54 protein-coding genes (1 of these 54 running past the window's edge) are annotated in these 57,075 nt (G+C 70.5%); 27 read left to right on the top strand and 27 right to left on the bottom strand.

What is annotated here, in order from left to right:
- Positions 1–475: 475 nt before the first annotated feature.
- The 4 genes from E1295_RS06370 to E1295_RS06355 all read right to left on the bottom strand — a co-directional run bounded on the left by E1295_RS06370 (position 476) and on the right by E1295_RS06355 (position 3,758).
- On the bottom strand, positions 476–1,123 hold the full coding sequence (locus E1295_RS06370) for a DivIVA domain-containing protein (protein ID WP_132628724.1): 648 nt from the start codon (positions 1,121–1,123) through the stop codon (positions 476–478).
- On the bottom strand, positions 1,120–2,241 hold the full coding sequence (locus tag E1295_RS06365; RefSeq protein ID WP_132628723.1) for a globin domain-containing protein: 1,122 nt from the start codon (positions 2,239–2,241) through the stop codon (positions 1,120–1,122). Before E1295_RS06365 ends, E1295_RS06370 begins: the two co-directional genes overlap by 4 nt.
- Positions 2,242–2,610: a group I truncated hemoglobin gene (locus E1295_RS06360; protein WP_132628722.1), complete on the bottom strand. Its 369-nt coding sequence runs from the start codon at positions 2,608–2,610 to the stop codon at positions 2,242–2,244.
- 551 nt (positions 2,611–3,161) lie between these two features.
- The gene (locus tag E1295_RS06355) at positions 3,162–3,758 is read right to left on the bottom strand and encodes a TIGR03086 family metal-binding protein (protein ID WP_132628721.1); all 597 of its coding nucleotides are present in this window, start codon (positions 3,756–3,758) and stop codon (positions 3,162–3,164) included.
- A gap of 92 nt (positions 3,759–3,850) precedes the next feature.
- On the opposite strand from E1295_RS06355, the gene E1295_RS06350 reads away from it, so the two are divergent.
- On the top strand, positions 3,851–4,303 hold the full coding sequence (locus tag E1295_RS06350; RefSeq protein WP_132628720.1) for a hypothetical protein: 453 nt from the start codon (positions 3,851–3,853) through the stop codon (positions 4,301–4,303).
- A gap of 20 nt (positions 4,304–4,323) precedes the next feature.
- On the opposite strand, the gene E1295_RS06345 is transcribed toward E1295_RS06350, so the two are convergent.
- The 10 genes from E1295_RS06345 to E1295_RS06300 form a co-directional block, all read right to left on the bottom strand.
- The gene (locus E1295_RS06345) at positions 4,324–5,139 is read right to left on the bottom strand and encodes an alpha/beta hydrolase (protein ID WP_132628719.1); all 816 of its coding nucleotides are present in this window, start codon (positions 5,137–5,139) and stop codon (positions 4,324–4,326) included.
- Positions 5,140–5,141: 2 nt separating this feature from the next.
- Positions 5,142–6,332 (bottom strand): serine hydrolase domain-containing protein, encoded by a 1,191-nt coding sequence (locus E1295_RS06340; RefSeq protein WP_132628718.1) that lies wholly within the window; start codon positions 6,330–6,332, stop codon positions 5,142–5,144.
- Between the two features lie 190 nt (positions 6,333–6,522).
- Positions 6,523–7,203, bottom strand: coding sequence for a helix-turn-helix domain-containing protein (locus E1295_RS06335; RefSeq protein ID WP_246079876.1), 681 nt, complete (start codon positions 7,201–7,203; stop codon positions 6,523–6,525).
- Positions 7,204–7,232: 29 nt separating this feature from the next.
- Complete coding sequence (locus tag E1295_RS06330) at positions 7,233–8,447, bottom strand: amidohydrolase family protein (protein ID WP_132628717.1); 1,215 nt, start codon at positions 8,445–8,447, stop codon at positions 7,233–7,235.
- Between the two features lie 103 nt (positions 8,448–8,550).
- On the bottom strand, positions 8,551–11,682 hold the full coding sequence (locus E1295_RS06325) for an AfsR/SARP family transcriptional regulator (RefSeq protein ID WP_132628716.1): 3,132 nt from the start codon (positions 11,680–11,682) through the stop codon (positions 8,551–8,553).
- A gap of 39 nt (positions 11,683–11,721) precedes the next feature.
- Entirely contained in the window at positions 11,722–12,084 is a 363-nt protein-coding gene (locus E1295_RS06320) for a nucleotide pyrophosphohydrolase (protein WP_132628715.1), read from the bottom strand.
- Positions 12,085–12,307: 223 nt separating this feature from the next.
- Positions 12,308–13,678, bottom strand: a complete 1,371-nt coding sequence (locus tag E1295_RS06315; protein ID WP_132628714.1) for a glycoside hydrolase family 5 protein — start codon at positions 13,676–13,678, stop codon at positions 12,308–12,310.
- 2 nt (positions 13,679–13,680) lie between these two features.
- Positions 13,681–14,523: a carbohydrate ABC transporter permease gene (locus E1295_RS06310; RefSeq protein WP_132628713.1), complete on the bottom strand. Its 843-nt coding sequence runs from the start codon at positions 14,521–14,523 to the stop codon at positions 13,681–13,683.
- Complete coding sequence (locus E1295_RS06305) at positions 14,520–15,479, bottom strand: carbohydrate ABC transporter permease (protein ID WP_132628712.1); 960 nt, start codon at positions 15,477–15,479, stop codon at positions 14,520–14,522. The genes E1295_RS06310 and E1295_RS06305 overlap by 4 nt, the downstream gene beginning before the upstream one ends.
- Positions 15,476–16,765 (bottom strand): extracellular solute-binding protein, encoded by a 1,290-nt coding sequence (locus E1295_RS06300; RefSeq protein ID WP_132628711.1) that lies wholly within the window; start codon positions 16,763–16,765, stop codon positions 15,476–15,478. Before E1295_RS06300 ends, E1295_RS06305 begins: the two co-directional genes overlap by 4 nt.
- Positions 16,766–16,908: 143 nt before the next feature.
- On the opposite strand from E1295_RS06300, the gene E1295_RS06295 reads away from it, so the two are divergent.
- Positions 16,909–17,919, top strand: coding sequence for a LacI family DNA-binding transcriptional regulator (locus E1295_RS06295; RefSeq protein WP_132628710.1), 1,011 nt, complete (start codon positions 16,909–16,911; stop codon positions 17,917–17,919).
- A gap of 48 nt (positions 17,920–17,967) precedes the next feature.
- Here E1295_RS06295 and E1295_RS06290 read toward each other — a convergent pair whose 3' ends face one another.
- Both E1295_RS06290 and E1295_RS06285 read right to left on the bottom strand, forming a co-directional pair.
- Entirely contained in the window at positions 17,968–19,332 is a 1,365-nt protein-coding gene (locus E1295_RS06290) for a sensor histidine kinase (protein ID WP_246079875.1), read from the bottom strand.
- 94 nt (positions 19,333–19,426) lie between these two features.
- Positions 19,427–20,998 (bottom strand): DUF4434 domain-containing protein, encoded by a 1,572-nt coding sequence (locus E1295_RS06285; RefSeq protein WP_132628708.1) that lies wholly within the window; start codon positions 20,996–20,998, stop codon positions 19,427–19,429.
- A gap of 95 nt (positions 20,999–21,093) precedes the next feature.
- On the opposite strand from E1295_RS06285, the gene E1295_RS06280 reads away from it, so the two are divergent.
- Both E1295_RS06280 and E1295_RS06275 read left to right on the top strand, forming a co-directional pair.
- Complete coding sequence (locus E1295_RS06280) at positions 21,094–21,873, top strand: SDR family NAD(P)-dependent oxidoreductase (protein ID WP_132628707.1); 780 nt, start codon at positions 21,094–21,096, stop codon at positions 21,871–21,873.
- Between the two features lie 20 nt (positions 21,874–21,893).
- Entirely contained in the window at positions 21,894–22,697 is an 804-nt protein-coding gene (locus tag E1295_RS06275) for a class I SAM-dependent methyltransferase (RefSeq protein ID WP_132628706.1), read from the top strand.
- 38 nt (positions 22,698–22,735) lie between these two features.
- Here the strand turns inward: E1295_RS06275 and E1295_RS06270 are convergent, their stop codons facing one another.
- Complete coding sequence (locus tag E1295_RS06270; protein ID WP_132628705.1) at positions 22,736–23,875, bottom strand: FAD-dependent oxidoreductase; 1,140 nt, start codon at positions 23,873–23,875, stop codon at positions 22,736–22,738.
- A gap of 99 nt (positions 23,876–23,974) precedes the next feature.
- Here E1295_RS06270 and E1295_RS06265 point away from each other — a divergent pair, with 99 nt between their 5' ends.
- The 7 genes from E1295_RS06265 (at position 23,975) to E1295_RS06235 (ending at position 30,678) form a co-directional block, all read left to right on the top strand.
- The gene (locus tag E1295_RS06265; protein WP_132628704.1) at positions 23,975–24,526 is read left to right on the top strand and encodes a TetR/AcrR family transcriptional regulator; all 552 of its coding nucleotides are present in this window, start codon (positions 23,975–23,977) and stop codon (positions 24,524–24,526) included.
- Between the two features lie 118 nt (positions 24,527–24,644).
- Positions 24,645–25,736: an ABC transporter ATP-binding protein gene (locus tag E1295_RS06260; protein WP_220448564.1), complete on the top strand. Its 1,092-nt coding sequence runs from the start codon at positions 24,645–24,647 to the stop codon at positions 25,734–25,736.
- Positions 25,729–26,835 (top strand): ABC transporter ATP-binding protein, encoded by a 1,107-nt coding sequence (locus tag E1295_RS06255; RefSeq protein ID WP_132628702.1) that lies wholly within the window; start codon positions 25,729–25,731, stop codon positions 26,833–26,835. The genes E1295_RS06260 and E1295_RS06255 overlap by 8 nt, the downstream gene beginning before the upstream one ends.
- The gene (locus tag E1295_RS06250; protein ID WP_132628701.1) at positions 26,832–27,785 is read left to right on the top strand and encodes a carbohydrate ABC transporter permease; all 954 of its coding nucleotides are present in this window, start codon (positions 26,832–26,834) and stop codon (positions 27,783–27,785) included. The genes E1295_RS06255 and E1295_RS06250 overlap by 4 nt, the downstream gene beginning before the upstream one ends.
- Positions 27,786–27,789: 4 nt before the next feature.
- On the top strand, positions 27,790–28,596 hold the full coding sequence (locus E1295_RS06245; protein WP_132628700.1) for a carbohydrate ABC transporter permease: 807 nt from the start codon (positions 27,790–27,792) through the stop codon (positions 28,594–28,596).
- A gap of 2 nt (positions 28,597–28,598) precedes the next feature.
- On the top strand, positions 28,599–28,874 hold the full coding sequence (locus tag E1295_RS06240; RefSeq protein WP_220448563.1) for a DUF2160 domain-containing protein: 276 nt from the start codon (positions 28,599–28,601) through the stop codon (positions 28,872–28,874).
- 19 nt (positions 28,875–28,893) lie between these two features.
- The gene (locus E1295_RS06235; RefSeq protein WP_220448562.1) at positions 28,894–30,678 is read left to right on the top strand and encodes an ABC transporter substrate-binding protein; all 1,785 of its coding nucleotides are present in this window, start codon (positions 28,894–28,896) and stop codon (positions 30,676–30,678) included.
- Positions 30,679–30,724: 46 nt separating this feature from the next.
- On the opposite strand, the gene E1295_RS06230 is transcribed toward E1295_RS06235, so the two are convergent.
- The 6 genes from E1295_RS06230 to E1295_RS06205 all read right to left on the bottom strand — a co-directional run bounded on the left by E1295_RS06230 (position 30,725) and on the right by E1295_RS06205 (position 37,364).
- Complete coding sequence (locus tag E1295_RS06230) at positions 30,725–31,765, bottom strand: alpha/beta hydrolase family protein (RefSeq protein WP_132628699.1); 1,041 nt, start codon at positions 31,763–31,765, stop codon at positions 30,725–30,727.
- Positions 31,755–33,035: a Gfo/Idh/MocA family protein gene (locus tag E1295_RS06225; protein WP_132628698.1), complete on the bottom strand. Its 1,281-nt coding sequence runs from the start codon at positions 33,033–33,035 to the stop codon at positions 31,755–31,757. Before E1295_RS06225 ends, E1295_RS06230 begins: the two co-directional genes overlap by 11 nt.
- 22 nt (positions 33,036–33,057) lie before the next feature.
- Positions 33,058–34,341: an ABC transporter substrate-binding protein gene (locus E1295_RS06220; protein ID WP_132628697.1), complete on the bottom strand. Its 1,284-nt coding sequence runs from the start codon at positions 34,339–34,341 to the stop codon at positions 33,058–33,060.
- A gap of 44 nt (positions 34,342–34,385) precedes the next feature.
- Positions 34,386–35,252 (bottom strand): carbohydrate ABC transporter permease, encoded by an 867-nt coding sequence (locus E1295_RS06215; RefSeq protein ID WP_132628696.1) that lies wholly within the window; start codon positions 35,250–35,252, stop codon positions 34,386–34,388.
- Positions 35,236–36,198 carry a carbohydrate ABC transporter permease gene (locus E1295_RS06210; protein WP_132628695.1) on the bottom strand — a complete coding sequence of 321 codons (963 nt, stop codon included), beginning with the start codon at positions 36,196–36,198 and terminating at the stop codon, positions 35,236–35,238. Before E1295_RS06210 ends, E1295_RS06215 begins: the two co-directional genes overlap by 17 nt.
- A 212-nt stretch (positions 36,199–36,410) precedes the next feature.
- On the bottom strand, positions 36,411–37,364 hold the full coding sequence (locus E1295_RS06205; RefSeq protein WP_132628694.1) for a LacI family DNA-binding transcriptional regulator: 954 nt from the start codon (positions 37,362–37,364) through the stop codon (positions 36,411–36,413).
- A 192-nt stretch (positions 37,365–37,556) separates the two neighbouring features.
- On the opposite strand from E1295_RS06205, the gene E1295_RS06200 reads away from it, so the two are divergent.
- Genes E1295_RS06200 through E1295_RS06185 form a run of 4 tightly spaced genes read left to right on the top strand, consistent with a single transcriptional unit; the run spans position 37,557 to position 42,291 of the window.
- Positions 37,557–38,444 carry an NAD-dependent epimerase/dehydratase family protein gene (locus E1295_RS06200; RefSeq protein WP_132628693.1) on the top strand — a complete coding sequence of 296 codons (888 nt, stop codon included), beginning with the start codon at positions 37,557–37,559 and terminating at the stop codon, positions 38,442–38,444.
- The gene (locus tag E1295_RS06195) at positions 38,445–39,317 is read left to right on the top strand and encodes a 5-dehydro-4-deoxyglucarate dehydratase (protein WP_132628692.1); all 873 of its coding nucleotides are present in this window, start codon (positions 38,445–38,447) and stop codon (positions 39,315–39,317) included.
- Complete coding sequence (locus tag E1295_RS06190; protein ID WP_132628691.1) at positions 39,314–40,366, top strand: mandelate racemase/muconate lactonizing enzyme family protein; 1,053 nt, start codon at positions 39,314–39,316, stop codon at positions 40,364–40,366. The genes E1295_RS06195 and E1295_RS06190 overlap by 4 nt, the downstream gene beginning before the upstream one ends.
- Positions 40,366–42,291, top strand: coding sequence for a DUF6807 family protein (locus E1295_RS06185; RefSeq protein WP_132628690.1), 1,926 nt, complete (start codon positions 40,366–40,368; stop codon positions 42,289–42,291). The genes E1295_RS06190 and E1295_RS06185 overlap by 1 nt, the downstream gene beginning before the upstream one ends.
- 21 nt (positions 42,292–42,312) lie before the next feature.
- Here E1295_RS06185 and E1295_RS06180 read toward each other — a convergent pair whose 3' ends face one another.
- Positions 42,313–42,957: a TetR family transcriptional regulator gene (locus E1295_RS06180; protein ID WP_132628689.1), complete on the bottom strand. Its 645-nt coding sequence runs from the start codon at positions 42,955–42,957 to the stop codon at positions 42,313–42,315.
- A 108-nt stretch (positions 42,958–43,065) separates the two neighbouring features.
- On the opposite strand from E1295_RS06180, the gene E1295_RS06175 reads away from it, so the two are divergent.
- The 11 genes from E1295_RS06175 to E1295_RS49975 all read left to right on the top strand — a co-directional run bounded on the left by E1295_RS06175 (position 43,066) and on the right by E1295_RS49975 (position 53,555).
- Positions 43,066–44,682: an ABC transporter substrate-binding protein gene (locus E1295_RS06175; RefSeq protein ID WP_132628688.1), complete on the top strand. Its 1,617-nt coding sequence runs from the start codon at positions 43,066–43,068 to the stop codon at positions 44,680–44,682.
- Entirely contained in the window at positions 44,679–45,617 is a 939-nt protein-coding gene (locus E1295_RS06170; RefSeq protein WP_132628687.1) for an ABC transporter permease, read from the top strand. The genes E1295_RS06175 and E1295_RS06170 overlap by 4 nt, the downstream gene beginning before the upstream one ends.
- The gene (locus E1295_RS50690; protein ID WP_132628686.1) at positions 45,610–47,481 is read left to right on the top strand and encodes a dipeptide/oligopeptide/nickel ABC transporter permease/ATP-binding protein; all 1,872 of its coding nucleotides are present in this window, start codon (positions 45,610–45,612) and stop codon (positions 47,479–47,481) included. Before E1295_RS06170 ends, E1295_RS50690 begins: the two co-directional genes overlap by 8 nt.
- Positions 47,471–48,442 carry an ABC transporter ATP-binding protein gene (locus E1295_RS06160; protein ID WP_132628685.1) on the top strand — a complete coding sequence of 324 codons (972 nt, stop codon included), beginning with the start codon at positions 47,471–47,473 and terminating at the stop codon, positions 48,440–48,442. Before E1295_RS50690 ends, E1295_RS06160 begins: the two co-directional genes overlap by 11 nt.
- A 27-nt stretch (positions 48,443–48,469) precedes the next feature.
- The gene (locus tag E1295_RS06155; RefSeq protein ID WP_132628684.1) at positions 48,470–49,693 is read left to right on the top strand and encodes an acyl-CoA dehydrogenase family protein; all 1,224 of its coding nucleotides are present in this window, start codon (positions 48,470–48,472) and stop codon (positions 49,691–49,693) included.
- A 349-nt stretch (positions 49,694–50,042) separates the two neighbouring features.
- On the top strand, positions 50,043–50,411 hold the full coding sequence (locus E1295_RS06150) for a hypothetical protein (protein WP_132628683.1): 369 nt from the start codon (positions 50,043–50,045) through the stop codon (positions 50,409–50,411).
- Positions 50,412–50,616: 205 nt separating this feature from the next.
- A complete protein-coding gene (locus E1295_RS49610) occupies positions 50,617–51,006 on the top strand; it encodes a hypothetical protein (RefSeq protein WP_181957961.1) in 390 nt (129 codons plus the stop codon).
- 47 nt (positions 51,007–51,053) lie between these two features.
- Positions 51,054–51,461 carry an AMP-binding protein gene (locus E1295_RS50685; RefSeq protein WP_246079874.1) on the top strand — a complete coding sequence of 136 codons (408 nt, stop codon included), beginning with the start codon at positions 51,054–51,056 and terminating at the stop codon, positions 51,459–51,461.
- Positions 51,443–51,796 (top strand): hypothetical protein, encoded by a 354-nt coding sequence (locus tag E1295_RS50680; protein WP_246079873.1) that lies wholly within the window; start codon positions 51,443–51,445, stop codon positions 51,794–51,796. Before E1295_RS50685 ends, E1295_RS50680 begins: the two co-directional genes overlap by 19 nt.
- Before the next feature lie 65 nt (positions 51,797–51,861).
- Positions 51,862–53,031 carry an acyltransferase family protein gene (locus E1295_RS06130; protein WP_246079872.1) on the top strand — a complete coding sequence of 390 codons (1,170 nt, stop codon included), beginning with the start codon at positions 51,862–51,864 and terminating at the stop codon, positions 53,029–53,031.
- 401 nt (positions 53,032–53,432) lie between these two features.
- On the top strand, positions 53,433–53,555 hold the full coding sequence (locus E1295_RS49975) for a helix-turn-helix domain-containing protein (protein ID WP_220448561.1): 123 nt from the start codon (positions 53,433–53,435) through the stop codon (positions 53,553–53,555).
- A gap of 75 nt (positions 53,556–53,630) precedes the next feature.
- Here the strand turns inward: E1295_RS49975 and E1295_RS06115 are convergent, their stop codons facing one another.
- Entirely contained in the window at positions 53,631–54,077 is a 447-nt protein-coding gene (locus E1295_RS06115) for a Gfo/Idh/MocA family protein (protein ID WP_342775839.1), read from the bottom strand.
- A gap of 188 nt (positions 54,078–54,265) precedes the next feature.
- Positions 54,266–54,844 carry a DUF6879 family protein gene (locus E1295_RS06110; RefSeq protein WP_132628682.1) on the bottom strand — a complete coding sequence of 193 codons (579 nt, stop codon included), beginning with the start codon at positions 54,842–54,844 and terminating at the stop codon, positions 54,266–54,268.
- A gap of 175 nt (positions 54,845–55,019) precedes the next feature.
- On the opposite strand from E1295_RS06110, the gene E1295_RS06105 reads away from it, so the two are divergent.
- Positions 55,020–56,498, top strand: coding sequence for an alpha/beta fold hydrolase (locus tag E1295_RS06105; protein ID WP_220448559.1), 1,479 nt, complete (start codon positions 55,020–55,022; stop codon positions 56,496–56,498).
- A 77-nt stretch (positions 56,499–56,575) separates the two neighbouring features.
- On the opposite strand, the gene E1295_RS06100 is transcribed toward E1295_RS06105, so the two are convergent.
- Positions 56,576–57,075: the 3' portion of a TetR/AcrR family transcriptional regulator gene (locus E1295_RS06100; protein WP_132628681.1), read on the bottom strand. 79 nt of this gene lie beyond the right edge of the window; only the last 500 of its 579 coding nucleotides appear in the window; the start codon falls outside the window, past its right edge — the gene reads right to left on this strand; its stop codon occupies positions 56,576–56,578.

The raw sequence follows: 57,075 nt of genomic DNA, 5'->3' as shown, positions 1-57,075 counted from the left end.
ACACATGTGACGGTGTGCGCAGTCGGCGGGAGCGAGCGGCGGCGGTAACGGACGGACGCTTCCGATCACCGAGGGCCGGCTCCACGAGCCCGGCGCACGGGTGGTGGACGTCGGGGTCGGGTGGTGGCGACGGCCGCACGAAGAACGGTCGTCGCCACCACGTTGCTCGGCCCTGGCCGTGGCGTTCCGCCGGGTCGCCCCTCCGACCGGGCCGGACGACATCCGCCCCCATGCACGGAATGACCCGTGTGGTGGTCCGGTGGTGACCGGTGGCCACTTACGATCTTCCCACCGTATCGGATGGATCGTTGGGGGTTCGCGGAGAGTCATGTCCGGGTGACTGCTCTGTACAGCACGATCGTACGGCGTTTTGTGGGGTTCTGGTGGGATGAGCGCGCGGTGGATCAGCGCGTGTGGTCGCCGTGACGCGCCCCGGCGGGCGACCCGGAGAACCGGCCGGTGGGGGCGGTCCGGGTCAGTCGCGGCCCAGCGAGGAATAAGCAGCGTTCTGCCCGGTTTCGGGCAGGTTGCCGAGTTTGTTGACCTCGTTGGTCAGCCCTTCGAGCACCGCACGCAGTTGCACCTGCGTGACCTCCGCGAACGTGCGCAGGTAGGCGATGCGCCGTTCCAGTTCCTCGGCCTCGGCCGACTGGTGTGCGCCGCTCGACCGGTAGACGTCGACCGCCTGGTTGGCGGCCTCCTCGGCCCGCTGCTGCGCCTCCTGCAACACCTGTTCGTACTGCTGGCGTGCCTGGCCCACCAGCCGGCGGGCGTAGTCCTCCGCCTCGGCGATCTGGGCGTCGGCCGTCTGCTGGGCGCGGGAGAGCAGGTTGACCGCGTCGACGCTGAGCCTGGCCTGCTGGTTGCTCGGGGCGGTGACGTCGGTGCCCCGGTCCTTGTACCAGTTCTTCAGCCGCTCCACCTCGGCGCGCAGGTCGGCCTTCTCCATGTCGCCGGCCGCCAGGTCGTCGGCCAGGCGGTACAGGAAGCTGCGCACCTCGTCCTCGCTGTAGCCGCGGTGGCCGAGCTTGGTACGGGAGAAGGTCTGGTTGCGCACCCGTTCCGGTGTGAACCGCCGGCGGTCGTTCGACGGGCGCTCCCCCCATGGCATGTCTGCCGTCACGGCTCCCTACCTCCAGCAGTGGTGAACTCGTCGAAGCGGATGTGCTCGGGCGGCACCCCGGCGTCCAGGAGGCGGGAGACGGAGCCTTGGACCATCTCCTCCGAGCCGCAGACGTAGACGTCCTGGTCGCGCCAGGCCTTCAGCGCGACGTCGACCGCATAGCCGTGCTCACCCCGGTAGAAGGCGTCGCGCGACACGACGGGCACCACGCTCAGCCAGGGGTTGTCGGCCTCCAGTTTGGCGAGCGCCTCGGTGTCGTACAGTTCGCGGGAGGTCCTGGCGCCGACGAAGAGGCGCACGGCGCGGGGCGGGCCCTCGTAGGCCACCTGCTCCACGAGTGACTTGAGGGGAGCCAGGCCGGTGCCGCCCGCGATGAGGAGGAGCTCCCTGGCCGGTCCCGAGCCGAGGGTCAGCCGGTCGCCCACCGGTGCGCTGATCTTCAGGATGTCGCCGCGCTGGGCGGCGTGCACGAGGGCGGTGCTGACCGTGCCGCCGTCGACGACGCGTACGTGCAGGTCGATGGTGTTGTCGCGGCGCGGCGCGTTGGCGATGGAGTAGTAGCGCCAGAGTTTGGGACGCAGCGCGGTCGAGACGGAGGCGGACTGGCCTGGGCGGAAGGGGTACTGGTAGTTCAGCCGGGCTCTGATGACCGCGATGCCGGGAACGCGCACCTCGTGGAGGATGATCTCGCCCTCCCACCAGGGCGGCGACGTGGCCGACGACTCCTCGGCCGCCTCGGTCATCACTTGCGCGACCAGCCCGTACGCCGCCGTCCAGTCGCGCGCCAGGGCCGGCGTCCACAGGTCGCCCAGGAAGTGTTCCAGGGTGGCGAGCAGCGCCTGCCCGACGGCGGGATAGTGCTGGGCGACCACGGAGAACTTGCGGTGGTCGCGGCCGAGCTGCTGGAGGAACGGCACCAGCTCGTTCACCCGGTCGACGTTGCTGACGACGTGGCCGAGCGCGTTGACCAGCCGGTCGCGCTGGGCGGCCATGGAGACCGGGAAGAGCGAGCGGGTCTCCGGATGCATGAGGAACAGGGCGGAGTAGAAGAACAGCGGCACCTGGTCACCTGACTGGGCGACCTGGCGCCAACTGCCCTTCAGAGCTTGCGTGTCCACTTATCTTGCTGCCCCTACCTCCACGATGGACCCGCGCACCTGACCCAGGACCGTCGCGACGTGCTCCACGAGGTCGTCGTCGGCGCCGAAGTCCTCGCGGAGCACGGTGACGAGGATGTGGCCGACCTTCTCGTAGTGCTCGCCCGTGACGCCCATGCCCCGGTGGGCGTCGCCCAGGTCGTGGCCTTCGTACACCTCGGGGCCGCCGAGGACGGAACAGAGCAGCATGACCATGTGCCGCTTGAGTCGTGCCATGTCGACGCCGCTGAAATATGGCTTGAGCTCGGCGTCGTCCAGCACGACCGTATAGAAGCGGTCGACCACGGCGCGAATGGTAGGAGCGCCGACCTTCTCATAGTACGAAGTCATGGAGACTACAAACCTCCTGAATGGAACGATATTTCCATGCGTGATTACGCACGGCAAATTCGCCGCCTCGATGCGGAATCATTCCGACTAGGACGTTCTTCAGCCGGTCACCAGAAGGGGGGTCTCGCCCTGGCGGCACAGGCGGGCACCCGGCCGGCCCGGAGCGCCCATGACCTGGAACGACTCATCTACCTGCACCGATGCACTCCGCACCCGTCGGACGGCAGCGGGATGACGCCCGCCGCCTGTCGCGGCTTCCGCCGTCACAGCCGAAACCAGCGCGCAATCCGAGTGCCACTCATGTCCCCCATTAAGCGGATCCGGTGCAGGCCGAATACCCGTACCGACCCCTGACCATCAGGCTTTCCGAGAACGCGAGCATGCGTCAGAAACACTAAGGGGTGAGCAGATCGCTCGCAACCGCCTCAGGCTGACAATGCCGCATTTTCCGGACAACTATTGCGCCTTTCGGTGTCATTCCACGCGGAACACCCGAGATCTCCTGTTCTTGGACGAAAACACGCCTTGCCGCATTTACCGTCCGGGTTCTCTCAGCGCCCGTTCGGGTCGCGGCCCAGGAAGGCGAGCAGGTGATCCTGCGCGGGCGCCGTGCGCGGCACCCCCACCCGCGCGGCGAACCTGCCCGGGCGGTCCGCGGGCGTGACGAACACCTGGGCCAGGTCCAGCAGTTCCTCGGCCAGCACGGGCGGGACGGGACGGTGCTCACCGCACGACCTGGCCACGTCCCACCCGTGCACGGCGACCTCGATCGCGCCGACCGCGGCCACCACCGGGCTCGACACGTGCCATCCGCCGATGGCGACGGGCTCGTCGGCGAGCAGGGCCGTCCACGATCCGAGCACCGTCGTCGCCTCGTCCCTGACGGACAGGGCCGGGTTGGCGACGGCCGGCCGGGGCGCGGCGGACGCGGGACAGAGCTCGACCGTACGGGACGCGGCCGCCTCGTTCAGGCTCGCCAGCGCGTCGCCGAGGTGGTCGAGCAGCCGCTGCAGGCTCCAGCCCGAACAGGGTGTGTCCCGGCAGAGCGCGTCCGGGGTGACGATCCGCAGGCTGCCCACGGCGTACTCGATCGATCGCTCCAGCAGCGCCACACCGGCGGCCAGCGCCTTGTTCTGCTCGCCCATCATCGCCTCCTCGCACAGGAAGACCCGGCGGCGGCGGGAAAGTCATCGCAACCTTCCGGCCCGATCGCGAGTAGAGAGGGTGAGGAGGTGCGGTGATGAGATGGCTGACGTGTGCGGTGGCCGGGCTGGCGGTGGCCGGCCTGGCCGGATGTTCGGCCCCGGCGCCGGCCACCGGCTCCACCCCGGACGCCTCGGCCTGCGGGCACATCGCGGAGCCGGCGGGCAAGGGTTTCCCCGAGGTCAGGGGCACGGCGCGCGACGCGGAGCTGTGGGGGCTGCTCTTCGTGGGCGAGACCCCGCTCCGCCATGGCGACGAGGTCAAGATCGTGTGGCGGATGACCGGCGAGGGGCCGCTGCGGGTCGCCGCCTCGCTGCCCGACGGCACCGCCGCCACGCTCGCCTGGGGGCCCGAGGAACACGACGGTTCCAGCTGGCGGCGGCCCGGCCAGGAGTGGGGCACCGGATTCGTGTTCCCCGAACCGGGCTGCTGGAAGGTCGAGCTGACCCGCACGCGGGGTTCGGGGCACGTCCTGCTGGAGGTGGTCTGACCTTCGCCCGCGGACCCCGGCTACGACGCGCGGGTCAGGGCCCGGTCGACGAAGGCGGTCACGTCGTCCAGGACCTCGTCCTTGTTGGTCTCGTTGAACACCTCGTGCCGGGCTCCGGGATAGACCCGCTCGGTCAGGTCGGCCCCGCGTACGGCCTCGATGCCGGGACGGCTGCCGGCGATCGGGACGAGCTCGTCCGCCTCCCCGTGCACCCACAACGTCGGCAACGATCCGAACGTGCCGCTCTCCACGATCGTGGCCAGCGTCGTCGCGAACGCCTCCAGCGTGGCGCGCTTGAACGGGCCGTGCCACACCAGCGGGTCGGCGGCGTACGCGGTGCCCACCGACAGGTCGCGGGAGAGTGTGGCCGGGTCGATCGGGGTGTCCGGCGGCTCCTCGTACGCCAGCAGCTCCGGCACGATCGCCCAGCTGCCGATCACCGGCCCCGACAGGACGAGCGCGGCCAGTCCGGCGCCGTGACGCTGGGCGTAGCGGGCCGCGATCAGGCCGCCCATCGAGTGGCCGATCACCACGACGGGCACCCCCGGGTGATCGGCCCTGCCGAGCTGCTCGACGGTGTGCACGTCGGTGACCACGTCCCCGAAGTCCTCGATGAGCACGCGGTCGCCCTCGGATCTGCCGTGGCCCATGTGGTCGGGCCCGTAGACGGCGGCGCCGTGCCGGACGAGCCGGTCGGCCACGTACTCGTAGCGGCCGATGTGCTCACCGTAACCGTGGACCAGCACGGCGACATAGCGCGGCCGCTCGTTCGGCCAGATGCGGGCGGTGATGCGGCCCCTGGTGCCGGAGAAGGTGTGCTCCCGTGACTGCGCCATGCTCACTCCTTGATCGAAAGTGCGGCGAGCGTACGCCGGGAGCCGCCCGGCCGTCCACCTGACCTGCCGGGCGTGTGAACGGCTAGCGCTTCGGGGCAGAGCACCGCTTCCGCCGCCTGCTGGATGATCGAGGTAGGGGCATGGGGCTCGACGGCCAGCGTGGTGGAGACCGCGAACTGCACGCGGCCGTCGTACGTGCTGAAGGTCATCGCGTTGAAACCCGCAGCTGCGCCTCCGACGACCCGCATCGGCGGCTCGTTCCCGCACATGCGCTCGGCGGGAGGCGGCGCCTCCGGCTTGCCCGGCGGCGTCGCCTCCCAGACCTGCCGCAGGTCGTCCGGCAACAGCTTGCCCTTCTCGTACGCGCTGAAGAACCTGCCCATGTCACGCGCGGTGGAGATCACTCCTCCGGTGCCCGCGCCGTAGCTCGCGTTGAGCCGGTCCATGTCGCGCAGCTTGCCCTCGGCGTCACGGGCGTACCCGTGTCCGTGCGGGCCCTTGATGCCCTCAGGGGGTTTGCTGGTCCCGTAGGTGCGGGTCATCTCGAGCGGGTCGAAGAGCCGCCGCTCGAACTCCTCGGTCGGGGGGGTGCCGGTGATCTCCTCGATGATCATTCCGAGAAGGATGAAGTTGGTGTTGGAGTAGTGGTACTTCTCGCCCGGCTTCCCCGTACGCGGCAGGTCCCGGGTCTTCTTCACCAGCTCGGCCGGCGAGTAGTCGGTCATGAAGTCGAAGATGTCGAGGTGGCCGTTGGGGATGCCGGAGGTCTGCTGGACAAGGTGCCGGACGGTGATCTCGTCGGCCAGTTCCACCAGATCCTGCCCGGCCACGATCGGCAGCACGTCGCTCAGCTTGTCGTCCAGGCCGAGCTTGCCCTCCTCGACCAGTTGCAGCGCCACGATGGCCGTCATGTACTTGCCCTGGGATCCGATGCGGTAGCGGGCGTTCTCGGGGATCTTCCCGCCCTTGCCGTGCAGGAGCCTGGAGCCGGCCGTCCCTCCGTCGGCCTTCCTGCCGTCGATGTAGAGCTCGCCGATGGCCCCCACGATCCCCGAGTTCTTCGCCAGGGTGGTCAGCGCCTTCTGCACGTCCCCGTACCGGGGGCCGGCCTCCGCGATGGGGGGCTGCACGCTGCCCAGCGTCATCATCGCGCAGGCCAGCCCGGCGATGCCGAAGAGCTTCGTGCGATGCATGCTCGTGGTCCTTTCCTTGCCGGATTACGTCGCAAGGCACCATCCGCATGCCCGGAGCTCGCCGAGCCGGGTCCCGCACGACGCCGGCCTCCTGTCTAGAGCCGCCGGCGTTTCCGCGCTGTTTCCCGCTCCCGCATCCCTCGTGTCCACGTCGGCGGCGAGGCGCGGCCTCCCCCTCGCCGGGGGGCCGTCACGGGGCCACGGTGACGTGGTCGAACTCGTCGTCGGACAGCGTGCGCCGCAGGATCCGCAGCACCTTGGCGGCGTCGTCGTGCGGCCCCTGCACGTAGAAGGGCCTGCCGTCGCGCCCGAACGTGATCGCGGACTTCTCCTCCCACGCGCCCAGGGCGCCGGCCACGGGCTCGAACTCCTCGTCGGGCTCGAACCCGAGCGTGCGGGCGTAGTCGATCGACCCGAGCACGAGGTGCCTGGCCAGGTCGATCGGCGCCTCCTGGTAGCCGGCGTACTCGCCGAAGAAGTATTCGCGGAAGCGCCGCAGCTCGCGGTCGTCGAGCACGTCAGGCCCGATGGCGTTCTTCACGCCCAGGCAGTGGACGTCGGCGAGATAGCCGGAGACGGCCATCCGGTCATAGCCGTGGCGGCGGGCCACGAGCACGCACACCATGCCGTCGGCGCCGGAGCCGGGGGCCTCGTCCACCCAGCCGCGCGCGGGGTCGACCTGGAGGCCGTCGCTCCAGCCGGTGTTGATCCAGCACCCGACCACCTTGGGCTCGCCGGTGGGCGCGTTCTCCGCGGCGATGGCCCGCACCAGCGGCGCGACGACCGACGGGGCGACCTTGAGCGCGCGGGCGATCTCCTTCGGCGAGCGGCCCTGGAGGCGCAGCTCGCGTACGCGATCCTTCAAATCCATGCGAGGAGCCTAGCCGTCCGGGAGCCCGCTCAGCCTGCGGACGACGTCACCGTGTCCACGCCCGTCTGGTTCACCGACCGGCCCGAGACCAGGACGAGCGCCAGGTTGCGCAGGTCGGACAGGCGGGTGAGCGGGTCGCCCGCGACCGCGATGAGGTCGGCCCGCTTGCCCGCCTCGAGGCTGCCGGCGACCTCCCCCACCCCGCAGGCGTCGGCGGCGCGCACGGTGGCCAGTTCGATGATCTCCGCGTTACCGAACCCCGCCTCCGCGAACACCTCCAGGCTCGCCACGAACGCGTCGGTACGGTTGGCCACGCCACTGGAGACGAACCCGGCGTCGGTGCCCGCGATGAGGCGTACCCCCGCTTCCCGCATGGCCGCGACCCCGCTCAGCCAGTCGTCGAGCATCTCGGCGCCGAGCACCTCGCGCGAGCGCCAGAACACGCCGTGCAGGGTCGGGCAGACGTACGTGCCGCCGGCGGCGACCAGGTCGGCCAGCTTGGCGTCGTAACGATGGCCGGATGGGGTGAAGAACGAGCAGTGCTCGATCGTGGTGACCCCGGCCTCGATCGCGCTGCGGATCGCCGCGTGGGCGTGGGCGTGCGCGGCGACGCTCCTGCCGCGCGCGCCGGCTTCCTCCACGACCACCCTGAGCTGCTCGGTCGTGTACTGGGGCACCCAGCTCGGGGGCGCGCCCGGCGTCATCTGGCCGCCCGAGGCCATCACCTTGAGGCAGTCGGCGCCCGCCCGCAGGTTCTCCCTGGCGACCCGGCGGATGGCGACCTCGTCGTCGGCCTCGCCGCCCATGTACCAGCAGTGGCCGCCGGTGATCGTGATCGGCCTGGTCGCGGCCACGAGGTGCGGGCCGACGGCCAGCCCCTCCTCGATCGCGTCCCGCAGCGCCAGGTCGAGGAAGTCGCGCCCGCCGAGGTCGCGGGCGGTGGTGACGCCGGCCGACACGAGCTTGCGCGCGTTCTCCGCCATCCGCAGCAGCAGGTGGTGGTCGTTCTCGGCGCTGTGCCGGGTGACGGGATCGACCGTGGCGTCGAATCCGAGGTGCACGTGGGCGTCGACCAGGCCGGGCAGCACCGTGTGACCGGGCAGCTCGACGACCTCCCCGGCCTCGCCCGCGCTGCCGCGCGGCCCGACCGAGACGATCGTGGCCCCGTCGATGAGGACCTCTCCGTCAGCGATCACTTCTCCGGGACGTCCGGTGAGCACCCTGGCCGCGCGAATGATCCGCATGATCTCACCCTGCCATGCCCGTAAGACGCCGAGAAGGGGACGGTAAGCGCCGTAGGCCACGGGCGCAGCCGCCGCCCACCTCGCATGAGCATCGCCCGGCCGGCTACCGCAGCAGGTCGTGCACGTCGTCGAGTTTGCGGGTCGCCCCTTCGTCGTACGCCGCCGCGAACCCCTTCTCCCCCAGCGCCTCGCGCGCCCTGGCCGTGACCCGGTCGATCTCGACCTGCTCCGACGGCCCCGCGGGAGTCCGGTTGTGCCGCCGGGCCGCGGCCGCGAGCCCCAGCAGGAAGGCGACCCTGCCGGGCGACCCGGTGGCGGAGGCCGCGCCCTCGACGGCCCACGCCATCGTCCTCGGGTCGCCGATCTTCGCGGCGGCGGCCAGCGCCTCCCGGTGCAGGTCGAGGGCGGCGGCCGGGTCGCCGCGCGTCTCCGTGAGGAATCCCAGCTCGATCAGCGTGGACGGGACGTGCAGGGAGGGTTCGAGGTCCGGGTCGCGCGGCACGCCGTCGAGCAGGTGGAGCAGGTGTTCCTCGGCCAGGTCGAGCCGTCCGGCGCGGCGCGCGGCGAAGGCCAGGCCCATCCTGCCCATGGCCTCGCCCTCCTTGTAGCCCTGTTCGGCGGCGAGTCTCGTGGCGCGTTCGCAGATCTCGACCGCGCGGGCGTACTCGCCGTTGGAGAAGGCGGTCCAGCCCAGCCAGGCCGTCCGCGTGGCTACCTCCGTCCAGAGCCCGAGGTCCTCCGCCATCCGCAGGCCCTCGCCGAACAGCCGGTTCGCCCGCTCGGCGTCGTGGGCCATCTCGGCCTGGGAGGCCAGCCACTCGGTGGCCCGCAGCAGCCCCCAGCGGTCGCCCAGCTCGGTGAACAACCGCGCGCTCTCCCCGGCGGTGCGTTCGAGCGCCTCCAGGTCGCGCTGGGTGAAGGCGTCCCTGGCCTGCCGGGTCAGCGCGGCGGCGACGCCCCACGTGTCGCCGACGGCCCGGAACGTGGCCAGCGCCCGGCCGGTGAGCTCCTGACCGGCCGGCAGGTCCCTCAGGTGCAGGGCGACGAACAGCTCGGCCCTGGCCCGCGCGCCCCGGTCGTCGATCGCCGCCAGCGCGGGCTCGTACGCGACCTGTTCGCCCAGCATGAGCGCGAAGCCGGCGTGCCAGGCGGCCGCCCTGGCCCGGGCGGGGGACGGCTCCCCTTCGATCGCCAGCGCCTGCGCGAGCGCCCGCCGGCCCTCGGCCAGCCTGCCGCGCAGGAACCAGTACCAGGCCAGCGCGTTGACCAGCCGGGCCGCGCGCTCGCCGTCCCGCGCGGCGGCCGCCGTGTCCAGCGCCGCCCGCATGTTCGCAGCCTCGGCGTCCAGGCGCAGCAGCCGGTCGCGCTGGTCGGGGCCGTACAGGTCGGGCTCGGCCCGCTCGGCCAGCCCCAGGTAGTGGCGCAGGTGGGCGAGGCGTACCCGGTCGAGCTCGGCGGCGTCGGACAGCCGGGCCACGCAGTACGCGGACACCGACTCCAGCAGCCGGTAGCGCACGCCCGCGCCGGCGCCGGCGGCAGCGACGACGACGAGCGAACGGTCGACGAGGCGGGCCAGCAGGTCGAGCACGTCGAGGCCGCGCTCCCCGCAGACCGCCTCCGCCGACTCCAGGGTGCAGCCGTCGGCGTGCACGGCCAGGCGGCGCAGCACGCGGCGTTCGTCGTCGGACAGCAGGTCCCAGCTCCAGTCGATCACCGCGGTGAGCGTGCGCTGCCTGGCGGGGGCGCCGCGCTGCCCCGAGGCCAGCAGCCGGAACCGGTCGTCGAGCCGGTCCACCACGCCGTGCACGCCGAGCGCCCGCACCCGGGTGGCGGCCAGTTCGAGGGCCAGCGGGATGCCGTCGAGCCGCCGGCACAGCTGGGCGACGGCCTGCGCGTTGCCCGCGTCGAGCGCGAAGCCGCGGGCGGAGGCGGCGGCCCTGGACACGAACAGCCGGACGGCGTCGGAGCAGGCCATGGCCGCCGGGTCCGCGCCCTCGGGCACGTCGAGCGGCGGCACGCTCCAGAGCACCTCGCCCGCCACGGCCAGCGGCTCCCTGCTGGTGGCCAGCACGCGCAGGTCGGGGCAGGCCCGCAGGAGCCGCTCCGCCAGGTCGGCGACCTGTTCGACCACGTGCTCGCAGTTGTCCAGGACGAGCAGCATCCGCCGGGGCCTGAGCGCGGCGGCCAGCTGCGCCACGGGGTCGGCGCCCGCGTCCTCCCTGATGTCGAGCGCCGCCATGACGGCCTCGGCAGGAGAGCGGGACGTCTGGTCGAGCGCGACCAGCCACGCGCCGTCGGCGAAGTCGTCCACGAGCCGGTTCGCGGCCTCCAGCGCCAGCCGGGTCTTGCCGACCCCGCCGGTGCCGGTGAGCGTCACCAGCCGTTCCTCCTCCGCCAGCGCGCGCACCTCGCCCAGCGCCTGCTCCCGGCCGATCAGCCTGCCGACGGGGGCGGGCAGGTTCGTGACCGGGCGTTGCGCGGGCACGTCGAGCGCGGGGTCCTGGCCGAGGATCGCCTGGTGGAGCGCCACCAGCTCGGGGCCTGGGTCGAGGCCCAGCTCGTCGGCCAGGCGCTCGCGCAGCTCCGCGTACGCGGCCAGCGCCTCGCTCTGGCGCCCCGCCCGGTAGAGGGCCCGCATGTGCACGGCCCTCAGCCGCTCCCTGAGCGGATGCCTGGCCACCAGGTCGCCCAGCTCGCCGACGAGCAGCCCGTGCTCGCCCAGTTCCAGCCGGGCCTGCGCGTGCTGCTCCAGCGCCGACAGCCGCTGCTCCTCCAGCCGGAGCACGGCCGTCCTCGTGTACTGCTCGTCGGCGAAGCCGGCGTACGCGGGCCCCCGCCACAACGCCAGCGCCTCGCCCAGCAGCCGCGCCCTGGCCCGCGCGCTGCCCGCCGCCTCGGCCTGGGCCAGCAGGCCGGTGAAGCGCACGGCGTCCACGGCCCCGTCGTCGGGACGCAGCAGGTAGCCGGGGGAGCGGGAGACGATCAGGTTCTTGCCTCCGGGCTCGGCGTCCTCCAGCGCCTTGCGCAGCTGGGAGACGCGGACCTGGAGCGCGCCCGCCGGGTTGGCCGGCGCCTCCTCACCCCAGAGGTCGTCGACCAGCCGGTCGGCGGAGACCGGATGGCCCTCGTGGACGAGCAGGTCCACCAGGAGCGCGCGTACTTTGAGGCCGGGGATCGTGACGGTCTCGCCGGCGTCCGTCCACACGGCCAGCGGCCCCAGCACCCCGAATCGCATGTTCGTCACCTTATGCGGGGCGGGTGACAGCGAGCAGCCTCAGGCGGCGCCCGGGGACGGTGGCGCCTTCCTGGCCGAACCGCGGTAGACGGCGGGGTCGTAGCGGCGGTCGTTGTCGTCGAGCTTGGCCCTGGCCGCCTCCACGAGGTCGACCCCCAGGACGTCGGCCAGGCGCACGAGGTAGAGGGTCACGTCGCCCAGCTCGGTGCGCATCCTGGCGAGCGCCTCGTCACCGGGGTTGGCGGACTGCTCGGCGGTGAGCCACTGGAACTCCGCCACCAGCTCCCCCACCTCGCCCGCGAGCGCCATCACCAGGTTCTTCGGCGTGTGGAACTGCTCCCACTCCCTGACTTCCGCGAACTCCCGCAACCGTACGGCGAGGTCCTCCAGCTCCGTCGTCACGGAACAGGACCCTACGCCGCCCGCGCGCTGACCACAGTGGCTCGGCGTAACAGCAGCCTGGCCGAGGGGGTCCTCGCGGAGGAGCTTCCGTAGGTCACGTGGCTGCAGGGCTCCTTCCCGGAGGCGGCCCGCCCGAAGGAGGAAGGCTGATGGCGGGCCGAGGCGACGATGTCCCTCGGCCCAACCCGTGGCGCGTCCGGTCAGCACCGGCTGAAGGGCGTCGTCAGCGGGGTGCGAGGTTGTCGGCGAGCAGGTCGAGGAGGGGTTGGCGGCGGACGCAGCGGTCCAGGAGGAAGGAGTCGGCCAGGGCGGTCAGTTCCCCGTCGTCGAGCCCCCTGAACAGCTCGGCATACTCCGGCAGCAGGGCCTGGGCCATGAGGATGTGCCGGATGAGGTCGTCGGTCTGGTAGCGGGCGCCCCACGGGTAGGGCTCCCAGCCGGGGGACTCCGTCTCGACCAGCGCGTGCAGCGGGGCCAGGACGTCGGCCGACTCCTCCATGGTGGAGCCCCAGCGGTCCACGCCGAGCCGCCGCTTCTTGGCGATGAAGTCGCCGAACCTGTCGAGGTACGGCCCCGCGGCGTGCACCAGGCCCTGCAGTCCCACGTCCTTGTAGGTCCACAACGACCAGCCCGCCCCTTGGCCGTCGTAGATGTCCAGCTGGTCGCGCAGGATCTTATAGCGCTGCGCGTCCACGTCCGGGTCGCCGGTGTAGACGGGGCCGAACTCGCCGACCCACAGGGGTGTGCCGGTTTCGCGCTGGAAGCGGGAGCGCCGGGCGAAGGTGCTTTCGAGCTCGCCGCGGTCGCACCACTCGCCGCGGGTGTAGCCGGGGTACGGCCCGCCGTGGGCGAAGCCGGCGAGCGCGTAGTCGTGCAGGACGAACACCGTGTTCTCGTACATCTCACGGAAAATGGAGAAGTCGGTGGCGTACGTGTTGCCGTCCAGGAACAGGATGTGCCGCGGGTCGGCGGCGCGCACGGCCTTGACCAGGCGGTCGTAGAAGGGGCCGATCACCTTGCCGGTGAGGTCGCCCGGCTCGTTGACCGGGTTGTAGCCGGCCACCCAGGGATGGTCGCGGTAGTGGTCGGCGAGGGCCTCCCACAGGTGCACGGCCCGGTCCTGGAAGTGGCGGTGCTGCCAGAACGCGGCCACGTGCGTCGGGTTGTCGGAGTGCCAGTGCTGGTTCTGGGAGCCGGGCAGGGCGTGCAGGTCGATGACGCTGTAGATCCCGCGCTCGCCGAGCAGCCCGATGACCCGGTCGAGGTGGCGGAAGCCCCGCGGGTCGATCTCGCAGGGCCGCTCGTCGGACTCCCAGTGGCGGTAGTTGACGGGGATGCGCACGCAGTTCATGCCCAACCCGGCCAGCAGGTCGGCGTCCTGCTCGGTGAAGAACGACGTGAGCAGCCGGTCGAAGAACAGCTCGGCCCGTTCCTCGCCCAGCACCGAGCGTACGGCGTGCCGCATCGAGCTCTCGTTGGCCGGATAACCGGTGATGAAGTTCTCCATGTTCATCCAGCCCCCGAGACCCACCCCGCGTAGTCGTACCGGCGTGTTGTCGTCCGCGACGAGCTGGGTTCCGGACACGTGAAGCATGTTCACCCTTTCGTTGCACCAGCGGTGAGACCACCGACGAGGTGGCGTTCTGCGACGGCGTAGAACCCGAGCGCGGGCACCATGGCCAGCACGAGGTAGGCGAGGATGCGGGCGGTGTCGGAGGCGTACTGGCCCTGGAACTGCTGGATGCCCAGCGGCAGGGTCCAGCTCGACTCCTCGCTGAAGACCACGAGCGGCAACATGAAGTTGTTCCAGCTGCCCACGATGGCCAGGACGGAGACGGTGGCGATGGCGGGCCTGGCCATGGGCAGCAGGATGCGCCAGAAGAAGCCGAACGGGGAGCAGCCGTCGATGGTGGCCGCCTCCTCCAGTTCGCCGGGGATGCTGCGGAAGAACCCCCGCAGGATGATGATCGTCAACGGCAGGCCGAAGGCGGCCTGGGTGAGGATGACGCCCATCGGGCTGTCCAGCAGTCCGAGCGTGCGCAGCAGGACGAAGATGGGCAGGATGGCCACCGCGAACGGGAACATCAGCCCGGCCGTGAACAACGTGAAGTACAACTCCCTGCCGCGGAAGGCGAACCTCGCGAAGACGAACGCCGCCAGCGCCGACAGGGCCACCGTCAACACGGTCGTGATGACGGCGATGAACGTGCTGTTCCACATCTGCAGCCAGAACGAGCCTGAGCCCAGCACGTCGGTGTAGTTGCCGGTCGCCCACGTCCGGGGCAGGCCGAAGGGGTTCGCGGACAGCTCGCTGTTCTGCTTGAACCCGCCGAGCACCGCGTAGATGACCGGGATCAGGATGAACGCGCCGACGATCCAGGCGATCAGGTGGAGCGGCAGCGTGGTACGGCGCACGCGGGTCGCCTTGCCGTGGTTCATCGACGGCCTCCCATGGACGTGGACGCGCCCTCAAGGTCGCGGCGCATCACGAAACGCTGGTAGACGAGGGCGAAGACGAGGCTGAGCACGAACATCACGACGGAGATCGCGCTGGCGTAGCCGACCTGGGTGCGTTTGAAGCCCCACTCCATCATGGTGACGGCCATCGTCTCCGAGGAGTGCGACGGTCCTCCCCCGGTGAGGATCCATACGAGGTCGAACAGCTGGATCGTGTAGATGACGGACAGGAAGATGCTGATCCGGATCGTCGGGCCGAGCAGCGGCAGCGTGACGTGCCTGAACGTCTTCCAGCCCGTCGCGCCGTCGATCTGCGCCGCCTCGATGAGCTCGTTGGGGATGTTCTGCCGTCCCGCCAGGTAGATCATCATGTGGAACCCGAAGTACTTCCACGTCATGACGAGGAAGAGCGACGGCATCACCGTGTCGGGGTTGGCCAGCCACTCCGACTCGATCCCGACCACCGACAACACCTGGTTCGCCATGCCCGCGTCCGGCGCCAGGATGAGCGAGAACAGCACGCCGGTGATGACCTCGGAGAGCACGTACGGCGCGAAGAACACGACCCGGTAGAGCGCCCGTCCGCGGATGCGCTGGTTCAGCAGCATCGCGATGGCGAGGGAAAACGGCAGTTGCACGCAGATCGAGAACACGATCAGCACCAGCAGGTGCGACAGGTCCTGGGCGAAGATCTCGCTGCCGAACAGGCGGGTGAAGTTGTCGAAGCCGATGAAGTCGGTCGGCAGCCCGCCGAAGCCGTTCCACTTGAACGCGCTGGAGTAGACGGCCACCACCATGGGGGCGACGACGAGGAGCAGGAACAGGACGAGCGCCGGCAGCAGGAACAGGGCGATGGTCACCCAGCGTCCGCGCCGCCTGGCGGCAGGGGCGGGGGCCGGAAGCTTGACCGCCTCCGGCCCTCTGGTGAGTGTCGTCATTCTTCGCTCTTGGCCACTTCTGTGATGTCCTGGGCGACCTCTTCCGGCGTCTTCGTGCCGCCGATGAGCTCGGCCACGCTGTCGTTCACCTGCTGGCCGACGGCCGGCGGGTAGGCCTGGTCGAGGTAGAGCTGGTATCCGGTGGCCTCGACGAGCTGGTCCGCCACCTGCTTGAGGTTGGGGTCCTTGACGGCGCTCTCCTCGCCCTTGAGCACGGGCAGCACGCCGCCCGACTCGACGGCCTTGGTGTGCTGCTCCATCGCGGTCATGTACTTGACGAAGTCGACGGCCTCCTTGGGAGCGTCGGCGCCCACGGCCAGGCCACCGCCGCCGCCGAAGGCGTCGCCGATCGAGCCCTTGCCGCCCTCGACGGCCGGGAAGGGGAAGAAGCCGAGGTCGTCGCCGAGGCCCTCGCCGGCGTCCTCCTGCGTGACCGGCGCCCACTGGCCCATCAGTTCCATGCCGGCCTTGCCGTTGCCCATCGTGGCCGCCTGGCCGTCAGGTGTGCCGTAGCCGGCGCCGAGGAAGCCCTTCTGGAACGGCTGCAGATCCGCCAGCGCCTTGAGCTGCTGCCCCGCGGCCACGAAGTCCGGCTTGGTGAAGTCGTGGTCGGTGGCCGCCTGCTTGAGCGCGTCCAAGCCGGCGATGCGCATGGCGAGGTAGGCCCAGTAGTAGTGGCCGGGCCACTTCTCCTTACCGGCCAGGGCGATCGGGGTGATGCCCGCGGCCTTGAGCTTCTTGACGTCCTCCAGGTACGCCGACCAGGTGGTGGGCGGCTCGCTGATGCCGGCTTTCTCGAAAAGTTTCTTGTTGTACCAGAAACCCACCAGCCCGATGTCAGTCGGCAACCCGTACGTCTTGCCGTCGATCTGGTACGCGCTCAGCGCGGCCGGCGTGAACGTCGGCAGGACGTCGGCCACGTCGCCCGAGATGTCCTTGACCAGCCCGGCCTCGACCTGCTGCTCCAGCACGCCGCCGCCCCACGTGGCGAAGATGTCCGGCGCCTTGCCCGACTGCGTGATCGTGGTGAGCTTGGCCTTGTAGGCGTCGTTCTCCAGGACGGTGGCCTTGATGGTGACGTTCGGGTTCTTGGCCATGAACTCCTTGGCGCGCTGGTCCCAGAGCGTCTTGAGCGGGTCGGCCGTCGACAGGTGCCACCACTCGATCGTGACCTTGCCGGGCGAGCCGCCCTCGCCCTCGGGCGAGGCGGACTCCCCGCCGCCGCAACCGGCCACGAGTCCGGCGATGAGCACCGGGGCCGCGATCAGCACCACACTGCGTCGCATAGGGGTCCCTTCCTCAACAGCATGAAATTTTCGTGAAACCCCCGATAGTTTCTTGCCTTGGAGCGTAAGTAAACGCCAGGTAAAGCGTCAACACCTGGGGGCCGAGCGATGGCAAACCGAAACTTTCGGATACACTCCCGAACGTGTCAGCGAAGAGGCGGGTGACGATCGCACTGATCGCGGAGGAGGCCGGAGTCTCCATTCCGACGGTCTCGAAAGTCATCAACGGACGTCCAGAAGTCGCTCCCGCGACCCGCCACCGGGTCGAGCGGCTGTTGCAGGAGCACGGCTACCAACGGCGCATCAGCCAGGACGACACCCCGGCCGGCCTGGTCGACCTGGTGTTCGCCGAGATCGAGTCGCCGTGGGCCATGGAGATCGTGCGGGGTGCGGAGGGTGCGGCCCACGAGGCCGGGGCCAGCGTGGTCATCTCCGTCCTGCACACGCACGCGGGCCCGGGACGCGACTGGCTCGAACGGCTGGCCGCGCGCAGGACCGACGGCGTGGTGATCGTCGCCTCGCGGCTGTCGACAGGCATCCAGGCACAGCTCAGCGCCCGTTCGCTGCCGTTCGCGGTGGTCGACCCCGAGGGCGAGCCCGCCCCCGGCGTGATCTCGGTCGGCGCCACCAACTGGAACGGCGGCCTGTCCGCGACCCGCCACCTGCTGGAGCTGGGCCACCGCAGGATCGGCATGATCAGCGGCCTGTCCGACATGCTCTGCAGCCAGGCCAGGATCGACGGCTATCGCGCCGCCCTGGAGACGGCGGGGCTGCCCGTCGCACCCGAACTGATCAGGCGCGGCACGTTCCTGGTCGAGTCGGGCCACGACCAGGCGCACGCCCTGCTGTCCCTCGACGATCCGCCCACGGCCATCTTCGCGCACAGCGACCTGATGGCCTTCGGTGTCCTGGAGGCGGCCAGGCAGCGTGGGCTGCGCGTCCCCGAGGACCTGAGCGTGGTGGGCTTCGACGACCTGCCGCTGGCCAGCTCGGCCTGGCCGCCGCTGACGACGGTGCGGCAGCCGCTGCAGGAGATGGCGGCGCTGGCCACCCGTACGGTGCTGGCCATGGGCCACGGTGAGGTGCCGGAGACCAAACGGGTGGAGCTGGCCACCGAACTGATCGTCCGGGAGAGCACGGCCGCGTACGCGTAGGGCCGGGGCCGGCGTCTTCGTGAAGCACGGTCGCGTAGGGCCGGGGGCTCAGCCGTCGTGGAGCGGCGCCCGGAAGACGAACCGGGCGCCGCGCTCGGAGTCCTCGACGGTCAGCGTGCCGCCGTGCGCCGCGGCAATCTCGCGGGCGATGGGCAGGCCGAGCCCGCTGCCGCCGGCGTCTCGGTTCCGGGCGGCGTCGAGACGCGCGAAGCGTTCGAAGACGACCTCGCGATGCTCGGGCGCGATCCCCTCGCCATCGTCGAGCACCTCCAGGACGGCCTGCCCGTCCTCCTTCCGCACCGTCACCGTGACGCGGCTGTCGGCGTGCCGGTCGGCGTTGTCCATCAGATTCGTCAGCAGGCGCGCCAGTTGCAGCCGGTCGCCCTTGACGACCACGTCCGCCCGCAGGTCGGTGACGACCTGTTTCTCGCGCGGCCGGATGGCCTCCCCGGTGACCAGCCCGGCCAGTTCCACGGGCTCACGGCGGCTCGGGGCGCCCGCGTCCAGCCTGGTCAGCACGAGCAGGTCGGTGACGATCGCCTGCAGCCGGTCCAGGCTGGCGAGCACCTCGTCACTCACCTCGATCCAGTCGGCCTCATCGGGGTGGAGCCGGGCGTCCTCGATCTGGGCGCGCATGGCGGTGATCGGGCTGCGCAGGTCGTGCGAGGCGTCGGCGGCGAACCTGCGCTGGCGATCCATCGCGTGTTCCTTCTCCCGCATCGCCGTCTCCAGCCGCTCCAGCGTGCGGTTGGCGGTCTCGGCCAGTGCCGCGATCTCGTCGTCGCTCTGCGGCACGGGCACCCGCATCCCGCCGCCGAACGCGGTGATCTCGGCCAGCCGCCTGGTGATGGCGCTGACGGGGGCGAGCGTCCTGGTGGTGGCCCGCCACACCACCAACCAGGTCAGCGCCACCAGCGCCGCCGCGAGCGCGGCCTGCGAGGCGATCACCTGCGGGCCGACGTACCAGGGCCTCGCCGGGCCGAAGGCGTAGATGATCCAGTCGCCGTCCGGCTGGTACGTGGTGATGGCGATCACGATCTTGCACTGGCCGGGGAACCCGCTGAGCCCGCAGAGGTCGGCGACGGCGTTGGCCTGGCCCTCCTGGGGGATGGCCGTGGTCTGCCTGGGCAGGCCGACGAGGTTGAGCGTGGTGGTGACCGGGCGTCCCGACGGGTCGACGACCTGGATGCCGTCGAGCCCGTCGTACTCCAGCACCTGCGGCAGGCGGTTGTCCTTGATCATGAGCAGCACGGACACAGCCCTGCTCGACATGTCCTGCGCCTGGATGTCGACGAGCTGATCGCGGATGCCGTGCAGCACGAATGCGCCGACGACGATGTTCAGCAGCAGCATCGCGATGCTGGCGAACAGCGCCAGCCGCACCCGCAACGACCGGCCGAACCATGCCCTCACGCGCCTTCCCCCGGCCATCAGAAGAACACAGGCCTGGCCGTCACCACCAATCCAGGGAGATTCCTCGACAAAAGCCCTTCGTCGCCGTGCCGGCCTAACGCATCACGTACGGATTCGTGCTGGTGTGGCCGGCGCCGTTCGTGGCCGTGACGGACGTCAGGGGCCCCGGGGGGACGTACGGAGCCCAGGCCGACTCGAGCCGGCCGCCCGAGTGCCACTCCTGCCGGACCACCGCCCCCTGGGGGCCGAAGCGGAGCGAGCCGCCCCGCAGGTTGTGGCCCTCGACGAGGATGCCGGGCCGCCCGTTCCTGTCCTGCCTGACCGCGTTGACGATGATGGGCTGCTGCCAGTCGCGCGCGATGTCGTCGGCGAGCGAGGGGGTGTCGTGGCGGGCCTGGCAGGTGAAGAACGGGTCCCAGCCGTACGAGATGATCTTGGTGGCGTGCGGGCCCGAGGCCATGATCTGCCGGTCGAGCCGGCTCTTCGTGGTCCGCCCGCGCAGCGGCAGCGGATCGACGCGCCCGCACTCGCCGGCCGCCGGAGTGGGCTCGAAGCCCTCGACGTTCACCCACAGCTCCACCCCGTCGGGCACCTCACGGGCGGCCGCCTCGACGTATTCGTGGGTCGCCCCGTAGTAGGCCTCGGCGTTGCTGACGTCACCCACCACCGGCGCCAGCCGCGGCACGACCTTGGCGCCGGCCTCGTGCGGGCCGTGCACCGGCACCTTGCCCGTGCCGCGACCGTCCTGGACCGCGATGGCCATGGGCACGCCGGCCCGCGTCACCGCGATGTCCTCCATGCCGTCGCCCGCCTGCTCGGGCGGGAACCCGCGCTCGCGGCGGGCGTCGATGTACGGGCTGACCAGGATCGGCCTGCCCGGCAGGACGTCGGCGACGACGGCGTGCTGCGCGGCGTAGAGCTCGATGATCGGATCGTCGTCAGCGCGGTCCCGCATGGCCAGCTCGAACGACTGGTAGACCCCGCCGAAGGCGCCGGACGCGCCGAACCGCGCCTGGTAGTCGGCCAGCACCCGCGCGGTGAAGGCCTTCAGCGCGCCGGTGTGGTCGTGGTCGGGCTCCCACGGCTTGTCCTCCCGCTGCGCGGCCGCCGGCAGCCCGGGAAAGACCTTCATGCCGTACGCCGCCGCCTCGGCCATCAGGTTGCCCAGCCCGTCGCCGTCCGTGGCGACGAGCACGAGGTCGTGCACGGGTTCCCGGCAGTCCTCCGCCAGCGACAGCCGGTAGAACACGCGGCCCTCGCTCTCGATCCGCCGCTCCAGCCCGGGGCAGCGCAGCATGCCCTTCCCGAACTCCTCGCTGGTCGTGTACGTGTAGACCCGCCGGATCTGCTTGCCCGGCACCTGCGCGCACGGGCGGCCGTCGAGGCGGCAGCCGGCGAAGCCGGGATCCTCGCGGGCGTCGAAGCGCGGGCCGAACGTGACGAGCGTGTCGCCGCCGATCGTGTGGATCGCCTCCACCATGCGCCGGGTCACGCAGCGGTCGGCCCGCGGGATGACCCAGTAGCCGGTGATCGCGTAGGGGGCGCTGACCCGGGTGTCGCGCGGCGGGCACTCCTCGGGCCCGGGCGATGCGGGCACGAACACACCCACGACGAAGGCGACCGCGACGATCAGCCACAGGATCCGGTGCACCCACGCCCCTTCCACGCCCGCGCACCCCAGCCTACGCACCGGCACCCGGCCCGGTGCGTGCCCGCGGGTACTGATCGCGCAGAATGGCGGGACAAGGGGGGTGCGGAATCGTGCACATCGATCTCACCGGGAAGACCGCGCTGGTCACCGGGTCGACGCAGGGAATCGGAGCGGCCATCGCCGCCGGGCTGGCACGGGCGGGCGCCCGCGTCGGGATCAACGGCCGCGGCGAGGACTCGGTCGCACGGGCCGTCGAGCGGATGGAGGGCGACCTGGTGGCGGCGCCCGGCGACGTGTCCGCGGACGACGGGTGCGAGCGGGTGCTGGGTGCGCTGCCGCAGGTCGACATCCTGGTCAACAATCTGGGCATCTTCGGCGCGCAACCGGCGCTGGAGATCGGCGACGACGAGTGGCGGCGCTACTTCGAGGTCAACGTGCTGGCCGCGATCCGGCTGACCCGCGCCTACCTGCCGGGCATGATGGAGCGCGGCTGGGGGCGGATCCAGTACATCGCCAGCGACTCGGCCGTCGTGATCCCCGCCGAGATGATCCACTACGGCATGACCAAGACGGCGTTGCTCGCCGTGTCCAGGGGGTTCGCCAAGGAGGCGGCGGGCAGCGGGGTGACGGTCAACTCCGTGATCGCGGGGCCCACGCACACCGGGGGCGTGGAGGACTTCGTCCACCAGCTGGTGGGCAGGGAACTGCCGTGGGAGGAGGCGCAGCGGGCGTTCATGGTGCGGCACCGGCCGCAGTCGCTGCTGCAGCGCCTGATCGAGCCCGAGGAGATCGCCAACATGGTGACCTACCTCGCCTCGCCGCTCGCCTCGGCCACGACGGGCGCGGCGGTGCGGGTCGACGGCGGCTACGTGGACTCCATCCTTCCCTAGGAGGTGCCAGGATCGCCTCCATGGCTTTCACCACCGAGGGTTCCGCCGATCAGCCGAGCGTCCCGGCCGCCACGCAGCCGTCGTGGATCCGTCCCGTCTCCGAGGGCACGGAGCAGGCGACGCCCAACGACTACGACAGCTTCGCCGAGGCGTACTCGGCCGAGAACGAAACCAGCCTCCTCAACGCCTACTACGAGCGGCCCGCGATGCTGAACCTGGCCGGCGACGTGGCCGGCCGGCGGATTCTCGACGCCGGGTGCGGCTCCGGCCCGCTGTCGGCCGCGCTGCGCGACCGGGGCGCGGTCATGACCGGCTTCGACTCCAGCGCCAAGCTGCTGGAGCTGGCCCGGCGGCGGCTCGGCGACGGTGCGGACCTGCACCTCGCCGATCTGACCGACCCGCTGCCGTTCCCCGACGCCGCGTTCGACGATGTCGTCGCGTCGCTGGTCCTGCACTACCTGGAGGACTGGACGGCGCCGCTGGCCGAGCTGCGCCGGGTGCTGAGGCCCGGCGGCCGGTTGCTCGTGTCGGTCAATCACCCCTTCGTCGACTTCCTGGACGCGGCCCGTTCCGGCGGCAGCTATTTCGGGATTCGCGAGACCCGTGAGGAATGGACCCTCGGCGGGCACACCGCGCTGATGCGCTTCTACGGCCGGCCGCTGCACGCGATGGCCGACGCCTTCACCGGGGCGGGCTTCCACATCACCGGCATCGACGAACCGTCCCCAGCGCCGGAGGCCCGCGAGCTGTACCCGGACGTCTTCGCCGACAGGCCCTCGGGCACCTTCGTGTGCTTCCTGTTCTTCGCCCTGCAGGCCGGCTGATACCCCGCCGGGGCGGGTGGCGGGTGCGCGGCCGGCGCTCAACGCCGGTCCAGGCCGGACAGCTGCAAGGCCAGGCGGCGGCGTACGGCGGGCAGCCGTCCCGCCAGCCGCAGCACGAGGTTGCGCACCGGCCGCCTGGCCGCGCTCATGGTGGCCAGCATCGTCAGGCGGCTCGCCAGCCCCACCACCTTCCCGGCGACGGGCCGGCGGGCCTCGGCGTAGCCGTCGAGCAGGTCGGGTGAGCCGCCGCCGAGCACGCGCGAGAGGGTCTCCCCCAGCATGACGGCGTCCTCGATCCCGAGGTTCATGCCCTGCCCGCCGGCCGGCGAGTGCACGTGCGCCGCGTCGCCCGCCAGCAGCACCCGCCCCTTCCTGTACGTCCGCGCGATGCGGTGGTGCACGCGGAAGCGCGACCCCCACACCACCTCCTCCACCACGGCGGGCACGGCCTCGGGCCCGCGCGTGGCGAGCAGCCGCTGCACGAACTCCGCGCCGGGCTCGTGCGGCGCCTCGTCCACGGTGGCCACGATCCGGTGGAGGCCGTCGGGCAGCGGCGCGAGCACCACCAGGCCGGCCGGCGAGAAGTACAGGACGACCTCGTCGTGCGGCACGCCGCCGCTCAGCCGCACGTCGGCCAGGGTGAACGACTCGGCGTAGGTGCCGCCGTCGAAGGCGATGCCCGACCGCTCGCGTACGAGGCTGTGCATGCCGTCGGCGCCCACCAGGTAGGCCGCCCGCACCGAGCGCCCGTCGTCGAGCGCGGCGGTGACGCCGCCGTCGTCCTGCTCGAACGAGGTCACCCGCACCGGCCGCAGCACCTTGCCGCCCAGCTCCTCCAGCCGGGCCAGCAGATACGCCTCCGTGTCGGCCTGGGAGATCATCAGCGTGTACGGGTAGCGCGTGGGCAGCCCGTCGAAGGGCACGGTCACCAGCACCCGGTCACGGTCGCGGATGGTGAAGCGCGGCGTGTGCGCCCCGCGTTCGACGAGCGCCGGCGTGACACCGTACGGCTCCAGCAGTTCCAGCGTGCGCGGGTGCACGACGGCGGCCCTGGAGGTGTTGGCGCCCTCGGCCTGGCCGTCGACGATGACGACGTCGTGGCCGAGCCGGGTCAGGACGACGGCGGTGGCCAGCCCGACCGGGCCGGCTCCGACGACGAGCACGTCCGTGTTGATCATTTCTCCTCCTCAGCGAGGCCAACATTTGAAGGCCAACACCTGTTGACGTTAGAGACCGCCGCCTGGATTGTCAACACGCGTTGGCCTACACTTGTTGGCATGAGGAGATCCTCCGGTGAGACGAGGGCGGCCGTCCTGGCCGCGGCCCGCGAACGGTTCGCCGCCGACGGCTACGAGCGGGCCACGATCAGGGCCATCGCCGCCGCGGCGGGCATCGACCCCGCCCAGGTCATGCGCCACTTCGGCAGCAAGGAACGCCTGTTCGCGGCGGCGTGCGAGGCCGACCTGCGCCCGCCCGACCTGCGCGGCACGCCGCCCGGCGAGATCGCCGCCACGCTCGTGCGCCACTTCCTGGAGCGCTGGGAGTCAGGCGAGACCCTGCGGATCCTCCTGCGCGCGGGCGTCACGAACGCGGCGGCGGCCGAGCGACTGCGTGCCGTCTTCGCCGAGCAGCTCATCCCCATGACGGCGGCGCTGACCGGCGACCCGGAACACGCTCCGGTCCGGGCCGGGCTCGTCTCGGCGCAAATACTCGGAATGGCCCTGTGCCGTCATGTTCTGGCATTACCGCCGCTGGCCGCGCTGACCAGGGAAGAAGTCGTCGAGGCGATAGGCCCGGCCGTTCACCGCCATCTCGGACTTGGGTCTTGACACACAACAGCACCGCCATTAACTGCGATAACAACTGCCCTCTTTGCACACACAATCAGATCATGTTAGATGGAGAGCAAAGGCACTGATCATGCGCCGGCAGAGAGGACCGGGCACCGTGACGCTGATACTCGATGGCGTCTTCGTGCGGCGGCGCGGGGAGACCTGGCTCGATGACATTCACCTGGAATTACCGAATGGAATGACCACCCTCGTCGGCCCCATGACCGCGGGAAAGACGACTTTGATGCGCGTCGCGGCCGGTTTGCTGCCGCCCGACTCGGGCCGGGTGGTGGTCGGCGGAAAGGACGTGACCGGCATTTCCGTGCGCAAACGCTCGGTCGCCTTCGTCTATCAGCAATTCATCAACTACCCGTCCCTGACCGTCTACGAGAACATCGCCTCGCCGCTCCGCCTCGACCGGGCGTTCCGCCGCGACGGGATCGACCGGCGGGTGCGCGAGGTGGCCGAGCTCATGGGCATCGCGCAGCTGCTCGACCGCCGGCCCGCCGAGCTGTCGGGCGGCCAGCAGCAGCGCACCGCCATCGCCCGCGCCCTGGCCCGGCCCGTCGACGTGCTGCTGCTCGACGAGCCGCTGGCCAACCTCGACTTCAAGCTGCGCGAGCAGCTCCGCGCCGACCTGAAGACCATGTTCACCGGCTCCTCCGGCGTCGTCCTCTACGCCACCGCCGACCCGAACGAGGCACTGACGTTCGCCGCCCCCACCGTGGTCCTGGGCGAGGGCAGGGTCCAGCACGTCGGCGACGTCGCGAAGACGTACGCGCACCCGCCCACCCTCGCCGTCGCGGCCACGCTCAGCGACCCGCCGCTCAACCTGCTGCCCGGCGTCGTACGCGACGGCCGGATCGAGTGCCTCGGCACGTCGTTCCCCGCGCCCCGCGCCCACGCCGACGGCCACCGCGTCATGCTCGGCGTACGGCCCCACCAGGTGAGCATCACCCCCAACGGCCGCGCCGCGCTCGAACTGCCCGCCGAGATCCGGCTCGCCGAGGTCACCGGCAGCGCGACGTTCCTGCACCTGCTGCTCCAGGGCGGGCTCCACCTGGTCGCGCACCTGGAGGGCACCCGGCTCTTCACGCCGGGCGAGTCCACGGTCGCCCGCATCGACCCGGCGCACGTCTTCGTCTTCGACGAGGACGGCGGCCGCCTGCTCGCCACCAGCGCCGCGGAGGTCGACCTGCATGGCTGACATCCGCCTCGAAGGCGTGGGACACAGCTACGACGGCGGCCGCACGTGGGCGCTCCAACCGATGACCTGGACGTGGCGGAGCTCCCGGGCGTACGCGCTGCTGGGGCCGAGCGGCTGCGGCAAGACCACGCTGCTCAACATCATCTCCGGCCTGATCACGCCCACGGTGGGCCGGATCTGGTTCGGCGAGAGCGAGGTCACCGGCGTGCCCACGGCCGGCCGCAACATCGCGCAGGTCTTCCAGTTCCCGGTCCTGTACGAGGAGATGTCGGTCTACGACAACCTCGCCTTCCCCCTCCGTAACCGGAAATTTCCTAAGAAAGAGGTGGACGAACGCGTCCGCCAGGTCTCTCGGCTCCTTGGCCTCGACCAGGTGCTGCGCCGCAGGTCGCGCCGGCTCGACCCGGGCCGCCAGCAGATCGTCAGCCTGGGCCGCGGCCTGGTCCGCCCCCAGGTGGCCGCGGTCCTGCTGGACGAGCCGCTGACCGTGGTCGACCCGGCGCTGAAGTGGACGCTGCGCAGCAAGCTCAAGGAGATCCACCGCGACACCGGCCACACGCTGATCTACGTCACCCACGACCAGACCGAGGCACTGACGTTCGCCGACGAGGTCGTGGTGCTCAACGACGGGGCCATCGTGCAGGCGGGCGAGCCGGCCGAGCTGTTCCTGTCGCCGTCGCACGAGTTCGTCGGGCACTTCATCGGCTCGCCGGGGATGAACATGGTCCCCGCCGAGATCGCCGACGGCGTCGTCCGCGTCGGCGCGTCCACCGTGGGCACCGTGGGCGGCGACGCCCCGGACGGCCTGCCGCCGGGACCGGTCAGGATCGGGGTGCGGCCCGAGTTCGTCCGGATCGCCGGGCCCGGCGCCTCCCCCGGCGCGGCGGCCACGGTCACCGGGATCGACCGTATGGGCGCGTACGACCTCGTGCACACCCGGGTCGGCGAGCACCCGCTGATCGTCAAGACCGAGGCGGGCTCCGCCTGCGAACCGGACGCGGCCGTGTTCCTGCACTTCCCCGCGGACCGCACGTTCCTGTTCCGCGACAAGGTCAGGTGCGGCTCCCTCGCGCCGCTGAACGGAAGGGAGCCGTCATGACCGAGCGCACCACCGTCGCGGACAGCCCGGCCGGCCTCGCGGAACCGGCGGCCGCGCCGGCCGAGGAGGCCAAGGACACGAGGACCGACGCCCGGCCGAGGAACAACCGCGCGTGGTGGCTGGTCCTGCCGGTCGTCGTGTCGGTGGCCTTCACGGCGGTGATCCCGCTGATGACCGTGGTCAACTACTCCGTGCAGGACGTCTTCAGCCCCAGCGAGCGCATCTTCGTCGGCCTGGAGTGGTTCCGCGACGTCGCCCGCGACCCGGAGGTGCGCGGGGCGTTCGTGCGCACGCTGCTGTTCTCGGCGCAGGTGCTGCTGATCGAGATCCCGCTCGGGGTGGCCATCGCCGTGGCCATGCCGCGCCGCGGCGTCTCGGTGTCGGTGGCGCTGGTGCTGGTCGCGCTGCCGCTGCTCATCCCGTGGAACGTGGTCGGCACGATCTGGCAGATCTTCGCCCGCGGCGACATCGGCCTGGGCGGCTGGGCGATCAACAACGTGCTCGGCGTCAACTTCAACTACACGCTCGACTCCACCGACGCCTGGCTCACCGTGCTGGCCATGGACGTGTGGCACTGGACGCCGCTGGTGGCGCTGCTGGCGTACGCGGGGCTGCGCTCGATCCCCCAGCCGTACTTCCAGGCCGCGCAGATCGACGGCGCCTCGGGGTGGGCCACCTTCCGGCACATTCAGTTGCCCCGGCTGCGCGGGGTGCTGACGATCGCGATCCTGCTCAGGTTCATGGACAGCTTCATGATCTACACCGAGCCGTTCGTGGTGACCGGCGGCGGGCCGGGGAACGCGACGTCGTTCCTGAGCATCCTGCTGTCGAAGATCGCGGTCGGCCAGTTCGACCTCGGCCCCGCGGGCGCGTTCTCGCTGCTCTACTTCCTGTTCGTCCAGGTGCTCTGTTACGTCTTCTTCACCGTGCTGACCAGGTCGGGAAGGTGAACCCATGAGAAGGCTCCCGTGGGCGCGCACGGTCTTCTGGCTCTACGTGGCCACCCTGATGCTGCCCATCCTGTGGATGTTCGGCATGTCGATCCGGCCGAACGAGGACATCCTCGGCAGTTTCTCGCTCATCCCCGAACGGGTGACGTTCGACAACTACGCCACGTTCTTCGGGGAGACGTCGTGGTATTCGAGCTATCTCAACTCCATCATCTACACCTCGCTGAACGCGGTGATGTCGCTCATCGTGGCGCTGCCCGCGGCCTACGCCTTCTCGCGTTTCAGGTTCGCCGGTGACAAACACCTGTTCTTCTGGCTGCTGACGAACCGGATGGCGCCGCCGGCGGTGTTCCTGCTGCCGTTCTTCCAGATCTACCAGAGCGTCGGCCTCTTCGACACGCACCTCGGCGTGGCCATCGCGCACATGCTCTTCAACGTGCCCCTCGCGGTCTGGATTCTCGAGGGATTCATGTCGGGAATTCCGCGGGAGATCGACGAGACCGCCGCGATCGACGGTTATTCGCTGCCGCGCTTCTTCGTCCGGATATTCCTGCCGATGATCCGCTCGGCCATCGGCGTGACCGCGTTCTTCTGCTTCATGTTCAGCTGGGTCGAACTGCTCATCGCCAGGACCATCACCTCGGTGAACGCCAAGCCCATCGCCGCGGCGATGACGCGGACGGTGAGCGCGGCGGGCGTCGACTGGGGGCTGCTGGCGACGGCGGGAGTGCTGACCATCGTGCCCGGCGCGATCGTCATCTGGTTCGTCCGCAACTACATCGCCAAGGGCTTCGCCATGGGGAGGGTGTAGCCGTGCTCGACTGGATGGTCTGGACCGTCCCCACGGCCCTGGTCTTCGCCGGCCTGGCCGTGCTGCTGATCGCCATGACGATCTGGGGCCGCATCTCTCCTCCCGTGGCCAGGCGGGGCTTCCTGCGCATCGAGACCGATCGGGGCGACCGGCTCTACATCGGCCTGATCAGCGCCGCCGTCGTGCTGGCGGGCTGGATCGCAATCACCGACCTGTCCATGTGGTTCGCGCTCGGCTGCGCGCTGCTCGTGGCGGTCGTGATCGGCATATGGGGCTAACGGAAAGGGAGTCAATGCGATGAGGCGACGGACGACGAGGTCCGCGACCATGGGGGCGGCGGCGCTCCTCCTGGTGGTGGCCGGCTGCACGCAGGGCGCGGACAAGCCCACGAGCGACTTCAAGGAGGCCGACGGCAGGGCCGCCGCCCAGCGGTGGGTGTCGGAGGAGTTCACCCCGAGCACGCTGAGCAAGGACGAGCAGCTCGCGGAGATGGAGTGGTTCATGAAGGCCGCGGCGCCGTACCGTGGCATGCAGATCAACGTGGTCTCCGAGACGATCACCACGCACGAGTACGAGTCACGCCAGCTCGCCAAGGCGTTCACCGAGATCACCGGGATCAGGATCAAGCACGATCTGATCCAGGAGGGTGACGTCATCGAGAAGCTGCAGACCCAGATCCAGGGCGACCAGAACATCTACGACGCCTACGTCAACGACTCCGACCTCATCGGCACCCACTCGCGCGGCGACTACGTGCTCCCCCTGTCGGACTACATGGCCGGCGAGGGCAAGAAGGTCACCTCGCCCACGCTCGACCTCGACGACTTCATCGGCATCAGCTTCACCACCGGCCCGGACAAGAAGATCTACCAGCTGCCCGACCAGCAGTTCGCCAACCTCTACTGGTTCCGCTACGACTGGTTCACCGACCCCGACATCAAGAAGCAGTTCAAGGACGCCTACGGCTACGACCTCGGCGTGCCGGTCAACTGGGCGGCCTACGAGGACATCGCCGACTTCTTCACCAACAAGGTCAACGGCGACGGCACCATCGACGGCAAGAAGGTCTACGGCCACATGGACTACGGCCGCAAGGACCCGTCGCTGGGCTGGCGCTTCACCGACTCGTGGTTGTCCATGGCGGGCAACGGCGACCCCGGCATCCCCAACGGCCTGCCGGTGGACGACTGGGGCATCAGGGTCGAGGACTGCCGCCCGGTCGGCTCGTCCGTCACGCGCGGCGGCGACACCAACGGCCCCGCGGCGGTCTACGCGCTCACCAAGTACGTCGACTGGCTCAAGAAGTACGCCCCCGAGGAAGCCGCGGGCATGAACTTCAGCGAGGCCGGCCCGGTCCCCGCCCAGGGCCACATCGCCCAGCAGATCTTCTGGTACACCTCGTTCACCGCCGACATGACCAAGCCGGGGCTGTCGGTGGTCAACGAGGACGGCACACCCAAGTGGCGCATCGCGCCGAGCCCGCACGGGGCGTACTGGAAGGACGGCAACAAGCTCGGCTACCAGGACGCGGGCTCCTGGACGTTGCTGAAGAGCACGCCGGAGGAGCGCAGGGCCGCCGCCTGGCTGTACGCGCAGTTCGTGACGTCGAAGACGGTGTCGCTGAAGAAGTCGATCGTCGGGCTGACGTTCATCCGCGACTCCGACATCAGGAGCGACCACTTCGCCGACAACGCCGAGAACTACGGCGGGCTCATCGAGTTCTACGGCTCGCCCGCCCGCAAGCAGTGGACCCCGACCGGCACGAATGTGCCCGACTACCCGAAGCTGGCCCAGCTGTGGTGGCAGAACGTGGCCACGGCCGTGACCGGCGAGACCACGGCGCAGCAGTCGATGGACAACCTGGCCAAGCAGCAGGACGACATCCTGTCCCGGCTGGAGCGGCTCTCGCGTGAGCGGGAGGGCTACGGCGGCCAGTGCGCGCCGAAGCTGAACCCCGAGCGCGACGCCCAGTACTGGTACGACCAGCCCGGCGCCCCCGCGCCGAAGCTGGCCGACGAGCGCGGCAAGCCCGAGACGCTCGACTACGACAAGCTCGTCGCCACCTGGAAGAAGTCCGACTAGCGGAAGGAGCGCCGCCGCCCGTGGCAGGCCGGGCGGCGGCCGTCCGTCAGCCCGCCAGGTGGCGGGCCAGCCAGTCGAAGGCCTGCTCCTGCATGGGTACGTCGAAGCTGTGCGGCACCTCGGCGAACACCGCCTCGTAGCGCTCCGGCGCGTCGCGGTAGCGTTCGACGATCGTGGCGTGGGCGCGCCGCATGCCCGTCTCGGGGAACAACTCGTCGCGCAGGGCGTACTGGACCATGAGGGGTTCGGGGGCGCGGGCGGCCACCAGGTCGGGCCAGTCGCCCAGGCGTGGCAGGCCGGGCGGGAAGAGCATCCAGGTGTGCTTGGCGACGTGCCCGCCGAGCATGTCGCGGTAGGAGGACATCATGGCGGCGACGACGACCGCGCGCACCTGCGGGTCGAAGGCGCCGAGCAGCCCGGCGCGCAACCCGCCACCCGACAGTCCCGCGCACCCGACCGGCCCGACGTCCGGCCTGGAGCGCAGGTAGGCTGCCGCGGCCAGGTCCTCGCCCGCGACCACGCCCGCGAACGACGTGCCGAGCATCGCGCAGTGTTTGGCCACGACGTGCTCGTGCGCGACGGCGGCCTGGTCGTAGCGGTCTGCCTCGCTCCCCGGGCCGTCCCCGGTCTCCAGCGGGAAGCGGCGGCTGCCCCAGACGAACACGTCGTGCGCGAGCACCGCGAAGCCCCGGCGGGCCAGCTCGTTGACGAACGCGCGGCCACCGTACAGGTCCTGCCGCACCCTGCTCACCTCGGGCGACGGCCCTTCGGGGCCGTCGGCGATCTTCTCCTTGCCGGCCCACTTCATCCCGGCGTGGCAGTGCAGCGCCACCACCCCGGGCAGCGGCCCGTCCGCGCCGCGCGGGCGCAGCAGGAACGCGCGGGTACGCGGCCCGAACCCCACCGACCAGGACAGTTCCTCGCCCGCCAGGTCGCCGTCGGTCCAGGTGCGCTCGACCCGCACGTCGCGGGCGGTCAGGTCGAGCACCCCCATCGCCTCACGCGCCGCGGCCCGCAGCTCGGGCCCCTCCGGTACGGGGTAGAGCCCGCGCTGCGCCCCGGCGATCTCCGCCAGCTCAGCGAACACGTGTGCCGTCGTCCTCCAGCGCCACGGGGGCGCCGGAGCGGGCGGACAGGGTGGCCGCGACGCCCGTCAGCACGCTGCGGATGCCGTCGCGGTAGCCGGCCTGCCGGGCCAGCGGGTCGTCGCCGGCGCCGCGGAAGACGTCGTCGAGCAGCAGGCGGTCACCACCGCCGTGTCCTCCGGCCCCGCTCTCGATGGGCACCTCCTCCGGCGGGCTCCAGTGGCGGCGCAGCGTGAGCCGCTCCCACGCCCCCGAGGCGTGCGCCTTGGAGGCGGCGCTCGGGTCGATGGCGGCGTGCGGCGGCGTCCACTCCCGCTCCACGACGTCCAGCTCCAGCCGTCCCTCCGTGCCGTTGAAGGCCACGCGGTAGCCCTCCCAGGGGGCGTGGGCGTGCAGCGAGTACGTCATGATCGCGCGGTTGGTGTAGCGCACGAGCACGGACATGTTGTCGTCGATCGTGACGCCCTCGCCGAAGACGTCCTGGTCGCGGATGTAGCCGTCCTCGTGCTCGGCGTCGAGATAGAGGCTCCTGAGCCGGGGGTCGGCGGAGATGTCCAGGATGAACGGGTCGGTGCCGAGGCCGGGTGCGCCCTGCCCGCGTTCAGGGCGCGGGTCGAGCCCGCGGTTCCTGGCGTTCTCTGCGCCGTAGAAGCGCAGGTCGGTCTGGGCGAAGACGAGCTCGGGCGCCGCCCCCAGCCACCAGTTGACCAGGTCGAAGTGGTGGGTGGACTTGTGCACGAGCAGGCCGCCCGAGCTGTCCCTGTCGCGGTGCCAGCGGCGGAAGTAGTCGGCGCCGTGGATCGTGTCGAGCGTCCACTCGAAGTGCACGGAGGTGACCTCGCCGATCGCGCCGTCCATGAGGATGCGGCGCACGGCGGAGTTGCGCGGCGAGTAGCGGTAGTTGAAGGTGACGATCAGTCTGCCGCTGCTGCGCTCGGCCGACGCCGCGATGGCCGCGCACCCCTCGGCGTCGGTGGTGAGCGGCTTCTCGACGATGACGTCCTTGCCGGCGTCGAGCGCCGCGCACACGTAGCGGGCGTGCGCGGCGTCGACGGTGGTGACGATGACCGCGTCGGCGAGCTCGAGCGCCTTGCCGAACTCATCGGGGGCGAAACGCGGCACCTGGGCACCGATCCGCTCGGCGTAGTAGTCCATGCGGGTGCGGTTCGTGTCGCACAGGGCGACGATGGTGCCGGCGTCGCGCCACTCTCCGAGCAGCGCGTCGACGTACATCTGCGCGCGGTGCCCGAGCCCGACGAACGCGTACTTCATGTCTCTCCTTTGATGCGAAGGATCAGCCCGCGATGGAGGCGTTGGCCTCGGTCAGGAACTTCTGTGCGGCGTCGTCGGGCGTCATCCTGCCGAACAGGACCTCCTCCGAGTACCGCGTCAGGATGTCTTCCATGGCGCTGGCACCCTTGGGCGGCGCGGCCGGCGGGTCCGACAGCTCGCTCCTGACCTCGTCGATGAAGTCGAGCGTCTTGATGTCGGTGGGCGGCAGCTTGTCCTTGACCGCCGCCAGCACCTTGGAGCTGGCCGGCAGGCCGCGGTCGCTCAGGATGATCTCGCCCGCCTCGGGGTCGTTGATCATGTAGTCGATGAACTTGGCGGCCTCGGCCGGGTGCTCGCTCTTCGACGAGGCGGTGTAGAGCATCGCCGGCTGCAGGAACATGCCGCCGGTGGTGGCGCCCTCCGCCTTCGGCATGCGCAGCAGGCTGACGTCCTGGCCCGACGCCTTGTTGATGGCGCCGAGCTGGTTGCTCCACCACATGCCCATCGCGCCGGTGTTGGTGCCGAGCAGCGACTGGTCCACGCTCTGGGCGCCGATCTCGACGCTCTTGGCGGCGTCGGGGGTGCCCTTGGTCTTGATCAGCGTCTGCATGTTCGACCACCACGCCTTGAGCGTGTCGGGCGAGATGCCGAGCTTGTTGCCCTGATAGAACTTCTCGCCGCGCTGCGCGGCGAAGATCTCCAGATAACCGGGGTTGAAGCTCTGCTGCGTGCCGAAGACCTTGCCGCCGCTCTCGGCGGTGATCTTCGACGCCAGGTCGACGTAGTCCTCCCAGGTCCACTTGGTGTCGTCGGGCAGCTTCTGCCCGTTCTTCTCGACCAGGTCCGGGTTGACCACCAGGCTGAAGGCGTTGACGCCGGTGGGGATGGCGTACTGCTTGCCGTCGATGGCGCCGGTGGTCAGCACCTTGGCGTCGATGTCGGCGGTGTTGACCTTGCCCGCGAGGTCGGCCAGCGCACCGCGCTCGGCGTATTCGCGCAGGCCGCGGATCTCGATGGTGATGACGTCGGGCGCGTCGTTGCCCGCGACCTTGGTGGCCAGCGTCTCGTAGTAGCTGCCGAAGTCGGAGAACTCGCCCTCGATGTCGATGTTCGGGTTCTTCGCCTCGAACTTCTTGATCGCCTCTTCGGTCATCTTCTGCCGCGCGTCGCTGCCCCAGTAGGAGAAGCGCACCTTGACCTTGCCATCAGCGCTCTCGCCGCCGCTGTCACTGCCGCAGGCCGCGGTGACCGCCAGCACAGCGGTGGCGAGCAGGGCCGCCGACCACATCTTCTTGCCAGAGCTCACGGCTCTTCCTCCTAGGGGTCATCTGGGTTGGGGGGTAGGGGGAACTACTTCAGTCCCGTGGTGGCGACACCACGGATCAGGTATTTCTGCCCGGCCAGGAAAAATCCGAAGATCGGGCCGAGCGCGATGATCGACATGGCGAACATAGGTCCCCAGGAGGACTCACCACTAGAGTCCAGGAACGTCCGCAACGCGACTGGGACAGTGAAGTTATCCGGGTTGTTCAGATAGAGCAGCTGGCTGAGGAAGTCGTTCCACGTCCAGATGAACGTGAAGATCGCGGTGGTGGCCAGGGCGGGCAGGGAGAGCGGCATGACGACCCTGATGAAGATGCGCCAGTAGCCGGCGCCGTCGATCTCGGCCGCCTCGTCCAGCTCTCTCGGCAGGGTGCGGATGAACTGCACCATGAGGAAGATGAAGAACGCGTCGGTGGCCAGCACCTTCGGCATGACCAGCGGCCAGATCGTGTTGATCAGGTCGAGCTCGGAGAACATGATGTACTGCGGCACGATCACCACGTGGTGCGGCAACATGATCGTGCCCAGCATGATCGCGAACCAGAGCCGCTTCAGCGGGAAGTTGAGCCGGGCGAAGGCGTAGGCGGCCAGCGAGCAGGCCACCAGGTTCGCCACCACCGACAGCCCGGTGATGAGCGCCGAGTTCCACAGGTAGTAGCCGAAGGGATGCTTCAGCGCGGTCCAGCCCTCGGTGTAGTTCTCCAGCGTGATCGTGCTCGGCAGCAGGCCGGGCTGCCGGAAGATGAGCTCCTCCGGCTTGAGCGAGCTGGAGACCATCCAGAGCAGCGGATAGAGCATGATCACGCCGAAGCCGATCAGCAGGATGTGCTTGACCACCCGTCCGCCCTTGAGCGGGCGGAACAGCACCGGAACCGGCCTACTTGGTGTCGCCATAGAAGACCCAATACTTGGAAGCGAGGAAGTTCACCCCGGTCAGCCCGGCGATGATGAGCAGCAGGACCCACGCCATCGCGGCCGCGTAGCCCATGTCGTAGTCCCTGAATCCGTTCAGGTAGAGGTAGAGCGTGTAGAAGAGCGTCGAGTCGGCGGGACCACCGGTGCCGTTGCTCACGATGAACGACTGCGTGAACGACTGGAACGACTTGATGATCTCCAGCACGAGGTTGAAGAAGATGATCGGCGTCAGCAGCGGCAGCGTGATCGACCTGAACTGCCGCAGCGGGCCGGCGCCGTCGACCGCGGCGGCCTCGTAGTAGCTGCTGGGGATCTGCCGGAGCCCGGCCAGAAAGATGATCATGGGGGCGCCGAACGTCCACACGTGCAGGATGATCAGCGTGCCGAGCGCGTAGTCGGGGTGGCCGACCCAGCCGGGCCCCTCGATGCCGAAGGCTCCGAGCAGCGCGTTGACCAGGCCGTCGGCGCCGAACACCTTGCGCCAGAGGATCGCGATCGCGACGCTGCCGCCGAGCAGCGAGGGCAGGTAGAAGATCGAGCGGTAGATCGCCAGTCCGCGCAGCCCCCGGTCGAGCACCAGGGCCAGCGCGAGCGCGAAGGCGAGTTGCAGCGGCACCGAGACGACCACGTAGATGGTGGTGACCTTGAGCGAGTTGATGTACCGCGGGTCCTCGGTGAACATCTTGACGTAGTTGTCGAAGCCGATCCACTCGGCCTCCTGCAAGAGGCTGTAGTCGGTGAACGACAGGTAGAGCGAGGCGAGGATCGGGCCGATCGTGATGACGAGCAGGCCGGCGAACCAGGGGGCCAGGAAGAGATAGGCGGCCCGCGCCTCACGGCGGGAGCGTTTCGTGGAGCGGTGTCCGCCGCCACGCGCGGGTTCGGTCACCGCCTCCAGGGGCTTCACCGCCACCGAGTCAGCCATGACGGAACTCACTCGTCATTACGAACCTTCCGGCGAGATTGTACTGGATAGCGCTTTCCTATAGCTGGCGGGAAAGTTGCGTCAACCCTTTGCAGCCGTTACCTGGCCGTTACCGATATATCGTTGACACGTTTCCCCTGCTGAACGAACTGGCCCGAGGAGAAGTCAGATGAATTTGGCCCTCGTTTAGTACAACCGTTTGCAGCTCTCCGCTAGCGCGGAGGCGCCGTGGAGTCCCTGACGACCAGTCGGGTCTCCAACGAGGTGGTGGCGCTCACCTCCTGGATGAGCAGGTCGACCGCCAGCCGCCCCGCCGCGGCGGTGGGCATGGCGACCGTGGTGAGTTTGGGACGGTTCAGCCGTCCTGGAACGATATCGTCGATCCCCACGACGCTCACGTCCGCGGGAACGCTCAGCCCGAGATCCCCGAGGCCCTCGATGAGCCCGATCGCCACCAGGTCGTTGTAGGCGAGCACGCCGGTCACCCCCGCGTCGCGCACCCGGCCCGCGGTGGCGAAGCCGCCCCGCTCGGTGGGCGCGTTGGGGCCGATGACGGTGAGTTCCACGTCCGGCACCCGCTCGGCGGCGGCGCGGATCTCCGCGCTCGTCCACGAGCCCGCCGGCCCCGACACCAGCGCCACCCGGCGGTGCCCGAGCCCGGCCAGATGCTCGACGGCCAGCCGGGCGCCGTGGCCGACGTCCATCAGCACGGTGGCTGCTCCCCGCAGCCGCCGGTTGATCACCACGAACGGCACCCGTTCCGCCAGCCGCTCCAGCGCCTTGTTGGACGAGCGCGGACTGCACAGCACCACCCCGTCCACCTGCTTGCTGAACGCCTGCACCAGCTCTTCCTCGGCGGCCGGCTCCTCGTCGGTGTCGGCCACGAACAGGTGGTAGTCGCGCTGCCTGGCGGCCGCGTGGGCGGCCTTGATCAGCGGCGGGAAGAACGGGTTGGCGATGTCGGCCACGATCAGGCCGAAATTGTGGGTGCGCCCGGTCGTGAGCGCCCTGGCCGCCCGGTTGGGCCGGTATCCGAGCTCCTCGGCCACCGTCAGCACCCTGGTGCGGGTGGCGGCGTTCACCATGTGCGGCGCGGAGAACGTCCGCGACACGGTCGATACATGCACACCGGAGGCCCGGGCCACATCACGAATCGTCACAGTCACAAATGCACACCCTAACGCAACCGCTTGCAGAGGCCATGGGGCAGATGAAAGCGCTTGCTGTACCATCCCGGAGGCACAGCAGCCGGAAAGCCCCAGCTAGACCGCAGGTCCGGAAATCACCTCTTGACGCCCCGGCCCTCCTGACACAAAGGTTTAGTGCAACTGTTTGCAGTCTTGAAGGAGCCCCTCACGGTGAGCAGAGTCCTCGTCACCGGAAGCGCAGGACGCCTCGGCCGCAGCGTGGTCAGCACGCTGGCGGCGGCCGGGCACGAGGTCATCGGCGTGGACCACGCCCCAGGAACCCCGGATGAGGCCGCCGCCACCTTACCCGCCGACCTCACCGACACGGGAGAGGCGTTCGAGACGATCGCCAGGTTCCGGCCGGAGACGGTGATCCATCTGGCCGCGATCGCCACGCCGTTCAGCCGGCCCGAGTCGGTGATCTTCAAGGTCAACACCCAGCTGGCGTTCAACATCTGCGAGGCGTCCGTGGCGCTCGGCGTGGCCGGCGTGGTCCTCGCCAGCAGCCCCACCGTGCTCGGCTACGGCGCCCCCGGCGGCTGGGCGCCGGCGTACCTGCCGATCGACGAGGAACACCCGGTGCGGCCGTGGAACGCCTACAACCTGTCCAAGGTGGCGGCCGAGCAGACCATGAAGGCGTTCGCCGTGGCCGGGACGACGAAGCTCGCGGCGGTCCGGCCGTGCTTCGTCATCCCGCCCGAGGAGTGGGCGGGCGCGCCGACCCAGTCGGGGCACACCGTCAAGGAACGGCTGGACCGGCCCGAGCTCGCCGGCGTCTCGCTGTTCAACTACATCGACTCCCGCGACGCCGCCGACATGATCGCCGTGCTCGCCCAGGCGCTGCCCGAGCTGCCGAACGGCGAGATCTTCTTCGCCGGCGCCGCCGACGCGCTGGCCAGGAAGCCGCTGGCCGAGCTGCTCCCCCAGGCCGTGCCCGGCACCGAGCAGCTCGCCGCCGGGCTCACCGGCACCACCCCCGCCTTCTCGACCACCAAGGCAGAGCGCCTGCTCGGCTGGCAGCCGAAGCGGAGCTGGCGCACCGAACTCAAGGACGTCTGAATGAAACTCAGCGGTGTGCTGTTCTTCCCCGTCACCCCGTTCGACGCCGGCGGCGGCCTGGCCGAGGAGGTGCTGGCCGAGCACATCTCCCAGCGCATGGAGCACGGCCCTGGCGCCGTCTTCGCGGCCTGCGGCACCGGCGAGTTCTCCGCCCTGTCGGAGGCCGAGCACGCCCGCGTGGTGCGGGTCGCGGCCGAGGCCGTGGGCGGCAGGGCGCCGGTGTTCGCGGGCGCGGGCGGCCCGCTGGGCGCGGCGCTGAACCAGGCGCGGGCCGCCAGGGACGCGGGCGCGGACGGGCTGCTGCTCATGCCTCCCTACCTGGCGCAGGGGCCGGGGCACGGCTACACCGCGTACGTGTCGGCGATCGCCTCCGTGCTGCCGGTGGTCATCTACCAGCGGGGCACGGTCGCGCTGGAGCCCGACACCGTGGTCGAGCTGGCCGGGATCCCCGGCGTGATCGGGCTGAAGGACGGCCTGGGCGACATCGACAGGATGCAGCGCACCGTGCTGGCCGTGCGCGAGCGGTTCCCCGAATTCCTGTTCTTCAACGGGCTGCCGACGGCCGAGCTGACCATGCCCGCCTACCGGGGCATCGGCGTGGAGCTCTACTCCAGCGCGGTGTTCGCGTTCGCGCCGGAGATCGCCACGGCCTACCTGAATGGCGAGGAGCGGCTGCTGACGGAGTTCTACGCCCCCCTCGTGCGGCTGCGCGGCAAGGTCCCCGGCTACCCGGTCGCGCTGGTCAAGGCGGGTGTCCGGCTGCGCGGCCTCGACGTGGGCGGCGTACGCCCGCCGCTGGTGGACGTCACCGGCGAGCACCTGGAGGAACTGGAGGCGCTGATCAAGACCGGTCTCGAACGGGCGGCGTCATGACCGTCGCCGACCTGCGTACGGAGCTGCGCAGCGTCCCGCTCCCCCGCCCCTGGGGAGCGGACGTGCCGTTCAACCACGTGATCGTCACGCACGTCACGCTGGCGGACGGGCGCACCGGCAGCGGGTTCTCGTGGACGCCGCAGATCGGCGCGCACGCCGTCAAGGCGCTGCTCGACCACGACCTGCGCGAGGCGCTGATCGGCCTCGACCCGCACCCCGAGGTGGTCTGGGACCGGCTCTGGCGGCACCTGCGGGAGGCGGGCCCCGGCGGCGTCACCACCGTCGCGCTGGCCGGGGTCGACCTGGCGCTGTGGGACCTGCGCTGCGGCGAGCGCGACCTGGCCGGCGTGCTCGGGCGGCGGCGCGACGAGGTCCCGGCCTACGGCAGCGGCGTCAACCTGCACTACTCGCTGGAGGAGCTGGTCGCGCAGGCCCGCCGCTGGGTGGCGGCCGGCCACCGGGGCGTCAAGATCAAGGTGGGCCGCCCCGACCTGGCCGAGGACGTGGCCAGGGTGGCCGCGGTCCGCGAGGTGATCGGCCCCGACCGGCTGCTGATGATCGACGCCAACCAGCGGTGGGACCTGCACAGGGCGCGGCGGGCCCTCGCCGCGCTGCGCGCGTTCGACCTGCACTGGATCGAGGAGCCGCTGCCCGCCGACGACGTGGCCGCGCACGTGGAGCTGCGCCGCTCCACCGACGTGCCGGTCGCCGTCGGCGAGAACGTCTACACCACGTACGGCTTCCGCGACCTGCTGGCGGCCGGGGCCTGCGACGTCGTCCAGCCGAACGTGGCGCGGGTCGGCGGCATCACGCCGTTCCTGCGGATCGTGGAGCTGGCCAGGACGTACGACGTGCCGGTCCATCCGCACCTGCTGAGCGAGATGTCGGGGCAGCTGGCGCTGGCCCTGCCGCTGCCCGCCATGGTGGAGGACGTGGAGGACGCCTCGTTCGCCGCCCTCGGGCTGCTGGACGAGCCGTACCCGGTGGAGGTCTCCGGCGGTGTGCTCCGCGCGGGCGCGCACGCCGGGCTCGGCCTGAGGTGGTCGTGATGACGCCGGCGAGGGTCGTGCTGGCCGGGGTCCACGGGCACGGGCAGCACCATCTGCGGCAGCTTCACCTGCTGTCCGAGTCCGGTGTGGTCGAGCTGGCCGGGATCTGCGACGTGCGCCCGGTGGAGGTGGACTTCGGCACGCCCCTGCAGTCGCCCGACCTGCGTGAGCTGATCGCCAAGACCGGCGCGCAGATCACGATCATCTGCACGCCCATCCACACCCACGCCGACCTCGCGGTGACCGCGCTGCACGCGGGCTCGCACGTGCTGCTGGAGAAGCCGCCGGCGGCGACGCCCGAGGCGCACGCGAGGATCGCCGCGGCCGTGGCGGAGACGGGCCTGGCCTGTCAGGTCGGCTTCCAGTCGCTCGGCTCGGCGGCGATCCCGGCGCTGCGCGAGCTGATCGCCGGCGGCGCCCTCGGGCGGGTGCGCGGCATCGGCGGCGCGGGCGCCTGGGAGCGCCCGGTCTCCTACTTCACCCGTTCCGCCTGGTCGGGCAGGCGCCGCCTCGACGGCGTCGACGTGGTGGACGGCGCGCTCACCAACCCGTTCGCGCACGCCGTGGCCACCGCGCTGGCCCTGGTGGACGGCCCGATCGCGGAGATCGAGACCGAGCTCTACCGCGCCAACACGATCGAGTCCGACGACACGTCGTGCGTGCGGATCCGCATGGACGACGGTCTCGTGCTCACCGTCGCGGTGTCGTTGTGCGCGCCGGAGCGGCACGAGCCGTACCTGGTCGTGCACGGCGACGCGGGCCGGGCCACGCTCGTCTACACGCAGGACAGCGTCAAGGTGGAGCTGCCGGACGGCACGGTCACGACCACCGTGTACGACCGCACCGACCTGCTGGACAACCTCCTCGACCACGTACGCACGGGCGCCGCCCTGCTGGTCCCGCTGGAGCGTACGGAGCGGTTCACGCAGGTGCTGGACGCGGTGCGGCTGGCTCCCGAGCCGCTGCCGATCCCCGTCCGGCACCAGGAACTGGAGCGGGACGGCCTGGGCCAGGTCGCGCGCCGGGTCCTGCCGGGCATCGCCGGCGTGACCTCCCGCAGCGCCGAGCGGCTGGCGCTCTACTCGGAGCTGGACGTGCCGTGGGCCCGGGTGGAGCTGCTGGCCGGCGACCGCCGCGTGGCCCGTTACGAGACGCGGCCCGACCTGCCGGCCACCGACTCGCCCCGCCCCTACCTGTACGACGTGCGCACGCTGGGCGGCGTCGAGGTGACCGAGGTCAGGCCCGCGGACCACGTCCACCACCTCGGTGCCGGCGTGGCCGTCGCGGACCTCGGCGGGGCGAACTTCTGGGGCGGCCGCACCTACGTCAGGGACCAGGGGCCCACCTGGCTCGACGACCACGGCGTCCAGCGGCACGTGGCGTTCCCCCGGCTGGACGACGGCGGTTTCGCCGAACAGCTGGAGTGGATCGGGCCCGGCGGCGGGCTGATGGCCCGCGAGGAGCGCACGGTCACCGTACGCCCGATCCGGGAGGACGCCTGGGCGCTGGACTTCGCGTTCACGCTGACCAACCTCACCGGAGCGCCGCTGGAGATCAACAGTTCGGCCACCAAGGGCCGCGCGGGCGCCGGCTACGGCGGTTTCTTCTGGCGTGCGCCCGGAACCTCGACCGCCCGGACGACCCTTCCGGGGGACGAACGGGCGGTGCACGGCAGCCGCGACCGCTGGGTCGCCCTGTCCGGCACCGACCCGGCGGGGCGGGACTGGACGCTGGTGTTCGTGCAGGACGGCGACGACCCCTGGTTCGTGCGCGTCGAGGAGTATCCGGGGGTGGGCCAGGCCCTGGCGTGGGACCGGCCGCTGCTCGTCGAGGACACGCTGACCAGGCGGGTCGTCACCGCGGTGGTGGACGGCCGGCTCGGCCGCGCGGATGCCGCCGCCCTGGCCGCCGAGGTGGGAGGCTGAACGCGCCCATGGCGGGCCACCCTAGTCGTGGTCGCGGCCTGAGCTGGATCTGAGCAGCCTCAGCGCGCCCCTCGACAGGGCCACCAGGATGTCGGCCGCCTCGTCGAGGTCGGGGTAGCGGCCCTCCAGGTGGCCGATGGCCAGGGCGTTGGTGGCGGCGTTGATGCCGTCGGCGATCATCTCCAGCCGCCGCCTGTCGTGCTCGTCGTCGGCGGTGTAGCCGAGGGCGGCCAGGTCGGCGGCGTGGTGCTCGCGGTAGACGGCGGCGCTCTCCGTGGCGAAGTCGCGCAGCGAGGACGAAGGGTCGTGGCGGGCCCGCAGCTGGATGCGCAGCAGCTCGGGGTGGCGGCAGCTGGCCTCCAGCGGGATGCGGAAGGTGTCGCGGTGGCGTTCGAGGTCGCCGGGGGCCTCGCGGGCGGCGCGGCGGGCCTCGCGCATGGAGTCGCGCAGCCGCCGGCCGCCCTCCTCGGCGAGCGCCCGCAGCAGGTCCTGCATGTCCTTGAAGTGCACGTAGAAGCTCGACTGCGCGATGCCGGCGGCCTTGGCGACCTTGACGGTGGTCAGCCCGGCCTCGCCCTCCTCGTCGAGGATCGCCAGCGCGGCCTTGATCAGCCTGCGCCGGGTCAGGTCTTTCGCCTCGCTCCTGCTGAGCGGTGTGCTCGTCATCGGTGCTCCCTCCCCTCCCGTAACGATTCTCCCGCGGCTCTTGTGCGCAATTTCACCGATAGTACTATCGGTGAAATTGCTCTCGGGGGCTTACCGGTAGGAGCGTGGATGAAACGCTGGAGGATGCTGGCCGCGTTGCTGCTGGTGGCGGCGGTGCTGCCGGCGTGCAGCGGGCAACGCCCCGTCGCCACCCCGCAGGCGGGCGCGTCCGGACCCGTCCAGGGCGGGCGCCTGGTGTACGGGCTGAGCGCGGACGCCAACGGGTTCAACCCCGTCACCGACCAGTTCGCCGGGCAGAGCTACAGCATGGCCGGCACGATCATCGAGACCCTGACGGCCGTCGACGCCAACGGCGACTGGAAACCGAACCTGGCCGAATCGCTCACCCCCAACGAGGCGCACGACGAGTGGACGATCAAAGTCAGGGAGGGGATCTCGTTCTCCGACGGCCTCGCCCTGACCGGCGACGTCGTCAAGGCCAACCTGGAGGCGCAGAAGGCCTCCCCGCTCAACGCCGCCGTGCTGGCGCCGGTCAAGGCGATCGAGTCGGCCGGCCCGATGACGGTCAAGGTCGTGCTCAAGCAGCCGTGGGTGGCCTTCCCCTACTACCTGGACGCCCAGGTCGGCATGATCGTGCCGCCCGCCTCGCTCAAGGACCCCAAGGCGGCCAGCCTGAAACCGGTGGGCACGGGCCCGTTCCTGTTCAAGGAGTACGTGCCGGACAACCGCATGGTCGTCACACGCAACCCGCGCTACTGGCGGCAGGGGCTGCCCTACCTCGACGAGATCGAGTTCCGCATCCTGCCCGACAGCCAGACCCGCGCCCAGACGCTCGACGCCAGCGGCATCGACGCCATGGGCACCTCACGCGACGAGGACCTCACCAAGTACGGCGCCCAGAAGGACGCCTACACCGTCCAGCGGTCGGGGGGCATGGCCGTGGCCGAGTACATGTTCATGCTCAACACCACCGTGCCCCCGCTCGACGACCTGCGCGTCCGCAAGGCGCTCGCCCACGCCACCGACCGCGAGACCGTCATCTCGACCCTGCGCGGCGGGATGACCGAGCCGGCCGACGGCCCGTGGACGAAGGATTCCAAGTGGTACGCCGAGGGCGGCGGCTACCCCGCCTACGATCCGGCCAAAGCCGCCGCGCTGGTCAAGGAGGTGGAGGCAGAGAAGGGCCCCATCCGCTTCGAGATGATCTCGACGCCCGACCCGAACACCATGCAGGGCATCGAGCTGGCCCAGGACATGTGGCGCAAGGCCGGCATCGAGGTCACCATCAAGCAGGCGGACCAGGCCGACCTGATCAACCGCGCCGTCACCGGCAACTACGCGGCCACCGTGTGGACCCAGTTCTCCTCCCCCGACCCCGACGGCGAGTACATCTGGATGCACCAGGCCTACTCCCAGCCCGTCGGCAAGGTGTCGCTCAACTTCTCCCGTTTCAAGGACAAGCAGCTCAGCGACGCCTTCGACGTCGGACGCACCAACCCGGACGAGGCCGCGCGCAAGAAGGCGTACGCGACCGTGCAGCGGCGGCTGCGCGAGCTGGTGCCGTACGTGTTCGTCGACCACCTGAACACCGGGGCCATCGTGGCGCGCACGAAGGTGCACGGCATCGGCGAGCACCGGCTGCCCGACGGCGAGCCGGGCCTGCCGCTGACCGGGTCGCCCATCCCCTACCACCCGTTCGCGCAGCTCTGGGTCGACGCGCAGTGATCGTCGTCCACCGGCTGGTCCGGCTCGTCGTCGTCCTGCTCGTCGTGACCTTCCTGTCGTACGCGCTGCTCGACCTGCTGCCCGGCGACCCGGTCACGCAGATCCTCGGCCTGTCGGCGACCGAGGAGGCCCGCGCGCAGGTACGCCAGGACCTCGGGCTGGACCAGCCGCTGCTGGTGCGCTATCTCGGCTGGCTCGGCGGGCTCATCACCGGCGACTTCGGCGAGTCGTACATCACCCGGATGCCCGTCGCGAGCGAGCTGGCCGAGCGGCTGCCCGTCACCCTGGAGCTGCTGGTCGCGGCGCAGATCATCGCGCTGGGCCTGGCGATCCCCGTGGGCGTGGCCGCCGCCCGCCGCGCCGGCCGGGCCCTGGACCAGGTGCTCACCGCGCTCAGCTTCGCGCTGCTGTCGACCCCGGTCTTCGTGCTGGGCGTGCTGCTCATCCTCGTCTTCGCCGTCACCTGGCAGGTCGTGCCGGCCACCGGCTGGACCCCGATCTCGCTCGACCTGGGCTGGAACCTGACCTCGGTGATCCTGCCGGCGATCACGCTCGGCTGCGGGCAGCTCGCCGTCTACGCGCGGCTGCTGCGTACGGACCTGATCGCCACCCTCCAGGAGGACTACATCACGCTGGCCCGCGCGCGCGGCCTGTCGCCGCGCCGCATCCTGTGGCGGCACGCGCTGCGCCCGTCGGCCATCTCCCTGATCACCGCGGTCGGGCTCAACCTGGGCGCGCTCATCGGCGGCACAGTGATCATCGAGACCCTCTTCGGCCTGCCCGGCGTCGGGCGGCTCATCGTCGACTCCATCTTTTCCCGCGACTACCTGACGGTGCAGGGAGGCGTCGTGCTGATCTCGGTCGGCTACGTGGCGGTCAACTTCGCGGTGGACCTGGTGTACGCCGCCGTCGATCCCAGGATCCGGCGTGCGTAGCCGGTGGAGGGGCCGGCTGGGGTGGGGGTTCTGGGCCGCCACCGGCTGGATCGGGCTGGTGCTGCTGGCCGCCGTCCTGGCCGACGTGCTGCCGCTGGCCCGCTACGACGAGACGCTGGCCGGGCCGCCGCGCTCGGGGCCGGGCGCCGCGCACCCGTTCGGCACCGACGGACTCGGCCGTGACGTGCTCAGCAGGGTCGTGCACGGCGCCCGCGTCTCGCTCGGCGTGGGCGTCGGGGCGGTGCTGCTCGGCCTCGGCATCGGCGCGCCGCTGGGCATCCTCGCCGGCTACCGCCGCCGCGCCACCGACGCGGTCATCATGGCGGTCAACGACGTGGCGCAGGCCTTCCCCGCGCTGGTGTTCGCGCTGGCCGTGGTGGCCTTCGCCGGGGCGAACCTGCGCAACGTGCTCATCGTCCTCGGCGTGCTCGGCGTGCCGTCCTGGGTCAGGCTCGTCAGGGGCGCCACGCTGACCTACGCCGAGCGCGAGTTCGTGCTGGCCGCCCGCGTGCTCGGCACCCGCGACCGGCGCATCCTGTGGCGGGAGATCGTGCCGAACGTGGCCGTGCCCGCGGCGTCGTACGCGTTCATCGGGATGGCCGTGGTCGTGGTCGCCGAGGGCAGCCTCGCCTTCCTCGGCCTGTCCGTCCAGGCGCCCACCCCCACCTGGGGCGGGCTGATCAACGAGGGCCGCACGCTGCTGGACAGCGCGCCGCACGTGGTGCTGGCGCCCTCCCTGGTGATGTTCCTGACCGTGCTCTCGTTCAACCTGGTGGGTGACCGGCTCAGGTCACTGACGGACGTACGGGAGAGCGGCCTTGAGCCGGTGCGCCAGGCGGCCGCCGCCCCTTCCGCCGCGCACGAGGTGCGCGCCGACTGCCTGCTGCAGGCCGAGGACCTTCGTACGCACTTCGTCACCCCGCGCGGCGTCGTCAAGGCCGTGGACGGCGTCTCCTTCACCCTGCGGCGCGGCCGTACGCTGGCCGTCGTCGGCGAGTCGGGCTCCGGCAAGTCGATGCTGATCCGCTCGATCCTCGGCCTGCTGCCCGGCTCGTCCGTCAGGAGAGGCCACGTCTACCTGTCCGGCGAGGACCTGACCGGCTACAGCCCCGCCCGGATGCGCTCGGTGCTCGGGCGGCGGCTCGGGACCGTGTTCCAGGATCCGATGACGGCGCTGAACCCCGTACGCACGATCGGCACCCAGGTGACCGAGCCGCTGCGGGTGCATCTCGGCATGAACCGCCGGCAGGCCCGCGCCGAGGCCGCGCGGCTGCTGGCCTCCGTCGGCATCCCCGACCCCGAGCGCACGCTGCGCCGCTACCCGCACCAGCTGTCCGGCGGGATGCGGCAGCGGGTGACGATCGCGATGGCGCTGTCGTGCGGGCCGGACGTGCTGTTCGCCGACGAGCCGACGACCGCGCTCGACGTCACCATCCAGGACCAGGTGCTGCGGCTGCTGCACCGGCTGCGCGAGGAGCGGGACATGGCGGTGGTGCTGGTCAGCCACGACCTGTCGGTGGTGGCCCGGTGGGCGGACGAGGTGATCGTGATGTACGCGGGCAAGGTCGTGGAGCGGGGCCCGGCGGCGGAGGTGTTCGCCCGGCCCCGGATGCCCTACACGGAGGCGCTGCTGCAGGCCGCTCCCAAGCTGACCGACCCGGTGCACCACCGGCTGCGCGTCATCCCCGGCCGGCCGCCCGACCTGGTGGACCTGCCGGGCGGGTGCGCCTTCCAGCCGCGCTGCCCGTACGCGCGGGAGCGCTGCGCGAAGGAGGCGCCGCCGCTGACCGGCTCCTACGCCTGCTGGTACCCGCGCGAGCACGCGCAGGCTCTCAAGGAAGGGGTGGACAGCGGTGGCCGGTAGCGGAGACGCGCACCTGCGTCCCCGTGACGAGGTGCTGCTGCGGGTGGAGGATCTGGTCGTGGAGTTCCCCGCCGGGCGCGGCCGTACCGTACGGGCGGTCTCCGGCGTGAGCTTCGACCTGGCGCGCGGCGAGACGCTCGGGATCGTCGGCGAGTCCGGCTGCGGCAAGTCGAGCGCCGCCAGGGCGCTCATCCAGCTCCCGCCTCCGCGCTCCGGCTCAGTCCGGCTCGACGGGCAGGAGCTGACCGCGCTGCGCGGCGAGGCGCTGCGCAGGACCCGCCGCCGCCTCCAGATGATCTTCCAGGACCCCATCTCGTCCCTGAACCCGCGCCGCCGCGTCCGCGAGATCGTCGGGGAGGGCCCCCGCGTGTGGGGCCTGCCCGGCGACCGGGTGGACGAGGTCCTGGAGGCGGTCGGCCTCGATCCGGAGGCGGCGGCGGTGCGCAGGCCGCACGAGTTCTCCGGCGGCCAGTGCCAGCGCATCTCCATCGCCAGGGCACTCATCCTCGATCCCGAGGTGGTGATCTGCGACGAGCCCGTGTCGGCGCTGGACGTCTCGGTGCAGGCGCAGATCCTCGGCCTGCTGGAGGACCTCAAGGACCGCTACCGGCTCACGCTCGTGTTCATCGCGCACGACCTGGCCGTGGTGAAGAACGTCAGTGACCGCATCATGGTGATGTACCTGGGCAAGGTGTGCGAACTGGCGCCGAGCGCCGAGCTGATCTCCCGGCCCGCCCACCCGTACACGCGGGCGCTCATCGCCTCCATCCCCGGCGGCGGCCTGGACCTCCCGGCGGCCGACACCCTGATCAGCGGCGAACCGCCGTCGCCCGTCGACCCGCCGAGCGGGTGCCGTTTCCGTACGCGATGCCCGCGCGCGTCCGCCAGGTGCGCCGAGGAGGAGCCCCGGATCCGGCAGGTCGGCGACGACCACTGGCTCGCCTGCCACCACCCTGCCTGACTGACCGGAAACACCGTAAGGAGCAGCATGGCCATCGACTTCACCCTCGCACCCGAGCACGAGGAGATCCGCAAGCGGGTCCGCGCCTTCATCCAGGGCACCGTCGCGCCCGCCATGGAGGAACTGGAGGAGGGCGACCGCGACGCCTACCTCCGCACGATCTTCCACCTGCGTTCCCTGGCCAGGGCCGAGGGGCTGTGGCTGCCGCACATGCCGAAGGAGTGGGGCGGCATGGGCCTCGGCCACGTCGAGCTGGCCATGGTGCAGTCGGAGGCGGCCAAGATCCGCATCGGCCCGTGGGTGCTCAACTGCCAGGCCCCCGACGAGGGCAACATGCACACGCTGCTGCACTGGGCGAGCGACGAGCAGAAGGAGAAGTACCTCCGGCCCCTCCTGGAGGGCACCAAGATGTCATGCTTCGCCATGACCGAGCCGGAGGTCGCGGGCTCCGATCCCACCCTGATCCAGACAACCGCCGTACGCGACGGCGACGAGTGGGTCATCAACGGCCACAAATGGTTCATCTCCAACGCCCGCCGGGCCAACTTCGCCATCCTCATCGCGAGGACCGAGCAGGACGTGCCCGAGGGCTCGCGCGGCGCCAACACCGCCTTCCTCGTCGACCTGCCCGACCCCGGCTGGAACGACGTACGCGAGGTCGAGACGATGCACGGCTCGACCGGCCACAGCGAGATCCTCATCGAGGACCTGCGGCTGCCCGACAGCCAGATCCTCGGCGGCCGGGGCAACGGCCACCGCCTCGGCCAGTACCGCCTGGGCCCGGCCAGGCTCGCCCACTGCATGCGCTGGATCTCGCAGGCGGAGACGGCCCTCGACATGATGGTCGGCCGCGCGCTCACCCGCTACAGCCACGGCTCCCTGCTGGCCGAGAAGCAGGGCATCCAGTGGCTCATCGCCGACTCGGCCATGGAGCTCTACCAGTGCAAACTCATGGTGCTGCACGCCGCCTCGAAGATCGACAAGGGCGAGGACTTCCGCACCGAGGTCTCGATGGCCAAACACTTCGTCGCGGGCAGCCTCAACCGCATCATCGACCGGGCCATCCAGGTGCACGGGGCGCTCGGCTACTCGACGGACACGCCGCTGGCGCACATGTTCCAGCACGCCCGCTGGGCCCGCTTCGCCGACGGCGCCGACGAGATCCACCAGATGCGCATCGCCGAACGCACCATCGCCGCCTACCAGGCCACCGGCTCCACCGCCTCCGCCACCGGCGACCTGCCCCTCTAGCGTCGACAGAATTTTCCCTACATTGAACCTATTTCAGCCTCACGGGGCCTGCTGGGCTCGGAATGCACGCCTTGATCCCCCGCCGGCGCAGGTAGCCTCGATTGCCCTTGCTGGTGGAGTCCACGCTCACCGTCCAGCTGACGATCAACTGATCACAGTGTGGACGAGGATGAGCCGGCGGAGTGCGTCGTTGCTCGTCGGCGGCTCATTAGTGATCCTGGCGGTCACCGCCTTCTTCGTCGTCGACCACGATGTCAAGCGTGGACGCGAAATGGACGTGCTCGTGGCAGGCCATTGAGGAAGCGATTTCATCAGCACGCCCAAGCACGGCGTAGGCCCATCCGTCCCGGTGCCGCTGAAGGGATACCTCGTCATCGATCACGAGCGTGAGCTGCCTGCGTACCTATGGCAGGACGGCACCCTGCACGAAGCCACTCCTCCGGCTGCCGCTGACACACTGGTGGTGGGCGTCTCGGACAGTTGCGCCACCCACCCGGTCACCGCCCAGGAGACACCCACACGTGTGGTGCTCTCGGTAACTGGCCAGCGCGCTGGAGACACGGACAGCTATCTCGTCTCCGACGTGGACACGCTGAAGGAGGCCTGCGCCGTGGACACAGGCGTAGTCCTGAGTTATGCCCGGCTGTCGAGCCCTCTGGGCGACCGCGAGATCATCGACGCGGCGACGGGCCAGCCGGTTCGGAGAGTCGGTGGTTGACCGGCGGGCGTTCCAGACTGCCCAGGCCCGCGCAATGGCGCATGAACCAACTCGGCTCGCACCCCAGCCCCCGCAGGCAGCACCATCGGGAGGGCCACCTGCAGAAGGAGCCGCCCGGTGGGGTGCAGGACGAGCCGGCCGACCATGCGCTGGGGCGCTCACGCGCGGGGGCTGACCACCAAGACCCATCTGGTTTGACCTGGCGGTGCGCACGCCGGATAGTCGTGAGCGCAACGTCGACATGTGGCGCGCGCTGGCCATCTGCCTGGTGGTGCTCGGGCACTGGTTCGTCGTCGCCGTGACCTACCGGAGCGGCCGGATGTCCGGGTACAACGCGCTGGACGTTCTCGGCTGGCTCGATCCGGTCACCTGGCTGTTCCAGGTGCTTGTTCGGGCGTGGCTCGGCCCGTTGGTGAAGGCACTGGTGGATGAGCCGGCCCGGGAGCGGCTCGCCCCGCTGAACTTCATGAACCGGGCCCCAGCCTCGGCGCGGGACGAATGGTGGCACGCCTTCGCCAGGTGTGCGGCTGCTGACCTGGGGAATCAGGCTTTTGGCTGCTTCTCGCCGCCGCTCCTGCGCCGCCCGGTGCCGTAGTTCAGCGACGCCAGCTGGCTGGCCTTTTCCTCACAGAGAGATGAACCATGCGTGCCTGGGCCGACCGAACCACCGTGGCTTACAGCCAGGCGCTCGACGAGGGGCGTCCGGGCTGGCGCTTGCACCTGGCACACCGCCTGTCCGACCAGCGGGTGTACCGGCGACTGCGGGCCGCGCTTGGCGGCCGGGTCGGCTACGCCATCTCGGGCGGAGCGCCGCTCGGCGTACGGTTGAGCCACTTCCTCCGAGGGATTGGCATCACCGTGCTGGAAGGCTACGGGTTGACCGAGACCAGTGCCGCCGCGACCGTGAACCTGCCCCACGCGCTGAAGATCGGCACGGTGGGGCGGCCTCTCCCCGGGGGTCGAGCCGCAAGAAGGAGATCATCGTCACCGCCGGTGGCAAGAACCTCGCCCCGGAGCCGCTGGAGGATCGCGTGCGCACTCACCCGCTGATCAGCCAGGCCGTGGTCGTCGGCGACCGGCGGCCGTACGTCGCCGCGCTGATCACCCTGGACGTCAGCGCGCTGGCATCATGGAAGCGGGCCGTCGGCAGACACGAGCAGGCCGGCCCGGTTGAGCTGCGCGACGATCCGGATCTGCGGGCCAGGCTGCAGACGGCCGTGGACGAGGCCAACACGGCGGTGAGCCGGGCTGAGTCGATCCGCAGGTTCCGGATCCTTCCTGTCGATCTGGCCGAGAAGAACGGATACCTAGCCCCGACGCTGAAGGTCAAGCGTGCCTTGGTCCACAAGGACTTCGCGGCCGATATCGAGGAGCTGTACCGCTGATCGCCAGACGCAGAGACCGGCAGAACCGCCGCGACGCGGGCAGACGATCGACGCTGGACCGCCTGGTGGCGGCCACGCCGGCGTCCCGCGACCGTGTGGTCGACGCCGCTCGCGCGCTGTGTATCCTGGTCGTCACCCTTTGGCACTGGACGTTGTCGGTCACCCACCGCACCGCCGACGGCAGCCTGTCCATGCCCAACTCGATCCACGCCGTGCCCGGCGGCTGGCTGGCCACCTGGGTGCTGCAGATCATGCCCGTGTTCTTTCTGGTCGGCGGGTACGCCAACCTGGTCGGCTGGCAGCGGGCTCAGGCGCGCGGGACGAGCGCCGGCCGGTTCGTCCGAGACCGGCTGCGCCGACTGCTCTGGCCGACTGCCGCCTGGGCCCTGATCTGGCTCGCCGGCGAGCTGATCGCGGGTGTCCTGCCCGGCCCGCACCGATGGATGTGGCAGTGGTTCCCCGGCTACCTGACACCGCTGTGGTTCCTGGCCGTGTACGGCCTGCTGGTCGCCGCAGTGCCGATCACCGCGAGCCTGAACGCCCGCTACGGAGCCAGGGTCCTGGCAGCGCTCGTGCTGCTGATCGCGCTCGGCAGCGTGGCGCACCGCGGCGCTGGCCTGGCCTGGGCGGGCTGGGTCACGGCCGCCCTGGTGTGGCTGTTCTGCCACCAGCTCGGCTACGCCTGGCGTACCTGGGACCTGGGGCGGCGGTCGCTATCACAGCGGCTGGCGGTCGCCGGGGCCGGACTGGCCGCGCTGGTCGGGCTGACCGTGGGAGCGGGCTACCCCGCCTCGATGGTGTCCACCATCGGTGACGCCGAATCCAACATCTTCCCCACCAACGCCACCATTGCCGCCCTGGCCGTCTTCCAACTCGGGCTGCTGGCCCTGGTCACGCCGGCCGCCGACCGCCTGCTGCGCCGGTCGGCCGCCTGGAAGCCGGTGGTGGCCCTCAACGTGGTCGCGCTGACCATCTTTCTCTGGCACATGACCGCGTACCTGGTAGTGCTGTGGGCCTATGAAGGGCTCGGTGGCACCCTGCAGGCGGAGCCAACCGTCGGCTGGTGGGCCCAGCGCTGGCTCTGGCTCCTGGCCCCATCGGCCGTGCTGGCCGTGCTGGCCGTCCCGTTCGCCCGAGTCGAGCTGGCCGCCCGCCGCCCTCGGAGAGGGCAGGTCGCTGAGTTAGGCACCCGACAAAAGACCCGGCCGTGTCATCCCCACCGGGATGGACTGTAAGAACGGTGTAACTCCTGATCATGGAGGACCCACCTGATGAGTGCACGTCGAAGACGCCTGGCTCGCCGGCCAGCGGCGCACCGCCATCCAACTGGAAGGACTACGACGATGAAGTGGAAACTGCGGCTGGCCGGTGCCAACAGCGGCATCTGGAAGGCCAGCGTGCTCCAGCGGATGCTCGCCGATCGCGGCCGGCCATCAGCGCCGGGAAGATGTCCGGCCTGTTGTTCGGGGAACCGGCCAGCGAGTGCTCCCTCGCAGCCGTAGGCGTTCCGTGGCGTCGCCGACGCTGGCGACCGACTGTGAAGACGAAGCGTTCCAGGAGGTCGGCCGGGCCCTCGTGTAGCAGGACGCCAGCCTCCGGTCTCCTTTGGCGTCGGCACGACGGGTCGGCCCAAGGCATGACTGTCCCGAGAATCGCCGAACTGGCCTTCACCAGCGAAGACCGGGTCCGCGACGTGATCGACAACTTCAACGCCGACGGGTTCGACTCGCTCTATCCCAAGTACAAGGGCGGCCGGTAGCCGAAGTTCACGCTGCCCCAGCGGGTGGCGATCAAGAAGATCGCCAGGTATCCGGAAGGCCTCGCGCGACCCGGACTACGCGGCCAAGAAGGCCCGCGTCGAGCACCTGTACGCGATCACCGACGGCGAGGTCCTGCCGGACGACGGCGAGTCATCGGTGATGTTCTGTGTGGATGAGTTCGGGCCGTGAGGGAGGAAGCGTGTCCACATGGCCTCCATGACGAGGAGCCCCTTGCTGCGACCGAGCTGGAACACGGCGCGGGCCTCGGCGGCGTTGACGGTGAACGCCTTCTCGACCAGCACATGTTTGCCGTTCTCGAGGGCGGCCGTCGCATTGGCGGCGTGGAAGTTGTGGGGGGTTACCACGTAGACGATGTCGGCGTCAGGGTCGGCCACGAGCTCGTCGTAGGAACCGTGGGCGTGCTCGATGCCCCACTTCCCGGCGAAAGCACGCGCGTTGTCCGCCGACCGCGACCCGACCGCGGCTACCAGCACACCGCGCAAGGTAGGACGTTCCTGCAGCAGCGTGGCCAGCAGCAGCCCCTTGCCTCCGCCGATGTCGACGATGGTGCCGAAGCGCCCGCCGTCATTTTCCAGGCTGCTTGACGATCATGAGCCCACGGTCGCCCATGTGGCCGAGGCTCGCCACCGGGGCATGGAAGCTCTGCGAAGATCGGGTACACCTCGTCGGAATATGAGCGCCGCGCCGGTCAGGTCGGCACCCGCGGTGCGGTGAGCGGGACGATCTCGCGCTCGTAATACCCTTCGAGCGTCTCCCCCGCGGCGAACAGCTTGTCCAGCTCACCCCGGCAGGCGGCGATCACCTCCTGGTCGTCGATCCGCCGGGCGCCGCTGTGGGCGCCCAGGGCGTCGTACGTCACCTCGTACATCACCGAGGTCCCCAGCACCACGAGCTCGGGCAGCCGCCGGTCGATCTCCAGGTCGGCCACCTGCTGGGCGGCGAGCACCCGCACCTCCTCGCGCACCTGGCCGCGCGAGGCCAGCACGTGCATCTCCCAGCGCAGGTAGGAGGTGATGCACGGCTCGACGATCCGCAGCCGCCTGCGCGCGAACCCAGCCGCCGCGGCCCGCCCGTCGCCGGCCAGCTTGAGCGAGCGCTCCCAGTCGCCCTGCACCAGCGCGCCCGGCCCCGCTGCCGCGTCGAAGCCCTGCACCCGCTGGAGTTTCCACACCACGTCGTCGGTCCGGCGGTAGCTCGGCCAGAAGTCGTCGAGGTAGTCGTCGGCGCCCAGCAGGACGGCCGGTATCTGGTGGATGCGGTCAAGCATGAAGACTTCCCTCGGGGCGGCCATCGCTGCAGGTCGTTACGGTGCCTATCACCGGTCAGCCCCCGGATAAACGAACGTTGTTCCGCGTTATGGCACATGTGGACCCTAAGTGGATCTAGCATGGCGCCCTTCGACGATTGGACACTATATGTGGAAAATTCTCACTTCCTTACTCATGCTCATCGCCACGGTCGTGCTCATACCACCGGCCGCGGCGAGTACGTCGACGATCTCGTGGAAGCCGTGCGCGGAGGACTCCGCGGTCGACTGCGGGACGCTGACCGTGCCCCTCGACTGGGGCGACTCCGGCGGTGAGACGATCAAGCTGGCGCTGGCCCGGCGTAAGGCCACGGACCCCGGGGCGAGGATCGGCTCGCTGGTCGTCAATCCCGGCGGCCCCGGCGGCTCGGGTGTGCAGACGGTGGTGCAGAACCGGATGCGCTTCTCCCCGGAGATCACCAGCCGGTTCGACATCGTGGGTTTCGACCCGCGCGGGGTGGGAGGCAGCCATCCCATTCGCTGTTCGCGAGAGCTCGCCTCGCAGGCGCCTGATCCGTTCCTGAAGAACCAGGCCGAATTCGAGCGGCTGCTCTCGCACAACCAGCGGTACAAGAAGGACTGCCGGGCCCGCACCGGCCCGCTGTTCGACCATGTCGACACCGTCAGCGTCGCGCGCGACCTCGACGCCATGCGGGAAGCTCTCGGCGACGACAAGCTCTCCTTCTACGGCATCTCCTACGGCACGCTGATGGGGCAGATCTACGCCGAGCTCTTCCCCCGCAACGTGCGCGCTCTTGCGCTCGACAGCAACATGGACCACAGCCTGGGCACCAGGGCATTCCTGGACACCCAGGCGTGGACGACCCAGGATTCCTTCGACGAGTTCGTGAAGTGGTGCGGCAAGACCACGTCGTGCGCCCTGCATGGCAAGAACATCCGTACCTTCTGGGCGAACCTGCTGGCCCGCGCCGAGCGCGGCGAACTGCACTATCCGGGAGAGCCGGACGTCCCGCTCACCAAGCTGCTGCTCATCTATGAGGCGACGGGCGGATCCTTCGGCCCTACCTGGGCCGATCTGGCCGATTTCCTGGTGGCGGCCGACAGCGGCAGCGGCAAGGCGAGATCGATGCTCAAGCCACTGCCCAAGCAGGAGGAGATCAAGGACGCGACCCAGGTCTTCTGCCTGGACTATCTGCTGCCGATCCGGAATTACCGGGAGTACGCCGCGCACCTGAAGAGTTCTCGGAAGATCGCCCCCGACATGCTGGCCGGCCCCGAGGCGCTGGCCACGACGGCCGCGTGTCTCGGCCAGCAGGCCCCGATCCCCAATCCGCAACATCGCCTCAAAGTGTCCGGCCCCAAGCTGCTGGTGGCCAACGCCCTGCATGATCCCGCCACCGGCTACAACTGGGCCGTGAGCACGGCGAAGCAACTGGGCGCCGCGGGCAGGCTGTTCACGTACGAAGGGTGGGGGCACCGCATTTACGACCACGGCGAGTGCGCCGTCAACGGCATCGACCGCTATCTGGTCGCGCTCAAGTTGCCGGCCAAGGGCGCCCGATGCCCCGCCGTCCCGCCCTCCGCATCCAAGAAGTCCGCCTACGAACCACCTCCCGGACCCGTCCCAGGTCTCCCGGGCTGGGTGAGGTCGTAACGTCACAGCGCGAGCCGTGCCCGGGCCCGCCGGGCACGGCCGTCCGGCGAGACCACCGCCCTCGGCGCGAGGACCGGTCAGTGGCTGGTGGCGCCGGGCCGGAGGCCGAGCGCTTGCCGCAGGACGGCATGCACGTGTTCGGGGTCGGCCGGCGCGTTGTCGATCAGGATGGCGGCGCAGAGACCGTCAGAGGTCGCGACGAGCGCGGTCACGGCATCAGGCGAGTCGGTGCAGTGCCCGGCGAGGTCGGCGACGCTCTCGCGCCAGCGGCGGGCGATGGGACGTAGGGCGGGTCGCCGGGCGGCGAGCGTGGACAGCTCGCGTTCGGCCAGGGCGCGGTCACGTCCGGCGCCCGCGGATTCGGCGATGAGCTCGGCGAGGCCGCGAAGCTTGTCGTCGCGGTGGTCGATGATGTCGCGGATGCGCGCGGTGTAGGTCTCGACGATGCTGGTCAGGGCGGCGACCAGCAGGTCGTCGATGGTGGCGAAGTAATAGGTGCTCAAGCTGACGGGTATGCCGGCTTCCCTGGCGACGGTGCGGTGGGTCACACCGGCCGCGCCGTCACGCTGGACGACGG

The organism is Nonomuraea mesophila (genome assembly GCF_004352805.1).
Taxonomy (GTDB): domain Bacteria; phylum Actinomycetota; class Actinomycetes; order Streptosporangiales; family Streptosporangiaceae; genus Nonomuraea; species Nonomuraea longispora.
Note: the sequence above shows the minus strand (reverse complement) of the source record. Positions and strands in the feature narration are given on the sequence as shown.

Bases quoted from the DNA above. Each gene is read 5' to 3' on its own strand.
- E1295_RS06360 (WP_132628722.1), bottom strand. From the start codon at position 2,610: ATGACTTCGTACTATGAGAAGGTCGGCGCTCCTACCATTCGCGCCGTG.
- E1295_RS06355 (WP_132628721.1), bottom strand. From the start codon at position 3,758: ATGATGGGCGAGCAGAACAAGGCGCTGGCCGCCGGTGTGGCGCTGCTG.
- E1295_RS06350 (WP_132628720.1), top strand. From the start codon at position 3,851: ATGAGATGGCTGACGTGTGCGGTGGCCGGGCTGGCGGTGGCCGGCCTG.
- E1295_RS06345 (WP_132628719.1), bottom strand. From the start codon at position 5,139: ATGGCGCAGTCACGGGAGCACACCTTCTCCGGCACCAGGGGCCGCATC.
- E1295_RS06340 (WP_132628718.1), bottom strand. From the start codon at position 6,332: ATGCATCGCACGAAGCTCTTCGGCATCGCCGGGCTGGCCTGCGCGATG.
- E1295_RS06335 (WP_246079876.1), bottom strand. From the start codon at position 7,203: ATGGATTTGAAGGATCGCGTACGCGAGCTGCGCCTCCAGGGCCGCTCG.
- E1295_RS06330 (WP_132628717.1), bottom strand. From the start codon at position 8,447: ATGCGGATCATTCGCGCGGCCAGGGTGCTCACCGGACGTCCCGGAGAA.
- E1295_RS06325 (WP_132628716.1), bottom strand. From the start codon at position 11,682: ATGCGATTCGGGGTGCTGGGGCCGCTGGCCGTGTGGACGGACGCCGGC.
- E1295_RS06315 (WP_132628714.1), bottom strand. From the start codon at position 13,678: ATGCTTCACGTGTCCGGAACCCAGCTCGTCGCGGACGACAACACGCCG.
- E1295_RS06310 (WP_132628713.1), bottom strand. From the start codon at position 14,523: ATGAACCACGGCAAGGCGACCCGCGTGCGCCGTACCACGCTGCCGCTC.
- E1295_RS06305 (WP_132628712.1), bottom strand. From the start codon at position 15,479: ATGACGACACTCACCAGAGGGCCGGAGGCGGTCAAGCTTCCGGCCCCC.
- E1295_RS06300 (WP_132628711.1), bottom strand. From the start codon at position 16,765: ATGCGACGCAGTGTGGTGCTGATCGCGGCCCCGGTGCTCATCGCCGGA.
- E1295_RS06275 (WP_132628706.1), top strand. From the start codon at position 21,894: ATGGCTTTCACCACCGAGGGTTCCGCCGATCAGCCGAGCGTCCCGGCC.
- E1295_RS06270 (WP_132628705.1), bottom strand. From the start codon at position 23,875: ATGATCAACACGGACGTGCTCGTCGTCGGAGCCGGCCCGGTCGGGCTG.
- E1295_RS06265 (WP_132628704.1), top strand. From the start codon at position 23,975: ATGAGGAGATCCTCCGGTGAGACGAGGGCGGCCGTCCTGGCCGCGGCC.
- E1295_RS06255 (WP_132628702.1), top strand. From the start codon at position 25,729: ATGGCTGACATCCGCCTCGAAGGCGTGGGACACAGCTACGACGGCGGC.
- E1295_RS06250 (WP_132628701.1), top strand. From the start codon at position 26,832: ATGACCGAGCGCACCACCGTCGCGGACAGCCCGGCCGGCCTCGCGGAA.
- E1295_RS06245 (WP_132628700.1), top strand. From the start codon at position 27,790: ATGAGAAGGCTCCCGTGGGCGCGCACGGTCTTCTGGCTCTACGTGGCC.
- E1295_RS06235 (WP_220448562.1), top strand. From the start codon at position 28,894: ATGAGGCGACGGACGACGAGGTCCGCGACCATGGGGGCGGCGGCGCTC.
- E1295_RS06225 (WP_132628698.1), bottom strand. From the start codon at position 33,035: ATGAAGTACGCGTTCGTCGGGCTCGGGCACCGCGCGCAGATGTACGTC.
- E1295_RS06215 (WP_132628696.1), bottom strand. From the start codon at position 35,252: ATGGCGACACCAAGTAGGCCGGTTCCGGTGCTGTTCCGCCCGCTCAAG.
- E1295_RS06210 (WP_132628695.1), bottom strand. From the start codon at position 36,198: ATGGCTGACTCGGTGGCGGTGAAGCCCCTGGAGGCGGTGACCGAACCC.
- E1295_RS06195 (WP_132628692.1), top strand. From the start codon at position 38,445: ATGAAACTCAGCGGTGTGCTGTTCTTCCCCGTCACCCCGTTCGACGCC.
- E1295_RS06190 (WP_132628691.1), top strand. From the start codon at position 39,314: ATGACCGTCGCCGACCTGCGTACGGAGCTGCGCAGCGTCCCGCTCCCC.
- E1295_RS06185 (WP_132628690.1), top strand. From the start codon at position 40,366: ATGACGCCGGCGAGGGTCGTGCTGGCCGGGGTCCACGGGCACGGGCAG.
- E1295_RS06180 (WP_132628689.1), bottom strand. From the start codon at position 42,957: ATGACGAGCACACCGCTCAGCAGGAGCGAGGCGAAAGACCTGACCCGG.
- E1295_RS06175 (WP_132628688.1), top strand. From the start codon at position 43,066: ATGAAACGCTGGAGGATGCTGGCCGCGTTGCTGCTGGTGGCGGCGGTG.
- E1295_RS06155 (WP_132628684.1), top strand. From the start codon at position 48,470: ATGGCCATCGACTTCACCCTCGCACCCGAGCACGAGGAGATCCGCAAG.
- E1295_RS50685 (WP_246079874.1), top strand. From the start codon at position 51,054: ATGCGTGCCTGGGCCGACCGAACCACCGTGGCTTACAGCCAGGCGCTC.
- E1295_RS49975 (WP_220448561.1), top strand. From the start codon at position 53,433: ATGACTGTCCCGAGAATCGCCGAACTGGCCTTCACCAGCGAAGACCGG.
- E1295_RS06110 (WP_132628682.1), bottom strand. From the start codon at position 54,844: ATGCTTGACCGCATCCACCAGATACCGGCCGTCCTGCTGGGCGCCGAC.
- E1295_RS06105 (WP_220448559.1), top strand. From the start codon at position 55,020: ATGCTCATCGCCACGGTCGTGCTCATACCACCGGCCGCGGCGAGTACG.